The 57,671-nt window shown below is 47.9% G+C and carries 29 protein-coding genes (2 of these 29 cut by a window edge); 26 read left to right on the forward strand and 3 right to left on the reverse strand.

Annotation, left to right across the window (positions count from 1 at the left end):
* From AC3G2T_RS17380 to AC3G2T_RS17435, 12 genes are all read left to right on the forward strand, one after another.
* A protein-coding gene (locus AC3G2T_RS17380; protein ID WP_488436324.1) for a glycoside hydrolase crosses the window boundary here: on the forward strand, positions 1–8,639 show its 3' portion. 931 nt of this gene lie to the left of the window's left edge; 8,639 of the gene's 9,570 nt are visible here — the last part of the coding sequence; its start codon lies beyond the left edge, outside the window; it ends in the stop codon at positions 8,637–8,639.
* Between the two features lie 437 nt (positions 8,640–9,076).
* A complete protein-coding gene (locus AC3G2T_RS17385) occupies positions 9,077–9,964 on the forward strand; it encodes a 3-hydroxyacyl-CoA dehydrogenase family protein (protein WP_474681255.1) in 888 nt (295 codons plus the stop codon).
* 79 nt (positions 9,965–10,043) lie between these two features.
* Positions 10,044–10,286, forward strand: a complete 243-nt coding sequence (locus AC3G2T_RS17390) for an acyl carrier protein (RefSeq protein ID WP_474681254.1) — start codon at positions 10,044–10,046, stop codon at positions 10,284–10,286.
* Positions 10,286–11,419 carry an acyl-CoA dehydrogenase family protein gene (locus AC3G2T_RS17395; protein ID WP_474681253.1) on the forward strand — a complete coding sequence of 378 codons (1,134 nt, stop codon included), beginning with the start codon at positions 10,286–10,288 and terminating at the stop codon, positions 11,417–11,419. The genes AC3G2T_RS17390 and AC3G2T_RS17395 overlap by 1 nt, the downstream gene beginning before the upstream one ends.
* Before the next feature lie 34 nt (positions 11,420–11,453).
* Positions 11,454–12,509, forward strand: a complete 1,056-nt coding sequence (locus AC3G2T_RS17400; RefSeq protein ID WP_474681252.1) for an HAD-IIIC family phosphatase — start codon at positions 11,454–11,456, stop codon at positions 12,507–12,509.
* Positions 12,510–12,530: 21 nt separating this feature from the next.
* Positions 12,531–13,784 carry an ACP S-malonyltransferase gene (locus AC3G2T_RS17405; RefSeq protein WP_474681251.1) on the forward strand — a complete coding sequence of 418 codons (1,254 nt, stop codon included), beginning with the start codon at positions 12,531–12,533 and terminating at the stop codon, positions 13,782–13,784.
* Positions 13,785–13,800: 16 nt separating this feature from the next.
* Positions 13,801–23,046, forward strand: a complete 9,246-nt coding sequence (locus tag AC3G2T_RS17410; RefSeq protein ID WP_474681250.1) for an SDR family NAD(P)-dependent oxidoreductase — start codon at positions 13,801–13,803, stop codon at positions 23,044–23,046.
* A 113-nt stretch (positions 23,047–23,159) separates the two neighbouring features.
* Positions 23,160–24,947 (forward strand): ABC transporter ATP-binding protein, encoded by a 1,788-nt coding sequence (locus tag AC3G2T_RS17415; RefSeq protein WP_488436325.1) that lies wholly within the window; start codon positions 23,160–23,162, stop codon positions 24,945–24,947.
* Between the two features lie 43 nt (positions 24,948–24,990).
* Positions 24,991–26,835: an ABC transporter ATP-binding protein gene (locus AC3G2T_RS17420; RefSeq protein WP_488436326.1), complete on the forward strand. Its 1,845-nt coding sequence runs from the start codon at positions 24,991–24,993 to the stop codon at positions 26,833–26,835.
* Between the two features lie 38 nt (positions 26,836–26,873).
* Positions 26,874–27,779: an ACP S-malonyltransferase gene (locus AC3G2T_RS17425; RefSeq protein ID WP_488436327.1), complete on the forward strand. Its 906-nt coding sequence runs from the start codon at positions 26,874–26,876 to the stop codon at positions 27,777–27,779.
* Between the two features lie 49 nt (positions 27,780–27,828).
* Positions 27,829–29,652 carry a non-ribosomal peptide synthetase gene (locus tag AC3G2T_RS17430; RefSeq protein WP_488436328.1) on the forward strand — a complete coding sequence of 608 codons (1,824 nt, stop codon included), beginning with the start codon at positions 27,829–27,831 and terminating at the stop codon, positions 29,650–29,652.
* 16 nt (positions 29,653–29,668) lie between these two features.
* Complete coding sequence (locus tag AC3G2T_RS17435; RefSeq protein WP_488436329.1) at positions 29,669–30,691, forward strand: hypothetical protein; 1,023 nt, start codon at positions 29,669–29,671, stop codon at positions 30,689–30,691.
* A 100-nt stretch (positions 30,692–30,791) separates the two neighbouring features.
* On the opposite strand, the gene AC3G2T_RS17440 is transcribed toward AC3G2T_RS17435, so the two are convergent.
* Positions 30,792–31,679: a TetR/AcrR family transcriptional regulator gene (locus AC3G2T_RS17440; RefSeq protein WP_488436330.1), complete on the reverse strand. Its 888-nt coding sequence runs from the start codon at positions 31,677–31,679 to the stop codon at positions 30,792–30,794.
* A gap of 263 nt (positions 31,680–31,942) precedes the next feature.
* Here AC3G2T_RS17440 and AC3G2T_RS17445 point away from each other — a divergent pair, with 263 nt between their 5' ends.
* From AC3G2T_RS17445 to AC3G2T_RS17475, 7 genes are all read left to right on the forward strand, one after another.
* A complete protein-coding gene (locus AC3G2T_RS17445) occupies positions 31,943–32,587 on the forward strand; it encodes an HlyD family secretion protein (RefSeq protein ID WP_488436331.1) in 645 nt (214 codons plus the stop codon).
* A 21-nt stretch (positions 32,588–32,608) separates the two neighbouring features.
* On the forward strand, positions 32,609–34,195 hold the full coding sequence (locus AC3G2T_RS17450; protein ID WP_474681242.1) for a DHA2 family efflux MFS transporter permease subunit: 1,587 nt from the start codon (positions 32,609–32,611) through the stop codon (positions 34,193–34,195).
* A gap of 51 nt (positions 34,196–34,246) precedes the next feature.
* Positions 34,247–34,906, forward strand: coding sequence for an HlyD family secretion protein (locus AC3G2T_RS17455; protein ID WP_474681241.1), 660 nt, complete (start codon positions 34,247–34,249; stop codon positions 34,904–34,906).
* Positions 34,907–34,917: 11 nt separating this feature from the next.
* Positions 34,918–36,243 (forward strand): efflux RND transporter periplasmic adaptor subunit, encoded by a 1,326-nt coding sequence (locus AC3G2T_RS17460; RefSeq protein WP_488436332.1) that lies wholly within the window; start codon positions 34,918–34,920, stop codon positions 36,241–36,243.
* 28 nt (positions 36,244–36,271) lie between these two features.
* Entirely contained in the window at positions 36,272–38,020 is a 1,749-nt protein-coding gene (locus tag AC3G2T_RS17465; protein WP_488436333.1) for a hypothetical protein, read from the forward strand.
* A 114-nt stretch (positions 38,021–38,134) separates the two neighbouring features.
* Positions 38,135–38,383: a hypothetical protein gene (locus tag AC3G2T_RS17470; protein ID WP_488436334.1), complete on the forward strand. Its 249-nt coding sequence runs from the start codon at positions 38,135–38,137 to the stop codon at positions 38,381–38,383.
* Positions 38,384–38,503: 120 nt separating this feature from the next.
* A complete protein-coding gene (locus tag AC3G2T_RS17475; protein WP_488436335.1) occupies positions 38,504–41,275 on the forward strand; it encodes an S-layer homology domain-containing protein in 2,772 nt (923 codons plus the stop codon).
* Positions 41,276–41,440: 165 nt separating this feature from the next.
* Here AC3G2T_RS17475 and AC3G2T_RS17480 read toward each other — a convergent pair whose 3' ends face one another.
* Entirely contained in the window at positions 41,441–42,337 is an 897-nt protein-coding gene (locus AC3G2T_RS17480; RefSeq protein ID WP_488436336.1) for an RCC1 domain-containing protein, read from the reverse strand.
* Positions 42,338–43,683: 1,346 nt separating this feature from the next.
* Between AC3G2T_RS17480 and AC3G2T_RS17485 the strand changes: the two genes are divergently transcribed.
* From AC3G2T_RS17485 to AC3G2T_RS17515, 7 genes are all read left to right on the forward strand, one after another.
* Entirely contained in the window at positions 43,684–44,160 is a 477-nt protein-coding gene (locus tag AC3G2T_RS17485) for a hypothetical protein (protein ID WP_488436337.1), read from the forward strand.
* A 712-nt stretch (positions 44,161–44,872) separates the two neighbouring features.
* On the forward strand, positions 44,873–46,711 hold the full coding sequence (locus AC3G2T_RS17490; protein WP_488436338.1) for a hypothetical protein: 1,839 nt from the start codon (positions 44,873–44,875) through the stop codon (positions 46,709–46,711).
* Between the two features lie 109 nt (positions 46,712–46,820).
* The gene (locus AC3G2T_RS17495) at positions 46,821–49,061 is read left to right on the forward strand and encodes a helix-turn-helix domain-containing protein (RefSeq protein ID WP_488436339.1); all 2,241 of its coding nucleotides are present in this window, start codon (positions 46,821–46,823) and stop codon (positions 49,059–49,061) included.
* 263 nt (positions 49,062–49,324) lie between these two features.
* Positions 49,325–50,239: an ABC transporter permease gene (locus AC3G2T_RS17500; protein WP_488436340.1), complete on the forward strand. Its 915-nt coding sequence runs from the start codon at positions 49,325–49,327 to the stop codon at positions 50,237–50,239.
* An 18-nt stretch (positions 50,240–50,257) separates the two neighbouring features.
* Positions 50,258–51,133, forward strand: coding sequence for a carbohydrate ABC transporter permease (locus AC3G2T_RS17505; RefSeq protein ID WP_488436341.1), 876 nt, complete (start codon positions 50,258–50,260; stop codon positions 51,131–51,133).
* 29 nt (positions 51,134–51,162) lie between these two features.
* Entirely contained in the window at positions 51,163–52,830 is a 1,668-nt protein-coding gene (locus AC3G2T_RS17510; RefSeq protein WP_488436342.1) for an extracellular solute-binding protein, read from the forward strand.
* Between the two features lie 18 nt (positions 52,831–52,848).
* The gene (locus AC3G2T_RS17515) at positions 52,849–56,967 is read left to right on the forward strand and encodes a PA14 domain-containing protein (protein ID WP_488436343.1); all 4,119 of its coding nucleotides are present in this window, start codon (positions 52,849–52,851) and stop codon (positions 56,965–56,967) included.
* A gap of 511 nt (positions 56,968–57,478) precedes the next feature.
* Here AC3G2T_RS17515 and AC3G2T_RS17520 read toward each other — a convergent pair.
* A protein-coding gene (locus tag AC3G2T_RS17520; protein WP_488436344.1) for an acyl-CoA dehydrogenase family protein crosses the window boundary here: on the reverse strand, positions 57,479–57,671 show its end. Its footprint extends 983 nt past the window's final position; 193 of the gene's 1,176 nt are visible here — the last part of the coding sequence; its start codon lies off the right edge, out of view; it ends in the stop codon at positions 57,479–57,481.

Here is a 57,671-nt window from a genome sequence, read left to right on the forward strand (position 1 = left end):
ACAAGATCGTCTCCCACTCCTATTGGTCGGATACGGTTTCCGACAAAAACGGGGACCGCCTGGGAGCATTGCGGAAGCTGCTGTGGGAAAATCTGCAAAGTACTTTGCCGGGTTCGTCCTATTGGATGAGCGAGTACTGCGTTCTCGGCGATGTCGGCGAAATGCAGGGGAACGGAAGGGACTTAGGCATCGATCCGGCGCTTTTGATAGCGCGCACGATTCATTATGACCTGTCTGTTGCGAATGCATCCGCTTGGCAATGGTGGACGGCTGTGTCCAAAGGAGATTATAAGGACGGTCTGATTTATACGGATTATAGCGTACCGGGCGATCAGCAATCGATCTATGCGTCCAAAATGTTATGGGCATTGGGCAATTACAGCAAATTTATTCGTCCGGGGGCCAAACGGATCGCCATGACCGGACTTGCGGAGAATGACCCCAAGGGGTTGATGGGTTCGGCTTATTTGCATGAGGGCAATCATAAAATCACTTCCGTCTACGTGAACTACACGAATGAGGATAAGCCGGTTACCGTTCAACTCAATCAATTGCCGGGCGGAAACAAAGTATACCATCTCACGCCTTTTGTGACGAGCGCAAGCGAAAGCCTGGCTCAGCACGACATGGTAACGGCGGGTGCGGACGGCGCATTTCAGTACATAATCCCCGCAAGGTCCATCGTAACGTTGGACGGCAATTATGTGCCCGCGGATCAAGCGCCGGAAAGGCCGGGTATTGATTCCGTCAAGCCCTTGAATAAAGCGGCGGATATCAAGCTGAACGGGGTTGCAGGAGCCGAAAGCTATAAAATCGTCTACGGCAAATCCCCGGATAATATGAATATGACTGCCGGTCCTGTGACAGGTACAAGCTACACGCTTCTTGGGCTGGAGAATCATACTGCGTATTATATGCAGGCAATAGCTGTGAACCGGAACGGTGAAAGCGCCCCTTCCGACACGGCAACCGTGACGCCGGTGCTAAGTCCGCCGCAGCAGGTGTCCGCAAATCCCGTTGATGGAGGGATCGGCATTCAATTCTCCGGCGATCCTCATGTTCCGCACTATTTGGCAAAATGGGGAACCGCCAGCGGCACGTACAACGGCACAGTGGAAATCGCCGGTCAGGACGGTTTGTATAAAGGCGTCATTACAGGTTTAACCAACGGCAGTCCCTATTACTTGGCGATCCAGGCGCAGGACGGAGCGGACTACAGCGCTTTGTCTACCGAAATGACGGTAACCCCGACTGTTCAAGCGCCAAGCAAGCTGATCGCCGTTCCGGGCGACGGCAAAGTTCAACTGGAGTTCCCGGAGGTGCCGAGCATTGCCAAGTATGCTTTGGAAATGAACACCGGGAACGGTGCGCCGACAACGACGCAGCTGCTTACGAATTCCGCAACGATCGATCATCTGACAAACGGTCAAATCTATTCCTTCCGCGTATCTTCTGTAGGCACGGGCGGAACGGGGCAGCCGACAGCAAGCATCCAGGCTATGCCTCAAGCGGAAAACGTTACGTGGGAAGACGATTTTCAGAACGCTTCCTTGATTCCCTATAATCAGGATGTCAGTGTATGGAAGATGGAAAACGGGCTGTTGAAACATCAATCCGGAGGAGACAACCAGGGAGAGCTATCCGTTAAAAATGTCAAGGTGATTGACGGCACTATCTCCGTTACGGCCAAACACGCCGAGCCGGGCGCCGACTGGGGAGTTGTTTTCCGCGGTACGGATTATAATCATGCCTATGCCTTCGGATTCGAGAACGACGCGCTGTTCTTGCGGAAAAATGGCACGAATCTGGCCAAATCGAAGGCTTTCTCGGCCAAGCTGAACCAACTGTACCAGTTGAAGGTCGTTTTGGACGGTTCGCATATTCAGGCCTATCTGGATGATGAACTGATCTTTGATGTGCAGGATTCCACTTACAGCAGCGGTATGGTAGGACTGCATAGCTGGGATGATGCGCAGTTTAGCTACATGAAGGTGATTAGGCCGGGTGACTTGAAGAAAGCCCCGGAGATCAATACGGTTCGCAGCGGCAACCACCGGATCGATTTGAAATATGTGGAAGTCGACGGGGCAACCGCCTATACGGTGCAATACGGTACAACATCCGATAACTTGCAGAATCAGGCGGCTGCGAGCGGAGGAAATGCCGCAATAACCGGGCTCAGCAACAATCAGATTTATTATTTCAAGGTTGTGGCGACGAATGGAGTCCTTAAGACCGAATCAAGCATCGTATCGGGTACGCCGCACGATGTCGATGTATCGCAGCTGCTCTACTATGTAGATGCGGGGGATTCGAGCCCGGATAAATTGGAAGACGGCGAGTCGTTCGGTTCCATGAACGGAGTGGAGGATCAAGCTTACGGGGCGGATCCCGTGACCGGATACAAGTGGGGCTATGAAGCCGACGATTCGCAAACTTGGGCCAATCTAACCGAGGACCGCTGGAGCAGCATTCGCCAGTACGACGGCAGCACCAACGGCAAAGGTCTCGCCTATCGGTTTGAAGTGCCCAACGGGTTGTATAATCTGGATCTGGGATTCGATGATCCTTGGGATAGTGCCGACAGGGTGATGGATATTGAAGTAGAAGGACAAAAAGTTCTTACCAACTACTTGATCGGAGCGGGCCAAGACGTGAAGCGGGTAGTGGGCGTTTCCGTTACGGATGGAGAGCTTGACGTAAAAATCATAAAACAGGGCAGCAACAAGCCCTTGATTAGCTGGCTTACCGTTCAGCAAGATACCGGCGTTCCTGCTCAACCGGCGATCAAACGCGCAGCCGAAGGGGATTCCAAGGTTACTTTGTATTTTGACGAGACTATTCATGCCGATTATGACATTGCGTATGGCACGGATCAAGGGAACCTTGCCCACCACATCTCTGTGCCGGGAAATGTCAACCATTACACGGTTGAAAATTTGACGAACGGCACGCCGTACTATTTTGCGTTGACAACGGTTAGAGGCAGTTCCTCAAGCCCTGCATCCGACGTGAAAACGGCGACACCGGTAGGCCCTGCGGATCCTAATCTATACTATTTTGTGGATGCAGGGGCGACCACTGTGCAAAACGGGGTTACACTCGGCGCGAAACAGTCGGTTCCCGATCAAAGTTTCGGAAAGGATCCCGTCACCGGAGCAGCCTGGGGATATGTTGCGGATGACGGGCGCACCTGGGCCAAGAGCGATGAAACAGACCCGTTTCTCTCGATCCGTCAATATGACGGAAATGATAACGGGAAAGGAATCGCTTATAAATTTGAAGTCCCCCCTGGCACGTACGATGTGCGAATGGGCTTTGACGATCCTTGGGATTCGCCGACCAGATTGATGGACATCTACGTTCAGAACGACCGCAAGCTACAAAATTACGTGGTCGGCGACAAGCGGGAGATCAAGGAATTTACCGCGGATGTGACAACGGACCAGCTTGAGGTCAAACTGGTTAAGGCAGGGGCCGACAAGCCTGCTGTCGGGTGGATTTCCGTCCGATACGTGAAACCGCTTCCGGGATCGGAGAACACAGGTCCGAAGCTTTGGTACAAGTTCAATGAGGGCAGCGGGACAACGGTTAGCGATGCTTCCGGAAACGGCCATGCGGGTACGCTTAGCGGCGGCGTTTCGTGGGGAACGGCGAAAAACGGCGCTGGCGCTGGCGCGTTAAACGGAACAGACGGCTTCGTTCAGATGCCGAACGGGATGCTGTCGGGTATAACGGACCTCACGGTGTCGACGAATGTGTATATCGATCCGGCAATTAAGAATCCTTACTGGATCTTCACGTTCGGTTCGGCGGAAAACCCTGCTTCGGCTCCCGGCACCAAATATTTCGGCATGTTGACGGACGGAAGCGGCAATTCCCGCGTCAGCATGACGAACGACAGGTGGTCCGCGGAACAAAACGCGTCGAAAGGCTCATCCCTTGCCAAAGGGGTGTGGAAACATGTCGCCGTGACCGTGTCCGGCACAATCATGACATTTTATGAAGATGGAAACAAGATTGCTGAGAGAAAAAATGTAACGGTTTCTCCCAAAGATATGGAGGCGACCGTAGCCAACTATATCGGCAAGCCTGCTTATCCTGCGGATCAATACTTTAAAGGGCAAATTTCGGATTTTCGCTTATATGACCGGGCTTTATCCGCCAGTGAAATCAGAAATGTATGGATCGAATCCCTGACTGACAGCGAGGCTGTTCAGGCGGTCAAAGACGGCTTGGATTTGGGTGATACTGCGGCTGTGGTCGGCAACTTGACACTTCCGACTGTCTATGCGGCCGGGGTGAACGTCACATGGAGCTCTGATCGTACGGATATTATTTCCGCTGACGGCAAGGTAACCAGACCGCTCGACGCTGATACAACGGTCCATGTAACGGCAGCTATTCATAAAGGGGCTGCGACGGACAGCAAAACCATTGCGGTTACCGTTTTGAAAGCGGGGGATGCGGTCGGCCTGGACTCCCGCGCCTATGTGCTATTTCTCAACCAGACCCACAGGACGAAAGTTACGGTTACTCATCCGGACGGATCTGTGGACGATGTGACGGGTTCAGCCGCGTATGAATCGTCGGATTCCAATGTTGCCGCGGTGGACGGTTCGGGAGTGGTGACCGGGCTCCGCAAAGGAACGGCAGTCATTAAGGTTGCATACAAAGGCGAGACCTACCAAGTAACTGTAACGGTAAAGAATGATATGCTGCTGTGGTACAAATTGGGCGAAACCGGCGGCACTGCCGCGGCAGACGCATCGGGGAACGGGAACGACGGTATCCTCAAAAACGGCGCAGCCTGGGGACCGGGCATTGGCGGCAGCTCGCTGCAATTAAGCGGCGGTTACAACGGCGCCTATGTACAGATGCCGAACAACCTGCTCCAGGGGGTCGACGATTTGACGATATCGGCCTTCATGAAGCTGGATGCAACCGCAACGGCGCCGCAATGGCTGGCTACATTCAGCAATACGAAAAATGGATACATCTACTTCGCGCCGACTTTGAGCGGCAGGTTCAGATACTCCATTACGCCTACGAACTGGAGCGGAGAGAGCGGGGTAGCGAGCAGTTCGATTCCCGTCAATTCCTGGAGGCAGGTTGCGGTAACTTATTCTGCCTCAACCGGAACCGCCACCTTGTATGTGGACGGAGCAGCCGTACAAAGCGATTACGTTGCTCAAAAGCCGAGCAGTCTGGAACCGACCGATGCGAATTTTATCGGCAAGCCGTGGCCCAATTATGGCGACCCTTATTTTAAAGGCAACGTCAGCGACTTTCGCTTATACAGCAGAGCGTTGGAGAAGTCCGAAATTCAGGCGATCTATGAAAGCAAGCTAGGCGATATGTTTATGGCGGATCAAACGGATCTGACGCTCGGGGATACCAGCGCCGTACAAAGCAGCTTGACACTCCCGGCCAGAGGTTCGTACGGAAGCGCGATCACCTGGACTTCAAGCAATGAAGCGGTGATCAACAGCCGGACGGGCGCGGTGACACGTCCAGCAGCCAGCGACGGCAACGCAACGGTCATGCTGACGGCGACCATCAGCAACGGCCGAGCGACGGCAACCAAAACGTTTGCTGTGACGGTCATCAAGCAGCTTGCGGATGCCGAGAAATTACAACGCGATGCGGAGAATTTGACGATTCACAACATCGGCGATGTCCGCGGCAATCTGACACTGCCTGTACAAGGCGAGTTCGGCTCCGTGATTTCATGGTCCTCCGAGGACTCCGCCGTCGTTGCGCCGACCGGTGAGGTGAAGCGTCCCGCCGCGGGTACCGGTGATGCGGACATCAAACTGACGGCAACGCTCAGGTTGAATAACGAGGTTCTCACCAAGGCGTTTTTGGCTCATGTGAAGATGCTGCCCGTGAAGCCGGATTATGCAGGCTATCTGTTTGCCTATTTTATCGGCGAAGGCACGAAAGATGGCGAACAGCTCTACATGGCGGCGAGCAAGGGAAATGATCCGCTGCACTGGAACAATTTGAACCAAGGCAAACCTGTATTTACATCCCGACTGGGTGAAAAAGGGGTCAGAGACCCTTCCATTGTCAGGTCCCCGGACGGCGATAAATTTTACATGATCGCAACGGATCTTAATATTTACAGCAACGGGGATTGGACCCGGGCGCAAACAACGGGCAGCACGTCCTTGTTGATTTGGGAATCGTCGGATTTGATCCATTGGTCGAATCAAAGACTGGTTAAAGTATCTTCCGATTTGGCGGGAAATACTTGGGCGCCGGAAGCGTTCTATGACAAAACGACCGGGGACTTTGTCGTCTTTTGGGCTTCGAAGATGTACAGCGATGCCGCCAAGTCAGGCAGTCCGAATGAGAGAATTATGTATGCGAAGACGCGGGATTTTTATACGTTTACGGAGGCCAAGGAGTACTTCAATCCCGGATATTCGGTCATTGATACGACCATGATTGAAAACAACGGGAAGATTTACAGATTTACGAAGGATGAACGCGATTTCAACGCTGCGACTTCGCCTAACGGCAAGATGGTATTCGAGGAATCCGGCGACTCCATATTCGGCAGCTTCACCATGATCAAGGAAGGGATCGGCAAAGGAACGATCCCTGCCGGAGAAGGACCGCTGGTGTTCAAGGCGAACGGAGAAAACAAATGGTATCTGTTTATCGATTACTTCTCCGGCGGAGGCTACAAGCCTTTTTACACCACCGATCTGGCATCGGGCGTATGGACTCCGGTTTCAAGCGGATACAGCTTCCCGACACCGGCTCCGAGACATGGAACGGTGCTGCCGATCACAGCGGAGGAGCTAACGAGAATCAACGGAACGCTGCCGGTTGAAGTCGCACCTGCGGCAAGTGAAGTGACGAGCGTGACGCTCGATCAACAGGCTCTCGCTCTAAAACCAGGGCAGACCGCACAGCTGAAGGCGACCGTTCTCCCCGACCTTGCAGGGAACAAGACGGTCCTGTGGTCCAGCAGCAATGAAGCGGTCGCCACCGTCGACGGCGCGGGAACCGTGACCGCAATCGGCAGCGGTACGGCTGCGATTACCGCGACTACGGTCGATGGCGGAAGGATCGCCACGGCTCAGGTCACGGTTCGGGAAGCAGGCGCAGTACCTGTAACCGGCGTGTCGCTCAACATGGCCGCGGCCCTGCTGCAAGTTGGAGGAACGACGCTGCTTGAGGCCGCCGTCACACCTGGCGACGCAACCAACAAAGCGGTGCGCTTCACCTCTTCAGCGCCAAGCGTAGCTTCCGTGACGTATGCGGTTTATAACGCGCAAACAGGAACAACAAGCGTTATTGTTACCGGAGTTTCCAGCGGAACTGCGCTCATCATAGCTACAACTGATGACGGGGGAATGACAGCGGCCAGCACTATAACGGTGGTAGGCGGCGGTAATGGCAGTACAGGCGATAGCGGAGGTACATCGAACTCGACCGGATCGGCCAACACGCCCAAAGAACCGGAAGTGCCTGTCAGCGGCATCCCCGGCAAGGTGAAAATAGGAGCCCCTGTTGTTGAGACAGGATCAGCCAAAGTCACTGTCGATGCTCAAGCCTTGAACAAGGCTTTTGAAGAGGCGGGGGTTGCCCTGATTGAAGTGCCGAAAACAGCGGAAGTAAATCGCTATATCGTCAACCTGCCGGCTTCGGCGCTGACGGCAGCCGGTGGCAAACAAGTCACAGTAGCAACAGAAATCGCTACTGTCGCAGTACCTTTGGGCATGTTAGGAGCTTCTGCCGGAACGGGCACTGCGGACGTTACGTTGTCGATCGGGAAAGCCGATGCGGTTGGCCTGGATGCGGCGGCACAGGTGGCGATCGGCAGCAAGCCGGTCATTGAGCTTACCTTGACGGCGAATGGGTCGGCCATTGCCTGGAACAACCCGGAAGGACCGGTACTCGTGTCGATCCCTTATACGCCTTCCGCCGAAGAGCTTGCTAATTCGGAGCATATTACTGTTTGGAACGTCGATGCACACGGACGAATAACAGCAGTTCCTACGGGAAAATATGATGCAGCTACCGGAACCGTCACCTTCGCGACCACGCAATTCGGCCGATATGCGGTTGCCTACGTCCATAAGTCTTTCCGCGATCTGGCGGAGTACGGCTGGGCCAAACATGCAGTCGAGGTCATGGCGTCTAAAGGAGTCATTCAGGGTACTTCGAACGATATCTTTGATCCCGGCGAAAACATTACGAGAGCCGATTTCGTCCAGCTTTTGGTTCGCACGCTTGGATTGACCGCCAAGGCAGACGGCCAATTTGCAGATGTCAGCTCCAAAGCCTACTACGCCGAAGCGGTAGCGATTGCCCGGAAGCTGGGAATTTCCGCCGGAGTCGGCGGGAACCAATTCAGCCCGAGTTCTGCGATCACCCGTCAAGATATGATGGTATTGATCGAGCGCGCGTTGAAGGCGGCGAAAAAACAGATTGCAGCAGGATCGGAGGACCATCTTTCCGGATTTGCCGACAGCTCGGAAGTCGCACCCTATGCGAAGCAAAGCGTATCTGCGCTTATCCGGAACGGAATTATAAGCGGAGACGGCAGCGGAATCAATCCGCTTGGGAACGCAACGAGGGCAGAAACGGCAATGCTTATGTATCGAATATACAATAAGTAGGTATTTTGGGCCGAGAAGACGAAAATTTTGATTGCAGGACCATTAGCATCATTGGATGCTAGTGGTCTTTCTTTTGCACGAATCTTGCTGCGCGTTGTAGGGCGAAACGCTGGATTTTACCGGATGACGTTGTAAATATTTGCTTTTCTCATTTGTAAATTCATGGTACAATATGGAATATTAATGGTTTAAACTCCCTCAGCTAGCGCGGCTGAAATACTGATTTCCCCATTCTCTGCTTGCTGTATGCATCAAGTTGTTTCTTTCCTTACAGGAATTCCCGCATGATTCCACCCCAAGCTTCTCTCACCAAGTTACGCCATAGTCTGTTCATACTTTATTCCCTTTACTTCCGTTGATTAAGTTAATAGATTGCTGATTGGCAATCCGGATGCACGGTCATATCAATTCATAGCGGCAAATCCACTGATTTTGGCATGTTTTCGGGAAGTTTATTTAACGAAGGAGTGATTTATTTGGAAAAAATAGGAGTAATTGGCGCTGGGGTTATGGGCAGAGGAGTTGCCCAGAACTTCGCACAATTCGGCTATCCGGTTGTTCTCATAGATATTTGTGAGAGCATACTGGAGAAAGCAAGCGAGGAAATCTATAACAACGTGAGGTTTCAGGGATTATTCAAGAAGAGCGAAGTTGTAATGGAGCCTGAAACAGTACTATCAAGAATAAAATTTTCTACCGATTATGGGTTGCTGGCCGAGGTGGATTTTATCGTAGAGAATGTTGCTGAAAAATGGGAAACCAAGAGTGAGGTTTATAAAAAATTAGATGAGATCTGTCAAGATAACTGCGTAATCCTGGTTAATACTTCATGTATATCTATAACAAAGGTTGCATCTTTAACTAAAAGGCCATCCTTTATCCTGGGAGCTCATTTTATGAATCCCGTGCCTGTGAAATCGGCGGTTGAAATCATCCGCGGTTATCATACATCTGATTCAACTATCGAGCGGACCAAGGAACTGCTTTTCACAATTGGCAAAGAAACGATCGTAGTGAACGATTATCCGGGCTTTGTCTCGAATAGGATTTCACATTTATTTATGAATGAAGCGGCTTTTGTAGTCCAGGATCAGGTAGCTTCGCCCCAGGAAGTAGATGATATTTTTAAAAAATGTTATTCGCATAAAATGGGGCCATTGGAAACTGCAGATTTGATAGGCTTGGATACAGTGGTGCAATCTTTGGATGTTTTATATGAAAGTTACCAGGATTCCAAATTTCGCTGCTGTCCCCTATTGCGTAAAATGGTCGCAGCCGGCTTGTACGGCAGAAAGTCGGGACAGGGGTTTTATACATATGAATAAAGTCGCGTAGGAAGGGGGCCAAATTAAAGTTAAAACAATGAATTGACAAAGTATTTTACTTAAAGGAAGGTGATTTTTTATGGAAAATGTACATGTAAAGGTCAGGATTAAGGGATTTCTCGGCAAATTTTTCAAAAAGCACGAACTGCGGGATGACGAGGATATATTCTCATTGGGATTTGTAAACTCTTTATTTGCTATGCAGTTAGTTATGTTCCTCGAAAAAGAATTCAAAATAAGAGTTGACAATAAAGATCTCGATATGGACAATTTCAGGTCTATCAATTCCATTTATGAACTTGTCGAAAGGAAAGCCAGTTAATGATAATTGAACTGACCAAGGAACAACAGGCATGGAAGGCTGAATTCAGAGAATTTGCAGATCAGGTAATCGAACCTAGTGCTGAAGAGAACGACCGGGAGGAACGTATTGCGCCCGAAATTATAGCGAAGCTGAAAGAGAAAGGATACTTGGGTTCCATGCTTCCGAAGGAATACGGCGGAATGGGACTGGATTGGGTTACAGTCGGCATCTTGAATGAAGAAACGGGACGAGGATGTTCCTCCGTTAGAAGCTTGCTGACCGTCCATGGAATGGTGGCATTGGCCATTCTAAGGTGGGGAAGCGATGAACAGCGAAGCCGGTTGCTGCCCCAACTGGCCGCCGGCGAAATCATAGGCGCTTTTGCGCTTACAGAGCCGGATGTAGGCAGCGATGCTAAGAATGTACAGACAACAGCTGTTCTTTCGGACGATTGCTATGTGCTGAATGGACGCAAAAAGTGGATCACCATGGGGCAGATCGCTGATATTTACTTGGTGTTTGCACAGTGTGAAGGCAAACCCACCGCTTTTTTGGTCGAGAGCAGTTCTCCCGGATTTGTCAGAACCCCCATAACGGGGATGCTGGGAGTAAGAGCTTCGATGCTGGCGGAGCTGCATTTTGACGATTGCAAAATCCCGAAAGAACACATTGTGGGACGAGTGGGGACAGGCTTATCGCACGTGGCTTTAAATTGTCTGGATTATGGAAGATACACCGTTGCCTGCGGATGTGTCGGCCTGGGACAAGCCTGCTTGGAACAATCCGTGAGCTATGCGAGGAAAAGGAAGCAATTTGGTTCGCCTTTACGGGAGAATCAACTGATCCAAAAAATGTTAACCGAAATGGCGGTAAATACTAAGGCGGCAAGATTACTATGTTACCATTCGGGATACTTGAAGGATGCCATGGATCCCGATTCGATTATGGAAACGTGGACGGCAAAATATTTTGCCTCCAGGATGATTAATCAGGTAGCAAGTGATGCTGTGCAAATTCATGGGGCAAATGGATGCAGCCGTGATTATCCCGTTGAAAGGTATATGCGCGACGCCAAAATCAATGAAATTATCGAGGGAACTACGCAAATGCACGAGATGCTTATCGCAATGAACACATTGAGGAACACCTAACCACTTTATACAAGCCGCGTTGGAGGGATGCGTGATGAACAAAGAAAGCACCGCAACGAAGGAAAAACAAAAGATCAAATGTATTGTATGGGATTTAGACAATACGATTTGGGACGGGGTACTTCTTGAAGACAACAACGTCACGCTTCGAAGCGGGGCCGTTGATATTATCAAAACGCTGGACAACCGTGGGATCTTGCAGTCCGTTGCGAGTAAAAATGATCATCAGGCAGCCATGAATAAGCTTGAAGAGTTTGGACTGCAGGAATATTTCATCTATCCTCAAATCAACTGGAACTCGAAATCCTCTTCCATCGCGGCTATTGCGGAATCCATCAATATAGGCATAGACACACTGGCATTTGTCGATGATCAACCCTTTGAACGAGAAGAAGTCAAATATGCGCTTCCTGAAGTCCTTTGTATAGACGCTTTGGATTTGCACCTGCTCCTGGACATGCCCGAGATGAACCCGAAATTCGTTACAGAAGATTCAAAAAATCGAAGAAAAATGTATATGAGCGATATCAAACGGAACCTTGTAGAGGAAAGCTTTATAGGTACACACGAAGAGTTTTTAGCGTCGCTCAATATGAAATTTTTTATATCAAGGGTTAAAGAAGGGGACTTGCAGCGAGCGGAGGAACTGACGGTAAGAACCCATCAATTAAATACTACCGGATACACGTATTCGTACGAAGAGATCGACAAGATGAGTACATCGGATACTCATTTGCTGCTCATTTCGGATTTGGAAGATAAATATGGGACCTACGGTAAAATAGGGCTAACGCTTATAGAAATAGGACAAGACGTATGGACCATAAAGCTCCTGCTGATGTCCTGTCGCGTCATGTCGCGCGGAGTAGGGACGGTCATGATCAATCACGTCATGAACCTTGCCAAGAAGGCAAATGCGGTTCTGCGTGCCGAGTTTGTCACGACGGACAGAAATCGGATGATGTATGTTACGTATAAATTTGCCGGGTTCAAAGAGATTCACGAAGACGGAAATTATATCGTATTCGAAAATGATCTTTCCAATATACAGCCGTTGCCCGGGTATATCAGGCTGGCTGTGGAAAAATAGTATGCAGGGAGGCATTTGATCATGGAAAAGTTCGCTTTTATTTTTCCGGGACAAGGAACACAGTTTATACAGATGGGCAAATCGTTTTTTGATCACTACTCGATCTCGAAACAGACATTCGAGGAAGCGAGCGATGTTTCGGGAATCGATGTCGCCAATCTATGTTTTAACGGAAGCGTGAGCAGCATGAATGAATTTTCCAATATGCAGCTTGCTATTTTAACGACCGAGATTGCGATATTTAGAGCGTACATGGAGGATTATGGGGTTTACCCTCAATTTGCAGTAGGCCACAGTATTGGCGAATATGCTGCTCTTGTGAGTGCCGGGGCTGTAACTTTCAGGGATGCGATAGCAATCATGATGAAAAGGGGGGAATTAATAAACGGAGTAGTTCAAAAAGATATAGGTCATATGGCCATCATCGAACAATCCAAACAGGAAATCATAGAAGAGTGTATCAGAGCGGCCAATGCGGAGGGGAGCGTATTTATTTCATGCTTCAACTCAAATAGTCAATACGCGATAAGCGGCTTAAATGAGAAACTTGAAGCGGTCGAACAGCAGCTGCTTGATAAAGAGGCCATGGTATCCCCGCTTTTCAGCAGTCCGCCGATTCATTGTCCGATCATGAACGAAATTTGTATGGAGTATTTGGAGTATATTAGCGGTTTTGAATTTTATCCGTTTAGATTTCCTGTTATATCCAACTATACCGGTAATCCTTTATCGGACCCGAATAAAATTGCTAAAAGTTTGACTTATCACTTAATTTCTCCGGTTCTGTTTACTTCAGCCCTTCATCTCTTCCGGCGATTTGGCGTTACGGCGACGATTGAAATGAGCCCTAAGCTGCTATTATCCGAATTTATTAAGGAAAATCTGCCGAACTTGAAAACCTATTGTTATGGCTTGATCAATGACAAGCACAAGCTGGATGTTTTGTTTACATCCGACCCGAATTTCGCTAAAGATCTGCCCAATTTTGCCGGAAGATGCCTTAGCATTTTAGTTTCTACAGAGAACAAGAACACGGATCACAATGAATACAAGGAAGTTGTTAAAATCTATGAAAAGCTCAAAGAGAAATACAATGCGACATCAAAGCATAGAGACGGTGTGAAAAGCGAGATGCAGGCCGAAATGCTTGATATGTTGATTGCGGCGTTGCGAATCAAAAAGCTTGACCCGAGACAAATCAGAAATTGCGTAAAAACGTTATTGGATGAAACCAATTCTTTCTATCATTTTACCAAAGTATTTCAGACTCTGTAGAAAGCGGGATCATGTCATGAAAAATAACCATATCGATCATTCGCCTTATAAAGAAGATGATATAGCGGTTATTGGCATAGGATTGCAAATAGCCGGCACCAACAATCTGGATGAATTTTGGGAAGTTTTTGAAAATAATATAGACCTCATCAGGGATCTTCCGCAAGGCCGCCAAGATGATTTGCAAGAGCTTGCCCACATCTATACGTTGATGATGCCGAATTCCAACAGTAAAATATCATACAACAAGGCTGGATATTTGGAGCGTATAGACGAATTCGACTATGAGTTTTTCAAACTCCCGCCTATAGAGGCACAAGTCATGGATCCTATACAACGGATATTGCTGCAGACCATTTTCCATGCATTCGACGATGCTGGCTACACATCGGAAATGTTGAACGGTTCCAAAACCGGTATTTTTATCGGTTATACCCCTGGCTCTACGAAAGATAATTATTCCACGAATATTTTCCATAATAATCCTGAATTGATCAAGTATTCAAATGTAGGCAATATGCCTTGCATGGTGCCTTCCCGCGCATCGTACCTATTAAATTTGAAAGGGCCGACGATGGTTATTGACTCCGCGTGTTCTTCATCTCTGGTGGCCATTCATGATGCATGCGTAAGCATCAAAAATGGCACATGTTCCATGGCGATCGCCGGCGGCATCAGACTGCATTCGTTTCCAATTGCCTATGATGATATGAATGTAGGCTTTGAAACGGATGATAGTAAAACCAGAACCTTTGACAATACGGCCAGCGGAGCGGCAATAGGAGAAGGATCTGCGGTTGTTTTATTGAAATCGTTAAAAGCAGCGGAACAAGACAAAGATCATATTTATGCGGTAATCAAGGGCAGCGCGATTAATAATGATGGCGCGTCTGCAAGCATTACGGCTCCAAATCCCGCCGCTCAGGCCAATGTTATTTTGGATGCCCTGCAGTCGTCCGGAATTTCCCCTGAAGAGATCGACTATATTGAGACGCACGGCACGGCAACCGCGCTTGGAGATCCGATTGAATTTCGAGGTCTTACGAGCGCATTTGAGAAGTATACGGATAAAAGGCAATTCTGCGGATTGAGCTCATCGAAAAGCAATATCGGACATTTATATGAAGCTGCCGGAGTTGCTTCTTTTATTAAGGCGCTTGCCGCCATTAAGAATAAAAAGATACCGGGAGCAAGCCACTTCAACATTCCTAACCTAAAGATTGATTTTTGTGATTCTCCCTTCTACATAAACACTACTACGAAAGACTGGAATAAGAATGGCTTAAGGGTTTGCGGGGTCAGCGCCTTTGGCATCAGCGGTACAAATTGTCATGTTATTGTGCAGGAATATGAAAATAACCTTGAGGATCTGCAACTGACCGGACAGCATGTACTCGGAATTTCGGCAAAGTCATCCGAAAGCTTGGTTTCTTTGTGCAAACAATACAAAGAATATTTGGAAAAAAGTGATGTTGATGCGAATCTTTTTGCCGTTAATGCAAATTTGTACAGAACCCATTACGCCAAAAGACTGGCTGTCGTATTTTCCAATCGAAATGACTTGGTTGGCACTTTACATCGGTTGGCCGACTGCGATCCAAGCGAATGGAACCGTCTGCCGGGAGTGTACTACGACCATGAGCACACATCGCAACAAATTGATTATGGTCAAGTTCGATCGGCGGTAAAGCGCTGCAATGCCAACATCGCCACCTGTTTGGCAGGCAATCCAACCGATGTTTTGCACGATGAAATCCGTTCCGATTTTGAATTTATAGCTAGTGTATACAGTTATGGTGCTAAATTAGACTGGAGCTCGCTCTACAAAGGGTTCGAACCCAGACATATCACAATTCCCCCTTACCCTTTTAAGAGAAGCCGTTGCTGGCTGCCCAAGAAGGAGAAAAAGAAAAACTGGAACGAATTGGCGGACCAATTGAATGCCCTTAAATATAATAGCGAAGCCATCCCTTTCTCTCCTGCCTCTATCCCTGCTTCTTCCGATTTGTTTTACAAAAGAATCTTTGTGGAAGCGCAACCGATTGAGAAGAACGTTGAGCTGGGAAGATGCTTGTTCATTCACCTGTCAGATGATTCTGTTGAACAGCTGTACGAAGGTTTGCAGCAGCGTTTTTTTGACGTAGAGCGGATTTCCATAGATACTGCGGAAGCGAAGAGGATCGGTCTTGAAAAATATTTTGGACAGCTGTATAGGAGAATCTCCTTTAAGGATCTTTCGCACATTGTAATTGCCGATTTGTTTGGCACAAAAGAAGATTGGCTCCCGGAAGAATTGCTCCATATGCAAAACGTGATGTTATTAGGCATTGTAGGCCTATACCGCGAATTTTCAAATTACGAGAATCTTTTAAAAGTCGTTCCTGTCCTGAACAATTGTTTCCGGGTTACAGGGGAAGAGGCTTATTTGAACCCGAATGGTTCGCCCGTTTTCGGCCTGTGCAAATCCTTTAATCGTATGTTTAAAAATATTGCTTCATGCTGTATTGACAAGGACCCTGGCACGAGTTGGATTAGGATCGTCGATGAAATTTGTTCTGTCTCCAAAGAGGATATTGTGGCTTACCGCAATAATAAACGTTTCTGCGAGGGCCTGCAGGAAGCGGAAATCGCCGCGGACAGCAAGCAGCTCGTGGTTAAAGATCAAGGAGTGTACTTGATAAGCGGCGGGTTGGGTGGAATAGGCTCTGAAACTGCAATGGAAATAGCCGGTCGGGCCAAATCGGTTTCTATCATTCTTGTTGGCCGCACGCCGCTGCCCGAACAATCGGAATGGGATTCGATACTGCGAAGCCATCCGGGAAGCGATTTGGCGGAGAAGATTGAGCGGCTTCGCTTGCTCAAAGCTAAAGCTGGGCATGTGGATTATTTCGCCCTGGATATTGCGGATGCCGATGCGCTGCAATCTGTTATTCGCACAGTACATGCGAAGTATGGGAAGCTTAACGGAATCGTCCACAGTGCAGGGATCAGCGGAGGCATTACGTTCGAACAGCTGAACGAAGAGCATTTCACAAATATACTAAAGCCCAAGGTGATAGGGACTTATAATCTGGACCATGCTACAAGAGATCAGAACCTGGATTTCTTTCTTATGTTCTCAAGTATTTCCACTATTTTTAGCAGTGCCGATCTGCCGGGTTATATCGCAGGGAATATTTATTTGGATAGCTATAGCGAATACCGCAATAAAGCAACCGGAAGCAAAAGCATTACCGTAAACTGGGCTACGTGGTCGGAAATAGGGATGGCAGTCAAGTCCAACTTTACAATTGATACGTTATTTCAGACTATAAAGATCAAAGAAGCCATCGGCGCGTTGTTTACGGTGCTGCAAAACGATAGCGGTTCTGTTGTAATAGCTCGCTTAAATCTGAAAGACAAAATTTCTATGCTGTTAAAGACGTACCCCATGCAGTTATCTCCCCGAATTTTGGAGGCTTTGCATGCGGAGACTTATGATAACGCTGGTTCCGCAAAATCGAATCCTGCCATCCATAGTGAAACATATGCAAATGTAGAAGAAACTCTTATTAGAGTATGCTGCAAAAATCTGGGCTATGAAGATATTCAGGTTCATCAAAATTTCTTTGAATTGGGTGCCAATTCGATCTTGTTATCGATTATTTATAAAGATCTGAATGAGCTGTTTCCCGGGATTTTGCAGGTAACCGACCTGTTCTCCTATCCGACTGTCAGTTTATTGGCAGAACATATCAGCAATAAAATAGCTCAGGGTGGTGCTGCTGCACAACCGGAAAGCGAAGAGACTGAGTTTAAGGTGACTGAACCCGCTTTTCTAGAACCTGTCTTTATAGAGGCGCATGGTGCTGCGCCCAGCCCAGTCAATTTGAATCCTGTTAAAGCTGCTTCCAGGGAAGCTATGTCTGTGGAGAACGATGACGGCAGTGTCGCCATTATCGGTGTTGGATTAGAGCTTCCGGCCTGCAACAACTTAGATAGTTATTGGGAAGTTCTAGTTAATGGGATTAACGTTGTCCGCGATATCCCGGCCGAACGATCCGTTGATATCACGAATCATCTGCTTTCCCGGGAATTTGACGAAAGTCGCATTCGATTTCGGAAATGCGGGTATTTAGATGAAGTTAACAAATTCGATCACGCTTTTTTCGGGATATCGCCTCGTGATGCCGCGCTGCTTGATCCGGTCTTGCGAATCTTTTTGCAGTGCTGTTCCAATGCAATTGATGATGCCGGCTATGGCGCGGACGGTGTGAAAGGCACGAATACCGGGATATTCCTCGGGTATACGGCCAATCTTGGAAATGCATATAACAGACTCTTGTATGAAGTCGATCCAAAGCTGTTCAATGATGCTTTGCCGATTGGCCAGGTCAGTATGACAGCCAGCAGAGCCGCGTATGTATTTGATTTAAAAGGCCCCAGTATGGTCATCGATACAGCTTGTTCGTCGTCCCTGGTTGCGCTGCATATGGCGTGTGAGCAGATTCGATTCGGCAAATGTGAAATGGCACTGGCAGGAGGGGCATCCCTTATGGCCATTCCTCTTGACGATGGAAGCGGCGTAGGCTTCGAATCCCCGGAAGAAAAAACACGGGCATTTTCCGATCATGCAAGCGGATCGGCTATAGCGGAAGGGGTTGGGGTCGTTTTACTCAAATCACTGAAGAAGGCTCAGCAAGACGGCGACTCCATTTATGCTGTTATTAAAGGAAGTGCGATTAATCAGGATGGGAGCTCCTTCGGGATTGCCGCGCCAAATTACCTGGCACAATCCGAAGCCATTAAACAGGCATGGCACGATGCCGGTGTGACGGCAGCCGATATCAGCTATATGGAAGCCCATGGCACAGGTACTCAGCTTGGCGATCCCATTGAGATTAGAGGAATTCGTCACGCGTTTGAAACCTTTACCGAGCATAAACAAATTTGTGGCGTAGGTTCTGTTAAAACCAATTTGGGGCACGCCAATGAAGCCGCGGGTATGTGCGGACTGTTCAAATGCATATTAACGCTCCAAAACAAACTCATACCGCCAACCCTCCATTTTCAATCGCCAAACCCAAATATCGACTTTATTAATTCTCCATTATACATTGTGGATAAAGTGACCCCGCTTAAGGCAAAAGGGGATAAGGCGATCATCGGGATCAGCGGTTTTGGAATGAGCGGCACAAATGCTCACATTATTCTGGAAGAAGCGCCGAAAGCCGTTAACGCAAATGCCGGCAGCGGCAAACAGTCCCTAATTTTTACAGTGTCGGCCAAAACGGAACAGGCAGTTTTTCAATTAATCGACCGGTACAGATCTTATTTGCTTGAACATAAGAATGAGAACCTTCTGGATTTAACCTGCACGCTGAATATTGGAAGAAAGCATTACTCACATCGGTTAGCCTTTATTTATCATAATCAAAATGAGCTGGTAAGCAAGCTGACAGAACTAACTCATTGCGAATCGTTCCATGAGATAAAACATGATTGGTGTTATGCTGGCCATTATTCGATTGTTCCCGAGAGCAAGAAGGAAAAATATTCCTATGAGATTACTTCTAAGGAACAGCAAAAGCTAACGGAAGAAGCAAACCGTTACTGCGCAAATATAGGAAATCAAAATGACTCCGGTTTGCAGGCAATTTGCAACTGCTATATCAAAGGGGCAAACATCGCATGGGGAGTTTTGTATAACGAACCCTATCGGAAGCTCCATCTGCCCACCTATCCCTATGCTAGACATCATGCCTGGTACCAAATCCCGGCGAAGGACAGGAAGATCGGCGCGGAGAAAAGCACAGAGGAAAGTTTATACGATCATTTCTTCCACCATAAAAGATGGGTCGTTCAAGATAAGAGTGCTATCAAAATGCCCCAAAAAGACGAAGTCTGCGTGATCGTCCACTGCGACAACAAGGGGAATTTCATCCTTTCGCAAAGGTTAAGGGAAAAAGGGGTAAGAGTCGTTGAAGTTTTTGCCGCGCATGATTCCTTTTGCCAAATAGATAAGGATACGTATCAGATTGAAAACAATGTCGACCAGTTCAAGGAATTATTTTCGCAGCTATCCGATATGAAAATCTGTAAAATTGTTCATATGGGCGCTTATCGGGATAAAGAGCCTAAAAACGCCGATGAATTATACGGGGAATTCGAATATGGCTTTTTCAATGCTGTGAACTTGGTAAAAGGTCTTGTAAAGGCCCGTCTTGACCAAGATATTAAGCTTGTGCTCGTCGCCTCAAATGCAAGTCGGATATTCGGGCAAGAACAGCGAACCCTGCCTCACAGCGCGACAGTCCTGAGCCTTGGCAAGATTATTGAGCAAGAGAACCCAAGTATAAGCTGTCGTGCGATCGATACGGATATGGAAACAACCATCGATCACATTGCGGATCAGCTTTTTGCAGACCACAACATGTATTTGGTTGGTTTGCGCCAAGGACAAAGTTATATTGAGGAGTTCGATGCGGTAGATGTTAAACCGGAAACTGCAAATCGGATTGTCAATGGAGGGACCTATATAATTACGGGCGGCACCTCCGGAATTGGCGTGCAAAATGCAAAGCTGTTTAGCCGGCAAGCCAATTGCAATCTGATTCTTCTAAGCAGAAAAGGGTTTCCTGATGAATCGCTATGGGAAAGTTACCAAGAGAAAGAGGGATATAGGGACAATATTAAAGACTTCAAAGAGATAAAAATGAATGGCTCTGCACTAGAATTTATCAAGTGTGATATCAGTAAAGCGGACGATGTGCAGAACATGCTGGAATCCGTACGTGCAAAGTATAAACAAATAAACGGCATCGTTCATTGCGCCGGGGTAGTCGAACCGAGTTTCATTCTACGGAAATCAAAAGAAAGTTACATGTCCGTATTCGCTCCAAAAGTGCTGGGGACCTGGAACTTGGATAAATTTACGCAGCAGGATCAGTTGGATTTCATATTGCTGCATTCATCCAATGTTACTGATGCAGGTGAACCGGGACAAAGCTGTTATATGGCCGCAAACGCATTTTTGGATTCCTATACGGATTACTTGAATGCGCAAGGCAGGAATACTTATACGGTCAACTGGGTTGCTTGGAAAGAAACGGGGATGGCTCATCATACAGGCACTAATGTAGACACGGTCACTAAAGCCATATCCAACCAAGAAGCGACGAATGCCCTTAACCAACTGCTCAGAAGTAAACCGCAGCGTGTTGTGATCGGTCAGTTTAACGAAAAGGTTGACATGGTATCCTTTTTGAGGAATAGCCGTCATGCAGTGGCTCCAAGTTTTACAGCGAAAATCTTTAAATTTACTTACAAAAGACAGGTTGACGAGGTTGCAGCGGCAAAGAATGCCGTTATGGCAGCGCCTCCGACCATTTTGCAAGAGAAGAGCCATGTCAGCAGTTCCGGCAAGGAAATCAAATTGACTGGAAATGTGGAAGACCGTTACACGCCTGTCGAGAAGCAAATCGGAAAAGTTTATTGCGACATTTTGGGGTATGAAGAAGCCGATATTTATGAGGGATTCTTCGAAATGGGCGGCGACTCCATTCTCCTTACGGAAATGCATGATACCATTAACAAGCTGTATCCCAATATTGTCAAGATTGCGGATTTATTCGAATTTGATTCCATTCACAGTCTAGCCGAATATATTTCGAAACGAATCAAAAAAGAAGAAATTCCAGAAAAAGTTGAACCGGCAAATGCAAAGGAGATCAAACTGAAAGGAAATATCGAGGGAGTTTATTCGCCCGTCGAAAAGAAGATCGGTGAAGTGTACTGTACGATTCTAGGGTATGATGAAGTGGATATTTATGAAGGCTTTTTTGAAATGGGCGGCGATTCCATTCTCCTTACAGAAATGCACGATATTATTAATAAGCTGTATCCGAATATAGTCAAAATCGCTGATTTGTTTGAATTTGATTCTATCCAAAGCCTCTCCGCGTACATTGCTTCCCGCAAAGAAAAAATGGAAAACGCCAAAAAGGCCGAAGATTCAGACAGGAATCAAAAAGAACAAACGGCGAGTGCTGCTTATTATGATATGAGCAATCCACAAGAAAGGATTTATTTTGATTATCGGCTAGCGCACAATAAAAATGTCTATAATATCGGGTTCGTATCGGACAAATCAGGAGATGAGTACGAGGATTTAGTTATTAATGCAAACAAATTTATTGGCCAGTTCGACATGTTAAGAACGACTTTTAAAACGGTAAACAAAAAATTGGTGCAGGTCGTCAATCCGATGAAGCCCATCGAAATTCAACGAGTGAAAGTCGATTCAGCGGCGAATATTGACTATACGAAATACCTGAAAACGTTCAAGCTCAGCGAGTACCCGTTGTTTAATCTGACTCTGTTTGAGGCTCCTGATAAAAAACTGTTATTCTTTGATTTCCACCATATTCTGCTGGACGGGTATTCTACAACTATTCTTCAGGAACATATGGAGGCCTTTGGAACGAATGACTTACCCGGCAACCCTCTATGCCCTTATTCGAAGTATGTTGAGTTTGAAAAGATTTTCTATACTTCCAATGAGTACAAAGACATGGGCAATTATTGGAAAGACCAGCTTAGCGGATTTGATTTTACAAATCCATTCGAAAGCAAGCAAGCAGACGAACATGCTTATGGGCATACTTCAATCGAATTAAGTTCGGAGCTTGCCGATGCGATGTTGGAGTTTGCCAAGTCAAGAAAGACCACGATTTTTAATATCTTCTTAGGCGTATATATGCTGTCGCTTGCCCAAATTACAAAAAAGAAAGATATTTCGATTCTTACGCCTGTGTTAAACAGATATGTACCGGAATTTAAACATTCGATAGGCGTCTTTACAAACCTGATTCCAATCAGAGTAGAATTGCAGCCCGAACAGTCGTTAGACGACTATATGAAAAATGTGACGAAAACAACGATAGGAGGACTTAAAAATCAATTTTATCAGTACAACCATCTAATTGGGGATTTAAAAAGCTCAAAACCTGAGTTCTTCTTTTATATGGATTTCGAAGATAACTCATTGAAAAAGTACAGAAGCACGGAGGACATCCCGTACGCTGTCAATATTCCAAAGTTTACGTTGGATCTGGAGATTAAGAACTTTAATCAAATCTATCATGTTTCCGCCTCATATAAAAAGAATTATGTAGACGATGCAGAAGCAGCGGCGATTCTTGATTTGCTGGTAAAAAATTTAGCGGAAAATTTCCGGAATGACAAATTTCATCAAACCTTGGACACCTTCCTCGATCAATGATTGGACTAAATGACTTGACGAGCTCCTTACAAGGGGGAACATACAGGGAAAGTTCCTGCATGTTCCCAAGGGCTCGATTTGATGGGGCCCACGCTTATTAGGAGGCTGACTGAGTGAAGATTAGAATCGTAAAGAATCTGATAAGTTTGTTTAAATTGGTGTTTATAAATAATAAATTTTACTTACTCGTTTCTTTTATACATATTGTCTGTAATGCTGTTGCGCCTTTTATTACAATCATCTACTTTAAATATTTAATTGATGCTATTCAATTTGACCACGGACTGCTTTATATATGTAAAATTACTCTGGCGATGCTCATTGCTAATCTTGTTGTAACGAATGCTCAGATTTATACTAAAAGCGCAACGACGCTGCATTCCAAATGGCTGCTCGTTCCGCTGACTGCAATGTTTTGCAAGAAATCGATTGATATGGACTATAAATACACAGAAGATCAATCCATTATTCAGGAGATGAATCGGGCTTCTTTTGTACTCGCAAATGGCGATAATTTGGAAAGGTATTTAGCGGCGGTAAACGGCATTTTTATTGCTATCGCACAATTGGGTTTTATTACTTATTTAGCGTCGCTGTTAAATCCATTCATGATCATCATCGTATTGGCAGTTTCCCTTATAAATACGTTTATCAGCTTAAAGATACAAAATAAGAATTATCAAATTCACAGAGAAGCTTTACCCATCGACAGGAAATGGCGTTACATTATTAATCTCGCTACCGAGCTAAAGTTTGCGAAGGAAATAAGATTATTCGGATTGAAAGATTTTGTTACCCGAAAAGGAGATGAAAACAGAAATGAATATTTCTCGTTTTTTGATAGAACAATCAAAAATGAAAGGAAGGGACTGCTGGGCAGTACATTTATAAATATAACCCAGGAGATCACAATCCTCGTTATTCTTGTGTTTTCGGTCATTTTCAAAGGACTGACTATAGGGAACTTCATTGTTCTGATGAACGGGATCAGACAATTCAGCGATAGCTTTCGGGCATTGTTCGACCATATCGTGAATCTATACAACATAAACAATTATATTGACGATTTCTTTGTTTTTTTGGGACGTAGAAGCGAACTTAGGGAGAGTTCAAAAAAAATAAAAATAGAACCGGGGAGTCCGCCAGGGAAGTTTGAGCTTATCGATGTTTCTTTTCATTACCCCAATAACCCCAGGTTGATTGTGAAAAATATTAATTTGACCATTGAGCCCGGCGAGTGTCTTGTAATCGTAGGCGAAAACGGAGCGGGTAAAACAACCTTGATCAAGCTTCTGATGCGGCTGTACGACGTAACGTCCGGAGCTATACTCTATAACGGCATTAATATAAAAGATTACGACTATGACAGCTATATGGACGCCTTATCGACCGTCTTTCAGGACTTTAAAATTTTTGCAATCAGTGTATACGAAAATATTACTTTTAAAGATAAGACCGAATATGACCCTCTTGTTCATTCTTTACTTAGTCAAAACAATCTGTCGGAAAAAATTCAGTCTCTTCTTTATCGGGAAAGAACCATTTTATCAAGAAGGTTTGATAGTGACGGTGTAGAGCTTTCAGGAGGACAAGCCCAAAAGCTGGCTTTTTGCCGAGCGATGTACAAGAACAGTCCTGTTTTGATTTTGGATGAGCCAAGCGCCAGTTTGTCTCCGATCGCCGAAAACGAAATGTATATTACATTCTCAAAAATAATAAAGGACAAGACGACCATCTTTATCTCGCATCGTTTGAGCAGTTCGTCCATTAGCGATAAAATTTGTGTGCTTGATGACGGGGAAATTGTGGAATACGGAACGCACAAGGAACTCTTGAATAAAAATGGCCTATATCAAGGTATGTACGAAATACAGTCACGCTACTACAAAGAAATTCTATAGACAATGTCATCATGTCACACTAGTTGGAGCGGAGGGAAGCTGCTTGGGGAAATTACTTGATAGAACGAAAGAGATGATACGGTATTTTTGGAATATCTATCTTCTGTACAGGAAGATAGGGTCATTTGATAAAATTTACATTTTGAATAGTGTGTTCATTGTAGGGGTGAGAGCGATTCATCCCTTTAACAGTGTTTTTTTCTTAAAATGGATTGTAGATGAATTAACCGGACAAGCAAGATGGACACATACACTCTTGTATGTAGGTCTGATGTGTCTCATTGAACTATCGCTGCGTTCCATAGACGGCGTGTTTTGGACATACGAGCAAAAGAAAATCCTGCGATTTAAGACAATCTTTCTAGAAGAAATCAATTTGAAAACAATGAGTTTATCCTATCAGCAAATTGAAGACCCCAAGATTATCGATAACAGGCAAAAAGCGATGGAAATTTTTTATCCCGGGCAAGCTCATTTTATGGATTTGAAAAATACAATCATCGATTCCAAGCAGCTCTTTGCCAATACACTGCAGCTTTTTGGCGTTATTAGCATTCTTCTAACGTTTGGACCTTATGTTTTTATCGTATTGTTATTCACCTATTTTGTTAGTGTGATCCTGAATACGATTGCGGCAGACAAAGAATTCCAAGTATGGAGCCATTCCTTGGTGAATATCGGCCGCAGAATCGGTTATTTTCAGGAGCTTTCCACTGACTTTGCTTATGCCAAAGAAATGAGGATTAATAAATTAGGCCAGTGGATCGTCGACAAGATGCATTATTATTTCAATTATATGAAGAGAGATGTAACGAAAGCCGTTCATGCATTTACTTTAATGAGCATCCTTTCGAATACGTTACAAGTACTCATAAATGGAGCCGTTTATTTTTATATCGGATGGCTTGCTTTCCACAAAGTTATTTCGCTGTCGGAGATTGTGGTTTATATTACCAGCTTAGGTGTTTTCGTGGCCGCTCTATTCGGTATATCAGCTTGCATCATCTCCCTTCAAAAGGCCGGAATGCATCTTTCAACCTATTTTGCCTATTTGAAAACAATCACATCGAATGAATTGGGTCAAACAGATGCCGGATATATTTCCGATTACAGATTGGATTCCGCTCAGCTTGAAATCGAATTTGTTGATGTGTGGTTTAAATACCCGGAGCAAGATCATTACACCATAAAAAATTTAAACCTGACGATCTTTGCCAATGAGAAATTGGCAATTGTAGGCGAAAACGGCGCGGGTAAAACAACACTGATCAAGCTGTTGTTAAGGTTCTATAGGCCGACGAAAGGGCAGATTTTCATGAATGGGATCGACATTCATCGCATCACCCTTGACGATTATATGAAAAATATTACAGCCGTGTTTCAGGACTTCAACATATTAAACTTTTCACTTCTGGATAATATTGTGTTTGATAAAAAATATAATGAGGAAGAAATTACGGAGATCATTGACAATCTGAATTTGAATAAAACCGTTGAGAATTCGCCGAAGCATATGCATACGGAGCTTGGACGTCTTTTTAATCAGGATGGAATCGAGTTATCAGGCGGGCAGCAGCAGAAGCTGGCCATTGCTCGAGCGCTGTTTAAAAATTGTTCGCTCATTATTTTGGATGAACCCACCGCGATGCTTTCACCAAAGGCGGAATATGAGATCTATTCCAATTTTGCCGGACTTACCAAAGATAAAACAACCGTCTATATTTCCCACCGCATGTCCAGCTGCCGATTCTGCAATCGTATCGCAGTTATGAAATTGGGCGAGATGGTCGAGTTGGGGAATCATGGGCAGCTGATGAATGAGCAGGGCGAATATTACAAGCTGTACACAACGCAAGCGGAATTTTATAAAAACTTAGAGGTTTCTTAACAGTCAGTAAGTCTTAATTCATAAGAGGTGAGTCAGTCATGGTTAATAGAGGGAAGGCCGCATGTCTCTTTGGGGGGCAAGGTTCACAACATATTGGTATGGGAAAAGATTTTTATGATCTGGATGACGACTGCCGTCAATTATTTAAAACTTCCAGCAGCGTAATGGGCTACGATATGGCTGAGTTGTGTTTCTACGGACAAGAAGAAACATTCGCTCAGGAAATCTACTCTCTGCCCAGCATGTTGGTGATTGATTTATGTGCCTTCACAGTGGCTATCAAGCGGGGATATGCTTTTCAGGCATTAGCAGGCTTCTCGCTTGGTGAATACGCTGCATTAGCAGCTGCGCAAGTCGTCTCGACACGCGACGCGTTTGAGCTTGTAAAGCAGCTGATCATAGCTTCGGAATCGGATTTGAAAGACGACTCCTATGGCATGGCTGCTGTGAACATGTCGGCGGAAATGTGCGAGCTTATTTGCGCTTCGGTTCAAAATGGCTACGTCAGACTGGCAAATTACAATTCGAAAAATCAAGTTACTATAGCCGGCAACATGAAGGGACTGGACGCTTTTCGCAGGATTGCACAGGAAATGGATGTGAAGGTGATCCCAATAAAAGTAAATCGACCCTATCATTGCAGCCTTATGGAGCCTGCTGCGAACATTTATAGCAATGAAATAAAAAACATCAAGTTCACCGAACCTGCCATTCCCATATATTTAAATGTAAACGGCGAAGCAGAGACAAATGCAGCCGAAATAAAATCAAAAGTAGTGAAACAATTATATTCACCTGTTTTATGGACGAAAACATTGGAGAATTTGCGTTTGGCCGGCTTCGAGTACTACGTTGAATGCGGGCTAAATAGTGTATTGTCCCGGATGGCTAGAGATACGTTGGGAGTCGAAAGGGAAAAGACTGTATTTGTAAGAACAAGCTAATTTAAAATCCATGTCAACGCTTTGTATAAGAAGAAATGAGGTGGACTTATTGTTTATAGAAAAAAAATCAAATCAAATCTTGGATGGTAATTTCCTGGGAAATACGACCGTATACGGATTGTTTGAAAAAATGGCCAATAAGGTTCCTGATCATACGGCTATTATGTTTAAGGAGAAAACGATTTCATACAGCGAACTGCTGAATAAAGTAAAGCGCATTGCCTATAGATTGAAAATCGAAAAAGTGAACAAAAAAGATACAGTTGCAATCATGATGAGAAGATCGGTAGACGTTGTTGCAGGCATCCTGGCAGTTTTAAAAGCGGGCGCGGCTTTTCTTCCGATTGATCCGGAATACCCGGAACAAAGAAGGGAATACATGCTGGCAGACAGTAATGCATCCTTATTGATAACAGATTCAATGACGGCGGAAAAAGCCGGTCAAATAAAGGTCTTATGTGTGGATGAACCGGGCGGCTATGAATTTGAACAAGATGGAAGTATAAGTGAAGAACCGCTGTCTGATGATTTGGCTTATATCATATATACATCGGGTTCAACGGGAAAGCCTAAAGGGGTAATGATTGAGCACAAGTCAGTCGTAAATTTTATTAACGGGATTACGGAGTTAATTGATTTTGCGGAAGGAAAGAAAATTCTCGCGCTGACGACAATATCATTCGACATTTTTGTGTTGGAAGTGCTGCTGCCCCTAACCAAAGGATTGACGGTAGTTTTGGCGGATGAAGATACGCAAAAAAATCCTAAACTGCTTGCCGATACCATAGTTCATAGCTGTATTGATATGCTGCAAATAACGCCATCCATGATGCAATTGTTGATCAATCATAATGAAAAGCAGCTCGGGTGTCTTCGAAACCTGAAGGAGATCATGATTGGGGGTGAAGCATTGCCACAGTTATTATTGGACAAGATCAGAGGAAACACAAATGCAAGAATTTATAATATGTATGGACCGACAGAAACAACAGTATGGTCCACGGTAAGCGATTTAACCGAGAAAAACAATATTGATATCGGCAAACCCATCCTCCATACAAAAATCTATATTTTGGACGAAAATGATCATATTGTTGAGGAAGGTCAAGAAGGGGAGCTGTGCATAGGAGGGCTCGGTCTTGCAAGGGGTTATTTAAACAGGCCGGAGCTTACATTGGAGCGATTTGTTGCAGACCCCCATGTTTCAGGCGAAAGAATGTACAAGACTGGGGACCGGGTCAAATTGCTTGCAGACGGAAATATACAATATCTCGGAAGAATAGATAATCAAGTGAAAATAAGAGGGCATAGGATTGAGCTGGAAGAAATCGAGTCTGCCCTGTTACAAAATGGATCTATTCGCCAGGCTGCAGTTTCCTCATGGCAGGACAAGGAAAGCCATAGTTATTTATGCGCCTATTATTTATCTGATCATGATCTCTTGTCTGCAGATTTGAGAGAATTTTTGGGGCATATTTTACCTGACTATATGATTCCTTCCTATTTTTTCAAACTTGATAACATGCCCTATACCCTAAACGGGAAAATAGACAGAAAAGCTTTGCCGGCAACCGAATATATGGCTTTCATGGCGCAAGAACATGCAGCGGCTCAAATGATTGAGGATACAAACCTATTATCAAAGATCAAAGAGATTATAAATTCAAATTTGGAAGTTGCTGTTCCATTGGAAAGGATAGATTTACAAAGCCAATTGACAGACTTTGGGCTGCACTCCATTCTTTTCATTAAAATGCTTGTTTCAATAGAGACTGAATTTGACTTTGAGTTTGAAACTGAATATATTCATATGAATAAATTTCCGACGGTTCAAAGTTTAGTTTCGTATGTGGAAAGCAGAGTGTTAATTTAAAGGCTGGAGGGGCTATATGGAAAAAAAATTAGAAATGACTTATCCAACTATCACCTCGTACCCCAGAAATGCAAATATGATTTCGATACTTTCTCGCCACAGTTCCTTTAAAAACTGGTTGTATTCCAATCATATCCAGCTTCACATTAGCAAAGAAAAAGAAATGAATTACTATTGGTTAATGTTTTACCAGCCGCTTGCACGAATCCATTATCCTTTAATTAATCGGCAATACCTCAAACGTGAACTGCTCCAGGATCATAACATTGATATACTGGAATTAATCACAAAATCGATTGATAAGTCCGGATATATTTATTTATGTGTAGATACATTTTATATTCCTGCTTACCCGCTATTTCAAAAGAACCACTATTTCCATGACCTCTTTATTTTCGGATATAATCTAACCAACCAAATATTTTACGTCGCCGATTTTTTTAAGGATGGCCGGTATTCGTATGAAACTATAACCTTTACAGATTTTTTAAATGCGTTCAAAAGCGATTTCAAAGATTCTAATTCAGAAAATTTCGATGTGCAAATATTGCATGTTGATTACCAGAAAACATATACACTGGATATCCCGTTCATAATTGAAGAACTAATCGGTTATTTGAATTCCGTTAATTCTTCCAATAAATACAAAATGATCACGGAGCCGCTTCATGATACCGAGTTTATATTTGGTTTAAACATTTACCCTATATTAATAAAAAGCGCTGACGATAGGCAAAGTTATCATTGGCTTATGAAGGCGATTCATGTTCTATACGACCATAAAAAGCTTATGGCTGAGCGAGTTAGTTATTTTATGGAGAACAACATTATCCATGATAAATTTTTAAAGGAATCTTTTGAAAATATAAAAGTACTTGCAGAAGTCACTCGAAATATGTGTATAAAATACTCTTTGGTTCAAGATGAAAAAATGAAAGATCACGTTATCGCGAATCTACATGATATTTATGCTAAAGAGAAAAAAAATATAGAAAGTTTAATATTTGAATTGAAACTCTCCATGGAAACAAACTCCTGAGTGAATGCCAATAGATGCTCGCCCATTTTGGGGCGGGCGTTTTTATTTAACGGGTTATCGCGGCTGCTGACGCAACTGCCAGCCGCCGCGATAACATGCATTACAACAGCTTGGTCACAATCCTTCGATAATTTTCGAATTCGCTTGTACTGCTAATTTGCTGGCACATTTCCAGCGACAATAGCGCGCTTTCAATTAAAAAAACTCTAGGTTCCTTGCTGACAAAGAGTTCTTCTTGAATAAAATGCACAAACTTCAAACACGTGGAAGCCTGCAATTGGTCATTTGCCAAATTTTTGTCAATAATCTTTCTGAAATTGAGTGTCGCCAGTGAAAATTGACTGTTGAAATAATCGTCTTCATCCGAATCGGGAGAGAGTTTATGAATATCTTCAGGGGAGAAGATTTGATCTCCTCTAGCACTCACATCGTCCAAAATCGATTGGACAGACTGAACCGCATATTCGATTAATTTCGTAAATCCGACGTGGGCCTTGATTGTTTTGTTAAAGCGAAGCAGGGTATGCATGATGCCGGTAAAAAGTATGGCGCAATCCAGTAAATAAGGTTTTTTGTCCTCGGCAAATATGTCTTGAAACCGGTCATGTACCCAATTTATAAATTTGAAATTGATTTTTCTAATAAAGTCGGTAAGTTCGGGCTCATTGGAAACAAGAGCATCCTCAAGGATAAGCGTGCTTTTGCTTTCGTTGTTTAATTCTAGCGATATAATCACTTGTTTGGCAAATATATGAATATCAGCAGGATCCTCCCCAATGAGCTGAGCTTCTCTTTCTTCTTCAAGTTTTTTGAAAACAGATGTAAATACCGCCTTCAAAAGCTCCCCCTTGGAAGCAAAGTAATTATAAAAAGATCCCTTCGAGATCTCGCTATGATGAATAATCTCTTGAATGGATGTCGCATGATATCCGTTTGCCTGGAACAATTCATAAGCCTTTTGAATGACACGTTCTTTACGCTTATTCATGTTTGATGATCAGCTCCTCAATCACGTACTCTTCTTCAAGTAGATTATCACACTTGGACTATAATCTCAATTTTGAACACCGAGTAAAATTTTTCTTGAATATGATTCGAAAAGAGGCTATATTTCTAAGTATAACGATTGCCCAAAATTATACCTCAAGTCCATTTTATAGGGAGGGAACTCAACGACATGCCGGCCTTTATGAATATGGGGTCAAGAAAAACCGTTAAGCATTTCACTAAGACGATAAAGGTAGAGAGAACATGAAGAAAAAATTGATCCTGTACGTTATTTTGAGCGTTTCTTTATTGGTTGGATTAGGGGGAGGCTCTTATTACTGGTATCAAGTGAATTATTTTATTAAAACCGAGGATGCCAGAGTAGCCGGAGATATGTATCGGATTATCCCGCGTTTAACGGGAAAGCTTCATTCCCTTCAGGTTGCGGAAGGCGAAAACGTGATGCAGAACCAAATCGTCGGCCAGCAGGACTTTGTTAATTTGTCGGCAAGTTTGCTTGATCAGGCGGTATTGCGCACGTCATCGAACGGAACGGTGGTCAAAATCAATGCGAAACCCGGTGAAGTGGTTTCCGCCGGACAAACGGTAGCTACGGTAGTAAACAAGCAAAATTTGTACATTACCGCCAACATCAAAGAGGATAGCATTCGCCGGGTATTTATAGGGCAGGATGCCGAGTTTACAATAGACGCTTTTCCGGGAGTCACATTCACGGGAAAGGTGAAAGAGATCGGGGAGGCTACCGCAGCGGCCTTCTCATCCACGGCTTCCTCTTCCGGAAACTTTACGAAGGTTACGCAAATTTTTGCCGTCAAAATTTCTATCGATGACCAGCAAGAACTGAATATCATACCAGGCATGAGCTCGGTGGTAAAAGTTCATCTATAGAAGAGGGTGGGGAGAAAAACGATGTCTGTAGATCAATTAGAAGAGATCCCGGCAGTTGTGGATGGAGAAAAAAAAGAAGCGAACTTCTGGCTTCCGCTTGTCGCTATTATTTTGGCCACTTTCTTATCGGTGTTAAGCAGCAGCTTGGTCAGTGTGGCATTGACCAAATTGTCTCTCGTATTCGGCGTTCCGACCAGCACGGTGCAGTGGGTGGCAACCGGTTTTATGCTTGCTTCCGCTGTGGTGATTCCTGCAAGCAGTTATCTCAGCACCAGGTTCGGCAGCAAACAAGTGCTGGTTGTGTCGGTGGCAGGCTTCACAATTGGTTCTTTGTTATGCGGATTTGCGTGGAATGATTCCAGTTTGATTGCCTTTCGTATTTTTCAAGGGTTTACGGGCGGATTCATCATGCCGATCGGCATGTCTGTCATATACAGCATCGTACCGCGCCAACAGATCGGCTTAGCCATGGGCGTATGGGGCATTGCGGCGATGGTAGCTCCTGCCTTGGGGCCTACCTTGGGCGGATACATTATTCAATATTTTAGCTGGAGATTATTGTTTTTGATTAATGTTCCCATAGGCTTGATAGCTTTGGCGGCTTGCTACTTTCTGATCAAGGACGTTTCGGCGAAGGAAAAAGGCAAAAAGTTCGATTTCACCGGGGCCATCTTCTCCGTCTCATTTTTTGGTACGGTGTTGTTCGCCATAAGTAAAGCTCCGACCGAGGGCTGGACATCTTTTTATATACTGAGCTTATTTTTTGTCGCTGCTGTCAGTTTGGCTTTACTCTTATGGGCGGAGCTTACAAAAGAGCGGCCGCTGATGAACTTGTCCGTGTTAACCAATATTAAATTCTCCTCCAGCGTGCTAATATCCGGGCTTGTCCAGATGTCCATGATGGGCAGCACCTTCCTGATGCCGATTTATTTGCAAAATATATTATCCTTGAACGCCATGGAGGCCGGGATCCTGCTCCTGCCTCAAGCGATAGTTATGGCTCTTATGATGCCGATCAGCGGCAAGTTTTTGGACAAATTGGGAATTCTGCCTTTAGGCATGACCGGTTTAGCGATCCTGGGCATAACTACATTAAAGCTTTATTCATTAACAGCCGATACGCCTTTATCCTGGGTGAACACGATTTTGATCATAAGGTCTGTCGGTATCGGACTTTGCTTGATGCCGATCAGTACGGTCGGTATGATGGATGTTCCGAAAGAGCAAATCTCGGATGCCTCGTCGTTATCGAACGTATTGCGGCAGGTCATGTCTTCGATGGGGATCGCGCTGTTAACGGGTATTATGAGCAGCCGCCAATATTTCCATTTCTTTAGAATGTCCGAAAATGTCCCGTCGACATCCGATAGCGCGAATCAATTCATTTCGGCAATAAGCGGTATGCTGGGTCAAAGAGGGCTGGACCTGTCCGCCGCCCGCACAGTAGCCATGACTCAATTTTCGGGCATTTTGCAGAAAGAGGCGATGGTCCGTTCGATCGCAGATACTTTCTTTCTTTCTGCTTTGCCGGCTTTTATTTGCATCCCGTTACTGTTATTGCTGATTCTTAAGAAAAAGCCGGATGAGCCGCTCGTACAAAAAGCTTAATACGGGGAAACGCATGAACAAACACAAAGACCGCATGTTGGAGGGGAAGCAATGAAGCGCAAGCTGATTTTGTATGTTATTTTAGCTGTCATAGTTCTTAGCGGCGGTGGCATTAGTTATTATTACTGGTACCAAAACGCAAACTTTGTGAGCACGGAGGATGCGCGGATTTCGGGAGATCTGTACCGGGTGATGCCCCGGATTTCCGGTAAAATCAATTCATTAGGCGTGAAGATAGGCGATGCGGTAATTGCAGATCAAATCGTCGGCCAGCAGGATATAACGAATCTATCCAACAATTTGCTGGATCAAGCGGCACTGCGCGCTCCCATTAGCGGAACGGTTATCCAGACATCGGCCAAGGTGGGGGAAGTCGTATCCCCCGGGCAATCCGTTGCGGTGATCGTCAATAAGAGCTCGCTTTACGTATCGGCGGAAATTGAGGAGACCAACATCAATAAAATACATATCGGCCAACCGGTTTCGTTCAAGCTGGATACTTACGAAGGGGCTGAATTTCAAGGCAAAGTGAAAGAGATCGGTCAAGCGACGGCTTCAACCTTCTCCCTGCTTCCTGTGACCAGTACGAGCGGTAACTTCACCAAGGTTACACAGCGTGTCAATATAAAAATTTCCATAGACGATCAAAAAGGGTTCGATCTGTCGCCCGGCATGAATGCGATCGTCAAAGTTAATATCAAAGGGGAGTAAGGTGAATAGAGATGAGAAAACATTTGAACGTGCTATTATCATTAAGTATACTGGCGGGATCTATGGCGGTCGTTAGCGGTTGCAGCTCTTCTTCGGCAGGCGCATCCGTGCAGCCGCAGCTTCCTTCGGTGAAGGTTACCACACTGGGAGGCGTGAGTGCTGCAGGAGCAAGCGGCAAAATTGCAGCCGACCAAACCGTGCAAGTGGTTTCCAAAATCAGCGGTAAAGCAGTGAGTGTCAACGCGGAGGAAGGCGCGAAAGTGAAGAAAGGCGATGTGCTCGTTCAACTGGAGACCGACGATCTGTCCGAGCAATTCGATCAGGCGCAGGCGGGATTTGCCGCATCGCAAGCGAAGTTGGCAGATACGGAAGCCGGCGCACGTTCGCAGGATGTTCGCGCTGCTGGGGCGGCAGTGGAGCAGGCCAAGGCTGCAATCACACAGGCGGCGGCAGGGGTCGATCAGGCGAAGGCGGCGCTTGATTTGGTGACGAAGGGCTACAATCAGGCGCGGAATTATTTTGAACAAGGTGAAGTCACCGAAGAAGGACGAGATAAAGCGGCGCTCGATTATGAGAAAGCAAAATCGGCTCATTCCACCGCCCTGGCGCAGCAGCAATCCGCGAATGCGCAGCTTTCTTCCGCTCAAGCAAAGCTGGATTTGTTGAAGGAAGGGGCGACGGCAAACACCCTTGACGCTTTGCGGGCGGACGTAATGCGCACGGAGGCGGCAATGAACATTGCCCGGCATGCCCTAGATAATGCGGCAATCGCAGCCCCGATCGACGGGGTGATTGTCCGGAAAAACGTCCATGCCGGCGAGATGGCACAGGCCGGAGGCGCTTTATATACCATAGTAAATATGGATCAAGTGAAGGTGGAAGTGAGCGTGCCTGAGAATATGGTTGCTTCCATCCAGCAGGGATCTAAGGCAGCAGTCACATTGCCGAGCATTCCTGGCAAAACTTTTGAAGGGACAGTATCTTTCGTCAGTCCGGTCTCGGATACGAATAACAATACATTCCCGGTTAAATTGTCGGTAACGAATACGGACGGAGCGCTGCATGCCGGAGCGGTTGCCGTAGTTGCCTTCGGCAGTACTCCAGGTGAGGCTGGGACTCGTCTGGAGATTCCGAAGACAGCGGTCATTACGAAAGACGGCAAATCGATCGTTTACAAGCTCGACGGAGATATTGTTCATCCTGTCGAGCTGACAACGGAAGTGAAAAATGAGGATTGGCTTTATTTGACCGGAGCCGCAGGACTCAAGAACAGCGATAAGATCGTTCTAAATCCTTCCGATAAGCTGACTGACGGCACCAAAGTACATGCGGAATAATCCCCTTAATAAGAAAGGAACTTGTCACATGAAGATCCAACTAAAACAAGCAGCTATGACTTTTGTTTTGTCCGCTTCGCTGTTGATGTCCGGCTTACCGGCTTGGGCGGATGGCTATGATGCGGCATCCGACGCCACGAGCGCTGCAGTTTATCACATAAATGAGAGCCTGCATGTAAAGGCAGAGGGTATTTATAATGAAAAAACTTCAGCAGGCGTACGTCTGGGGGCCGTTATAAGAATTGCTAATACGAGCGGTCAGACGCTTCGCGTTCCCGATCATGAACTGCGGGCTACGACGAGCGAGGGGACCGTGTATACGCTTCGTCCAAGCAGCAGTAATGCACGCGGCATCCAGCCGAACTCCGAGGTTGAGCTGACTTACTACAAATTGATAAACCGGCAAACGGAAATTAGTTTGAAGGATTTGTCCCTGATCGATGTGAATTACAACGTGTTTCCGAAGCTGGAAACAACTTTGCTTACTATACCTGTAAGCGGCTCTGTTTGGAGCGGCAGCCGTTCTGAATTTGAAAACGCAGCTGCATCGAAGGCATGGGGAGAGCCTTTTGCGATCCCGATGCTGCAATCTCCGCTTACTTACACGACCGTAGAATGGAATAAAAGCAATACGGCTTCAGGCGTGGATTATGTTGTGAAGTTGTTGGTTGAAAATCCGTCGGATCAGACGGAAACCATTCCGGCGCTTCTGTTGGACGGGAAAAGCAAGGGCGACTTTTATACCGGAAAACGGTTAGAAGGGGAAGACATTTCTTTAGAGCCCGGCGAAAAAACGTACATTCATTTTGTCATTCACGCCAAGATGGATACAGTGCTTGAAAGCTTCAATGTGCTGACGCCGGAAAGCTTTACCCAAACCGATGCTGCAGGCCAAGCTAAAACGGTGAACTTCAGTATCGGCCGGTTGAATGTTAAACTGCAAAACCGCGGAACAACGGCGGACAATTATACTTACGGCACACCGATCGCGTTTGAACCATGGAACAATGTCATTCATCAGGATCTGAACGTAGCCCTTACCGAGCTGCATGTAACGGATAATAAAGATCAAGGCAGCAAGGTAGCTTTCGCCAAGTTCAGCATCAGCAATAAAGGGCAAAATCCTGTGCCTATGCCGGCATTTCAGACGGAGCTTTCCAGCTTGGGCGGCCATGATTATACGGGCGTAAGGCAAACCGCCGCTCAAACGAGCGTAGCGCCCGGAACTTCGATCGTTGTCAGCTATGCATTCGTGCTTCCGGTTTCCGAAGAGAACGAGGCTTTTACGATGAACATACAGGAAGTTGTCGCAAGCGATTCGGCGAATGGGGGTAATAACGGCTACAAATCAACCATAGCTTCTTATAAGGCGGCAGTGCAAGGGGACGATGACCGCCACAGCATCAAGCTGTATCCGTATACCCTGAATATTAAGGATTATTTCCTGTCGCAAATGACAGTGGGGGGAAGCCCGTACGTGTCGCCTTATTACACTTACAAGCTTCGCTTGAATCTGGACATTGCCCGCGATAGGCAAGTCATTACAGACGGAGGCTTCTCGAAGCTGAAATTCGAACTGGCGGATGGAAACGGCGGCATTCTGGGCTCCAAGTCATTCCCTTTCATGGGGGCTGACCGTTTGGTAAACGGAGATCAGACGTTGACTTTTACAAACTTGTCGTTCAATCAAATTCAAAGCGGCGTTTCCGTGAAAGTGTATGAGACAATGAGCACGCCTGCAGGAGAAATAGATCGCTTTATTGCAGAGCTGAAGTAAGGAGTAACTTATAGAAACCGGCAGGGGATTGAGCGCAATGAACGAATGAGCTCGATCCTCTTGTTAAAGGAGGTCCATTTTGCTAACTTCAAACTGAATGAAACGAGGGTAAGAATGGATAATGATAAACAGTCACTTGTCATAGAGCTTATTCGTACGATTCAATTGACCAGAAACATGAATTGGAAGCTTGAAGATGATGCCAAAGATGAGAATACGGCAGCACAAATAAAAGGTTTAGTCGATTTTCTTGGAAAAGAACAAAGCTACCAGTTGACGTACCTGCTGGATCAAGTGTTTGTGTATTTTAATGAGTTGAGTGAAGAAGAGAATACATTGCAGCAGACAAGGTTAGAATCATGAGGTTTACAAAATGTTTAAAGAGCCCCAATAAATTTATAGATTTATCTATAAATTTTTAAGGGCTCTTTTTTTCGGCATGATTATAATAGGCATAAACATAGCATAAGGAGTGGACATGATTTGACAACGAAATTCAAAAGAAAGCAAGTATCCGTTGCCTTGGTATTGCCCCTGCTGCTAAGCTCTCTGAATGGAAGCTTTGCAAGTGCGGCGGCATTACCAACTACAGTAACCCCGCAGTCAGCACCGCCTTGGGGGTATTTTGTAGATAATTATCAAAATAATACTTCGGCTAATAGTACGGTAAGCTCCAATTCTGCCGTTGGGACGCTTTCCAAGTTTCTGGATCTTTGGACACCTGGTGACAAAGTAACTGATTCGGTGTATTACTGGAAAAATGGCACCAAGCTGAACCCCAGTGTGCTGGATGCTAACATGCAGTATGTGGGAAATATTGCAGCTGCTCGCACTGCTGATCAAGAAACGGCGGCATACTTGGATGATCGAAGAAATCAAACATACTCTGTCACGGAAGGTTTAGGATCACTCACTGATGTGTATCGGACCAAATCGGGAACATATACAACGATTACGGGTGTTGCAGCAGATGCCACAGTGAAAAAATATGACGACGGTAACGGCTCCAATGCTGCAGGAGATGTGAACTCCGAGCTTGGCAAGATGGTAACTCTGATCGGAACGTTGCGAGGCAACTATGCATCAGGCAATCCATCCAAAAATTTCTTTCAGTATCCTCGACCATGGCGTCAGCTTGGCGAAAATGTTCTTATACCTACCCTGATTCCCGCAAAAAGCAGTACTCCGGCCTCGGACGGCGGCTTCCCTAGCGGTCATACGAATGCTGCGTATCTCGCCGCTTTCTCATTAGCCTACGCAGTACCCGAACGGTTCCAGGAGCTCTTGACCCGGGCTTCGGAACTTGGAACCAATCGGATTGTAACCGGTATGCACTCCCCGCTAGATGTCATGGGAGGACGTGTCTTGGCAACGGCCCTGGCGGCCGCTACTTTGAATGATCCGGCCAATGCCGCGATTAAACAAGCTGCTTATGACAATGCTCATGCGAATTTGTTGACGCAAACCGGTACAGCGGTGGATCGCTTCAATGATTATGCAAAGAACAAAGCAGACTATACGCAGCGTTTGACATATGGATTTAACCAGATCAATGCAACCACGAACCCGGTGGTAGTTCCAAAGGGCGCTGAAGTCTTGTTGGAAACCCGTTTGCCCTACCTGGACAGCACGCAGCGCCGCTGGGTATTGGCCACGACCGGTCTTCCATCCGGCTATCCTCTGCTTGATGATCCCGAGGGATGGGGACGGCTTAACCTCTTTGCCGCTGCGGATGGTTACGGCGCTTTCGCGAATGACGTTACAGTGACAATGGATGCAAGCAAAGGCGGTTTCAACGTATTGGATCGCTGGCGGAACGACATCTCCGGTACAGGTAAGCTGACAAAAGAGGGAACGGGTACTTTAAAGCTGCAGGGCGACAATACTTATTCCGGAGGTACACAGATCGACGGAGGTACGCTTGAGGGCAATTCGAAGACAGCATTCGGAAGCGGCGACGTCGCGAACAACGGGGGAACTCTCGTTGAAAATGTTCCCGGAACAATGACCATCGGCGGAAATTACGCACAATCTGCGGGCGGTACGCTTGAACTCAACCTTAGCGGCAAAGATGATCTGCTCAACATTAAAGGCGCGGTAAATCCTAACGGGAAATTACGTCTGAATTTTGTGGATAATTATGTACCAGGCAGCGGCGTTTACACGATCATAACCCATGGTAAGGATCAACGGAATGGACAGTTTTCTTCAGTTGAAACTGCGGGCTTACCTAGTCAATATAAAGTGAAGGTAATCTATAATTCCGATAATATCCAGTTAGCGGTAAACTATACAGGAATATCTTTGGATTCGTCCAGCTATACGTTAAATGTTGGCGGTACCCATAGTACCGTAGTTTCAGCGACTTATTTTGATAATACTGCGGTAGATGTCAGCAAGTATACAGCCTATACGTCTTCTCAGCCGCAAATTGCTGCTGTAAACAGCAGTGGTCTTGTGACTGCAATTAGCCCGGGAAGCACCGTAATTACGGCTACTTACGGAAACTTTAATGCAACGTCTACAGTTCAAGTAAATAGCAGTGGTAGCGGCAGTGGAGGCAGCTCCGGTGGAAGTTCGGGCAATAACACTGGTTCGTCAAGCGGTTCTACAGGAACACCTTCCGATACTAAACCTGCCGCACCGCAAACGCCGTCAAAACCTGATGCTCCTAAAGGATCGACCGGATCGCCAACCACACCAGCCTCATCGAAATTTAGCGATGTGAATGCAGCTTACTCCTGGGCAGCCAAAGCAATTGACGCGTTGGCAGCTAAAGGTGTCATACAAGGCACGGCGGACAAAACGTTTTCTCCGGACAAAAAAATTTCCCGTGCGGATATCGTAGTACTTCTTGTGCGCGCGCTGAATCTTAAGGCGGAATTCGCATCCAACTTTAGCGATGTGAATAAGAGCGACTACTACTATGAAGCTCTTGGCATTGCCAAGCAGCTAGGTCTTGCTAACGGTATGGAAGACGGCGCCTTCAATCCTAAAAAGGATATTACCCGCGAAGACCTGATGGTGCTCTGCGCAAGGGCATTAAAGCTTTCCGGCAATTCGGTTGCAGGGAACACTGCCGATCTTTCCAAATTCGCCGATAGCACCCAAATCGCACCTTATGCACAAGAAGCAGTAGCATCCTTAGTCAAGCAGGGCATCGTAGAAGGAAGCGAAAATGGAATCAACCCTCTCGGCACAGCAACAAGGGCTGAAACTGCAGTTATCATTTATCGAATGATAAATAAGCAATAATCGCGAAGAAGAACTCGCCTTTCATTTTTCCACATCGGTTGGATGAAGGGCGAGTTTTTTTGTATGTTTCGATGAATCGCGAAAAGCACCTCACAAAGCACCTCACAAAGCACCTCACAAAGCACCTTATAATGTTACATAGAATACGCCATGTTTAAAAGAAAACTAATTGCCGGGCAGTTGGATGCCACGCCAACCGCTTACATCGCATTGGCCATATTCATTATCACCCACAGCAACCACAGTGCCGTCCGATTTAAGGCCGAGAGTGTGGGCGCAACCCGCTGCAACCGCCACAATATCGCGCCAGCCGCTTACATTGCATTGGCCATGCTCATTCCAACCCACAGCCGCCACAGTACCGTCCGATCTAAGGCCGATGGCATGATTACTACCCGCCGCAATCGTCACAATACCGCGCCAGCCGCTTACATCGCATTGGTCATGTTTATTCAAACCCACAGCCGTCACCGTACCGTCCGATTTAAGACCGATTGTATGAAGATAACCTGCTGCGACCGCGACAATATCGCACCAACCGCTTACATTGCATTGGCCATACCGATTATTACCCACAGCCGTCACCGTGCCGTCCAATTTAAGACCGACGGTATGCCAGTCACCCGCCGCGACCGCCACCATATCACGCCAGCCACTTACATTGCATTGACCTTCATTATTTCGACCTACAGCCACCACCGTGCCATCCGATTTAAGCCCGACGGTACGACGCCAACCCGCCGCAACCGCTACAATATCGCGCCAGCCGCTTACATTGCATTGGTCATGCTTATTCCAACCCACAGCCGCCACAGTACCGTCAGATTTAAGACCGATTGTATGAGCATTACCCGTGTTCGTCGCCATATGAACATTACCAGCCGCAACCGCGACAATATTGCGCCAGCCGCTTACATCACATTGGCCATATTTATTATCACCCACTGCCGTCACCGTGCCGTCCGATTTAAGACCAACGGTATGACGACGACCCGCCGCTATGGTATCTTTAGGCCACCGTTTCACCTTTAACGCCGCTTCTTTCGATGAAATGTAATCCATGTTTTACCTCCTTGAAAACAAGACCTATTTTATTATGAAACGGCTCCACTCCGAGCGGATGCTGCGAAATCCGGGCTTCTGGGCGATCCACGCCTCACCGCGGGCAACAGCCAGCGCGGGTCGGTGAAGTCGTGGGGCACGGCCCGAGCCCGCCCTCAGGGTGCCACGTAGAATCGCGGTCGTGCACCTTGGCTAGGTCCAAGTTCCACCATTCGTTGCCATAAGTGCCCCAGTCTCGAGGGATCGGTCTTGGAATAGAGGCAAGAACGGCAAAGCTTTCCCGGCTTTAGAATGCACCTTGTGGCCGTCAAGATAGGACACAAAGCTCTCCCACGCCAAGTCTTCGTCGAGCCCCTGTGCCGTCAGCGCCTCCGCGATTGCGCGGTCCAAATCATGAGGCATTGCATCTTTCCCTTTCCCTGATCATAGCGATTCGGACACGGGATTTCAACACGGTATATCCAAAAGAAAAAGCTTTCCCCCGCGCTTCGCTTGGGCTACGTCCACCATCTGTGAACACCAATGTCATGAAAATGTATTACATTATTTCCACTGTAGTTTTTTCAACAACCGATCCCTTAGGGATAACAAAAAAGAGCGATATGCAATATTTCATACCTTAAATATTTTAAAAAACTATCTTGACATCTTGTGGCGCTTTACCTCACAAAGCACCTAATAAAGCTCGCCACCTCACCTTACAAAACACCTAACACAACATATGGATGAAACTGCCTAAATTGGATAAGTACTCTTTGATTATAGGCATAGCCAGATTTTCCGGTGTTGAGCACGTCAAAATCGGGAATGATTTTGGTGATTGAAATAATTGGCGGGGTACTAGAGAAAATTGTAAGCGGTAATCATCAAATTTGATTCTTTACCAAATCTATCATGTATCTTTTTCCACTAACTTCCCGCTCCGATATGAACTCCCCCCATTCCCTGGACGAGAAGCAATTTCAAACCCTTGCCCCCAATCGAAATGACCAGTAGCCAAATTAGATATGTATAGAATGGACATGTTTAGGTCAGCAGCAGCCTTGTGAACTATCAAATGCAAGAACATAGAATTAATTCCAAAGGGAGTGAAACCGGAAGGGGCTGAACTTCCGGTTTTTGCGGCCCACAGGCAGTGCATTTGAACCCTCTGCCAGCTCATCCGGGCTAAAAAGGAAAAGCCGGTCGCCAGAGCAGGCGCATCATTGGCAGCGCGCGGAGAAAACCTGCAAAAGTGCATCTTTTTGCTCCTGAATGCGCTTGATTCGTAAAATTACTGCAAATCTGCAGTTTTTTCCGCAGCCACTGCGGGCTGGGCCCTCTCAGAGTGGAAAATTCCTGCACATTTGCAGGATTTTCCCAAAAACGAGCCGATTCCGCCGAAAAAGCCTGCACAATTGCAGGCTTTTCCGTCCACCGGCAGTGCATTCGGGCCTTCCGCCAATGCAGGCTTTGCGGCTCCCTCCGCAGCGCATCCGAGCGCTCGGTCGCTCAAGCTGGCGCATTATTGGCAGCGCGCCGGAAAAAACCTGCAAAAGTGCATCTTTTTACTCCTTAATGCGCCTGATTTGCAAAATTCCTGCAAATCTGCAGTTTTTTCCTCTGCCATTGCGGGCTGGGCCCTCTCAGAGTGGAAAATTCCTGCACATTTGCAGGCTTTTCCCCAAAACGCGCCGATTCCGTCGAAAAAGCCTGCACATTTGCAGGCTTTGCCGTCCACTGCCAGCGCATCCGAGCGCTCGGCGGCCCAAAGCTGGCGCATCATTGGCAGCGCACGGATAAAACCTGCAAAAGTGCATCTTTTTGCTCCTGAATACGCCTGATTTGCAAAATTCCTGCAAATCTGCAGTTTTTCCGCTGCTATTGCGGGCTGGGCCCTCTCAGAGTGGAAAATTCCTGCGCAATTGCAGGCTTTTCCCAAAAACGAGCCGATTCCGTCGAAAAAGCCTGCACAATTGCAGGCTTTTCGGTGGCTCTCCGCCAATGCAGGCTTCGCGCCCCACCGGCGGTACATTCGAGCCCACCGCCAATGCAGGCTTCGCGCCTCACCGGCGGTGCATTCGGGCCCGCCGCCAATGCAGGCTTCGCGCCTCACCGGCGGTGCATTCGGGCCACCGGCAATGCAGGCTTCACGGCCCACTGGCGGTGCATTCAGGCCACCGGCAATGCAGGCTTCGCGTCCCGCCGGCGGTGCATTCGGGCCACCGCCAATGCAGGCTTCGCGCCCCGCCGGCGGTGCATTCGGGCCGCCGCCAATGCAGGCTTCGCGCCTCACCGGCGGTGCATTCGGGCCCGCCAGCGCATCCGAGCCCCTCGCGAATGCCCGCACCGTGCGCAGCTCCCAGCGCGCGGCGGTGCTGCGCCGCATGACGGCGGCCCGGTCGCCCCGCGGGGCCCTCAACCAGGGTGCAGGTTCGGATGCACGGGTGGAGGGCTTTTGCGAAAAAATCGTCTATCGGGCAAAACTTGTTTATTGCCTGCTCCCGGCCGGAAAGCTATAGTACTTGGAGAAATCTACGCAAAGCGGAGGTAGTTATGGATACGAATATCCATATGAAAGAAGCGTTTCGGCGGCGCGCCCGGCTGATGTTGGAGCAATCCCCGCTCAATCCTGTCCCCGATTCCGACAAGGCGCGGAGGTATTTGTACGATGCCATTGCGCGGTTAGGCATGCAAAGAGAGACGGAGCTGGCCTTGCATCATATCCGATTGGCCAACGACGATCCCGGCGAGCATGGGATGTTTTTTCGCTATGCCAATATGGATGCTTTTTTGCGGTTCGGCCATCTATACAGCGCCAAGTTAAAGGAAAAAGTAAGGGCGCGAATGCTGCTGCACGATCAGTTCGAGCTGGAGAGCGGCACCGAAAACCATAAAATCATGAATGCGGCAGCCGGATATTTGACCGCGCAAACGTGGCCGGACTGGAAGCATGCAAGCAGGCTTATGGTGCGGTGCGCCGCCTATTTGGACCGTTATTTTCACCAGGTCTCCCATTTTGGGCAGGGGGAGTTCGACTCGACCACTTATAGCGCGATGTATTTGAACGCATTGGCAACTTTATACGATTTTGCCGGCGACCTTTTGCTGAAAAAGAAAGCCGAAATGATGCTCGATTGGTATTTGGCCAATACGGCGGGGGACTGGCTGAACGGCGTATTTACCGGCGCGCATTCGCGGGATTATTACCCGACCGAGACGTTCGGCAGCTCGCCGGCGGGAACGGCGGCGGCCTGGCTGTACTTCGGCGGGCGAACGCCCGATTTGCGCAATGGCGAGCCGCATTACAGCGTCATTAATGCGCTGTCCGCTTACGCGCCGCCCGATATGCTCGTACGCATCGCGCGGGACAGAAGCTTTCCGTTCGAGCATGTGGAAACGCACGACGTGACTTCCGTTTCCGCGAAAGCTCACGATTTTCATGAAACCAGGGAGCTTGCGGGAGCAAGCCGGGGCTTGAAGGGGCTGGGTTATATTAGCCGAACCGGCGTTCGCAAATACACCTATGTCACGCCCGGCTTTGCGCTCGGCAGTATGACGGACGGCAAGCAGGGAGATGTGATATGGTCCGGACAGCTAAGAAGATGGTCGCTCGATTGGGATTCGGATGAGCCTTCCGGGGTCCTTTTTTTCAATCATCCGTTTCCCGATTTCGGCTCTCCGGAGGAACGGTATGCGGACAATTGGCTGGGATCGTCGCCATACGAGCAGGTCATTCAGCATCGAAGCGCGTTAATCGCGCTGTACCATATTCCGGCGGGGACGGCTTACCAATACGGCCCGCGGCAGCCGTTCCCGTCGGATCGCGATCCCTATATCGACGGGTTCTTTTCCGGCAAGGCCATTTACCTCCTTGCCGAAAAGCCCGGCGGCCGCATATTCGCCCACGGCGGAACGGTCTTGATCGCAGTGAGGCTGTTGAAGCCGTACCGGTGGATAGCTGACGAAAGCGGAAACCGAAGGCTGCGGAGCGACGGTCTCATTCATGCCGTTATCGTGGAAGCGGCAAGTCCAAGCGATTACTCCCGGGAGTCGGACAGCGGGTTGAGCGAAGAGCGGCAAATTGCGGCTGAACTCGGCCGCTACCAAGATGCCATAATGAGCCGAACGCATGTGGATGCATCACGGCTGGACAGCCCGACTCCCTCCATCACGTATACGGCTTTAAGCGGGGACGTCTTACATATCGCGTACGACGGGCAGCGGCTGCTGAACGGAAAAGAGATCCGGTATGACGAATGGCCGTTAATTCGCAATCCGTTTATGGAGTCGGAATTGAACAGCGGTATTCTGAAGTTGGAATACGAGGGGAAGGTATGCACGTTGAATTACAAAACTTGGGTAAAGGAATGGACAAGTAGCGGTTCTAAATAAATGAAATCCGCGCATACTTATCAGAGAAAAACCCGAAATGAACGGGTTTTTCTTGTGTTAGGAAGCATTTCGCAATCTGCATGCGGATTGAATCAGAGGGGCGCTTTGTATGAGCAAACGATGGTTTTACCGGCTTCTGTTTTCCTATTTGCCCGTTTTTTTCATGATCGCCGCCATGCTTATTGTGCTAATTTTTGTTGCGATCAGCCAATTATCGCGAAAAGAAGCCGAGAAGGCGAACGAAACGTATGCGCTGCACGTCATGCAGTCGGTAGATTACGCTTTGAAAACGATAGATGAATATGTGATTAAGGAGCTGCAGACGGATAGGCGGATCGACCAGTTTTTCGACAACAAATTTGCAGGAAATCCCTACTATTCCGCTTATGAAATCACCGAGCTGATTCGCGGGATGACGAACTACAACAAGTTTATCGATTCGCTGTATATTTATCGGGCTTCCGATCAAGTGGTCATCAGTCCCAACACGATGATGAAGGTCGACCGTTTCGGCGATGAAACGTTCATTGAAGAGATGATGAAGAGCCCTGCGCTGTATCATCTGACGAACCGGCGGATCTACAAAGAATTTGCCGAGACGGATCAACGCAAAGCGGTCGTTTCTTTAGTTCGCAAAATTCCTCTGTTATCCGGACGGCAGGGGATTGTCGTCGTCAATATCGGCATGGACTCGATTGAAAGCATGGTGGGCGACATGTCCCGTTCAAAGGTCAGCTTTATCGACGTGTACGATGCCGAAGGCAACAGTCTGACGGCATCCGCCAATGCCGCCGGAGCAGCGGGATTCAACAAGAGAGGGTCGGAGCTGACCCGAATCCGCTCGGACTATACGAATTGGGAATACCGGAGCGGCCTCAACGATGAGCATTTATTTACGTTCACCTCCGTATTTTCCTATGTATGGATCGGGCTGGGCCTGCTGATGGTCGTCCTCGGAGGAGTCTGGATGACTTATGTGACGCACCGCAATTACCGGCCGATCGAGTCGATTATGGCCCGCATCCGTGCGTATTCCGAGCTGAAAGCTATCGGGCTCGATGCCGATAAACAGGACGAGTTCCAGTACATCGACCGGGCATTGGGCAATTTAATGGAGCTGTCCAGCCGTTATGAGAAGCAGCACGAGGAAGATATCGTCTTCCGCCGCCGCCACTTTTTCAAAGAATGGCTTGAGGGCAGCCGGGCGATCGGCTACGAAGAATGGAAAGCCGAGATGAAGCGGCTGCACGTGCCTTCCGGCTTCAGGCAGCTTGCCGCTGCGGTCATAGAGCTCGACAAGTACATGGAAGTATGCCGAATGTTCTCGCAGAAAGATCGGGAGCTGCTGAAATTTGTGCTGAGCCGCGTCGTTTACGAAGCCGCCGAGCAGCTCCGTTTGACGGTATGGGCGGAATGGACGGCCGCTCACAGGCTGGGCGCAGTCCTGTTTGCCGAAGCGGATGAAAAAAACAGCGAGAAGCTTGCGGCTCATTTTTGCGAACATGTGCGCTCCTGGGTCGAGCAGCATTTGCCTTTTCGCGTTACGATCGGCGTCGGACCTGCGGTCGCCCAAGTGCAGGAGCTTGTGCAGTCCTACGATGCCGGAGCCAACGTGCTTCGCTTCAAATCTTCGTTGGGAACCAACCGTGTCATCTACCATTGGGAGTCCGAAGCTTCAGCCGAGAAAGAAATGTATAAGCATTTGCCCCTCGTTAAGTCGCTGGCGCAGTTTTTTCGCCTGGGAGACGAGGCGTGGAGGCCGGCGTTGGAGCAAATTTTTACCGAATTAAAAGCCGGGCTGTTTTCGTACGATGAAATCCGCAATCTTATGAATTATATGGTGTATCATTTGCACCGGGAAATGCTCGAACTACCGGCCGAATTTCAGGAGCTGTGGAAGCGGGAGGCGCTGCCGGGGCTGAACGATGCCATAGAGCGGTTCGATACGATCGAGGAAGCGTATTCGCACTGGTTTCGTATTTTGGAAGAAGTGTCGGAACAGATGGCCGCTTTGCGCGAAGTCAGAAGCACGCATGCTTTAATGAAGCGGATTCGCGCCTATATGGAAACCCATTACGCCGATCCGGAATTGTCGCTCAACTCGCTGAGCGAGCGGTTTCGGCTGCATGCTTCGCATGTAAGCCGGTCGTTCAAAGAGGAATTCGGCGAAAAATTCGTCGATTATCTCGTCAAAATCCGGATGGAACAAGCGAAAAAGCTGCTCCAGAGCAGCAATGATTCCGTTCAGGACATCGGGGTCAAAGTCGGCTATGTGCATGCGATATCGTTTATCCGCGCTTTCAAGAAGTACAGCGGTTTCACGCCGGGCGAGTACCGGAAGGAAGAGTAGAACCTGTATTTCCCGGGAAAACGCCTACCTCTAAACGCGGCCCTCACATCTTTGAAAGACCTCGATAAAGGTTTATCTCATGTTTATCGATCGGCGCGTCAAGTTCGCAAAAGCCTAGTGCAGCCGCAGTTTGCTAAAAGAGTTTATTCGTAAATTCATGTATATTGAGCCTTATGGCACCTCCGAGGTACATTGATTCCATCAGCGGCTGGGGTTTCAAGTTTCCAAAGTTTCCAGTTTCCGCCGAAGGAGGTGAATCAGACATGCAGCATACGCCGCCGCAAGCGCGCCATCGTTTTCAACAAAATATCCCTCTCTTGATGATGTTCGTTCCGGTCATCGCTTATTTTGTCATTTTCAAATATTTGCCTATTTTAGGGAACGTTATAGCGTTCAAAAATTACAATTTGATGGATGGAATATGGGGAAGCCCATGGGTAGGTTTGAAGCACTTCAAGTCGTTGTTTACCCAGCCGCAGACGGTGACCATCATCCGCAATACCGTTACGTTAAGCTTGTTAAGCATTTGCGCCGGCTTTCCGTTTCCGATCCTGATCGCGATCCTGCTGAATGAAATTCGCGCGCTGCGGTTCAAACGCGTCGTGCAGACGCTGATCTATTTGCCGCATTTTTTTTCATGGGTGATTGTCGGGGGCCTCGTCGTCACGATATTTTCCCAGCAGTCCGGAATCGTGAACAAGCTGTTGGAGCTATGGACGGGTCAAACCGTCGCTTTCTTGTATCAGGAGCACAGCTGGATCGCGATCTTTCTCGGCTCCGGCATTTGGAAGGAAGCGGGCTGGGGAGCCATTATTTATTTGGCCGCGCTGACGTCCATCGATACGCATCTGTATGAAGCCGCCGGCATCGACGGTGCGTCGAAATGGAGGCAAATCTGGCATGTGACGCTGCCCGGCATCCGCAGCACGATTATTTTGATGCTGATTCTGAGCATGGGGAACGTTATGGAAGTGGGATTCGACCACGTGTATACGCTGCAAAATGCGGCGGTAACCGATGTTTCGAGCGTCATCAGCACCTATATCTTTATTGTCGGCGTCCAGGGAGGGCAGTTCAGCTTAACGACTGCGGTCGGTTTATTCGAATCGTTGGTCGGCTTCTTCTTCGTCGTCCTTTCGAACCGGGTTGCCAGAAAATTCGATCAAGCACTGTGGTAAGAAAGGAGCGTTCCCGTCATGAAATTAACTTTGGACGAAAAAATATTCAACGTGCTGAGCTATGCCTTTCTCGGTCTGGCCGCGATAAGCTGCGCCCTGCCATTGCTCCATATCGTATCTTTATCGCTGAGCAGCTATCAGGCGATCGTATCGGGGCACGTCACATTGTGGCCGCAGGGCTGGACTTTTGAAGCGTACAAAGCATTGTATGCCGGCACGAATCTGATCAAAGCTTTTCGCAATAGTGTCGTCATTACCGTTGTCGGCGTAGCACTCAGCATGTGGTTTACGGTGATGGCGGCGTACCCGCTGGCCAAATCCTATTTTTATGCACGCCGTTTTTTTACGCTGGCGATCGTATTTACGATGCTGTTCGGAACGCCGCTGATTCCTTTGTTTCTCATTGTGAAAAGCTTGGGCCTGCTCGATACTTACGGCGCCATCTGGCTGCCGGGATTAATCAGCGCGTTCAATATGCTGGTGCTTCGGACCTTCTTCATGAATATTCCGGAAGAGCTTGAGGAAGCGGCGCGGTTGGACGGCTGCGGAGAGTGGCGGCTGCTCGCCGGCATTATGATCCCGTTATCCATGCCGGTCTTGGCTACGCTGACGTTATTTTACGGAGTGGGCTATTGGAATTCGTTTTTGCATGTGCTCATGTTTCTGAATGACAGCGCCCGGATGAATTTGGCGGTCATGATTCAGCAGATGGTGGCCAGCCAATCCGTCCTGCAAGAGCTCAATTCAGTCCGCCAGGACGATTTGCAGCAAATGACGCCGGAATCGATCAAAGCGGCCGGGGTGATCGTATTGATAGTTCCCATGCTGATGATATACCCGTTTTTGCAAAAATATTTTGTAAAAGGGGTTATGATCGGCGCGATTAAAGGCTAATTAAACTGCTTGAGGGGAGGGGGATGACCGTGTTTACCGCAAATAAGAGTCACCGCAATGCGTTAGTGCTCACGTTGGCCTGTACCGCCGCGTTGGCGGGCTGCTCGGCCGAGAAGTCAGGCGCCGGCACGTCAAGTTCGAATGCTTCCAAGGCGTCGGAGGCCGGCAAAAGGGGAGCGATCAGCGTTTCGGTATATGACCGGGGCAACATTCCTCCGGAGGAAGGGAATTGGGAGAACAACCGCTGGGTGGAATGGATCAACAAGAACGGTCCTGCCGATGTCAAATACACGCCCGTGCCCCGCTGGGAATCGTTTCCGAAGTTTAACGCATTGCTCGCTTCCGGGACCGCGCCGGACTTGATTCTGGAGTACGACGCCAACTACAGGAACAGTTGGTATTCGCAAAAGCTGCTGATGCCGATCGATGACATGGTCGACAATTACAGCACGACTTATAAGCAAATTTTGGAGAAGTACCCGCTGCTGCGCAAAATAGGAACGAAGGAAGACGGCAAATTGTATGAAATCGGGCGCTTGAATGTCGTCGCTCCGCATCATCGCCTGTTAATCCGCGAGGACTGGCTGCAGAAGCTGAACCTGCAGGTGCCGACAACGACCGAAGAGCTGTACAAAGTCGCAAAAGCGTTCGTGAACGACGACCCGGACGGCAACGGCAAAAAGGATACGTTCGGCATCAACTTGAGCGGAGTCGGCTTTTCGGTCATCAGCCACATGTTCGGCCGTTCGATCGATTGGGCTGTGCAAAACGATAAAATGGCGCATGATTGGGAGCGGCTTCAAGCGTCGGTGGAATTCCAGAAGCGTCTGTTTGACGACGGTCTGGTAGATAAAGATTTTTTGACGGATAAAAACGGGCAAAAAGGCATTCAAGATTTTATGAACGGCAAGCTTGGGATTTTTGCCATCGACAGCGCATGGTTTACGATATCGAATTATGAAACTTTGAAGAAAAACAATCCGAATGCCAAAGTCATTCCGATTGCGCTGCCGAAGAGCCAGTTCGGCCAGTTCAGCCCGATTATCAGCACCCCGGTGCAAATGGTCGGCGTTGTCAATGCGAAAGCGAAGGACCCGAAAGCGATTATGCAGTATATCGACTGGATGGTCGATCCGAAAAACGCGAGCTTGCTGAAAAACGGCATCGAAGGCACGCATACGCAAAAAGGATCAAACGGATGTCCGCAGCCGATCGATACGGAAAAAAACAAAAAAGAGCTGTACACGGACGATCTGAATATGATGAGGTCCGACCTGCTGCTCGGCAAATGCGCGGAAGTGTATTTGGTGAACCTGCGCCCTGAAGTGCCGACTCAGAAAGAACTGCTCGATATCAACCTGAAATCCAAAGAAATTTATATCAACAAAGAACGGCCGATTCCATCGCTCGGCTACGATTTCCTGCCGGTTCTGCCCGATGATCTGCAGGCTATCGTCAAAAGCACGAGCAAATCGAACAACATCGATAAAGGCGATATTTGGCTGAAAGCTCTGGTAGGCGGCGCCGGCTACAGCGCGGAGCAGGCCGTTAAAGATGCCAAAGCGGTTTGGGAAAAAGCAGACGGCAAACAGGTCGACGATTACTACGCCAAATGGTATGAGACCAACAAATCCAATTCGTTCAGCATTGATGACCTTTACAAGTTCGCCGAACAGTCTCAAAAAGAACTGAAATAGAACGAAGGAGGAGATCGTATGAGATCTCTGCAAAAGTGTAAACTCCTTATTTCCGTTCTCCTGTTCTCGATTATCGCCCCCCTGCTTCCGCTGTTTCCGGAGTCGGAGCATCATGCGCATGCGGCGGCAAGCGGCATTACCCAAGATTACTGGAACAACGTCCCCGGCGGCAAAGTGGAACAGATCCCTTTAAACACGCCGCCGACGAGTTCGCGGATATTGCCGAACTTCGAGGCGCCAAGCAATACCGGCGATTATTACGGCTCCAAAATTTACGGGTTCCTGACCCCGCCGGTCAGCGGAGGCTATACGTTCTGGATTGCGGCGGACGACAGTTCCGAGCTGTGGCTTAGCCCTGACGGCGAGCCTGCCCATAAAGAGAAAATAGCCTACAATACGGTTTACACCAATCCTCGGGAATGGGAAAAGGCTCCCACCCAGAAATCGGTGCTCATCACACTGATGGGTGGAAAAAGGTATTACATGGAGGCGCTTCACAAGGAAAACGCTTCGAATGACAATCTGGCCGTCGCCTGGCAGGGGCCGGGAATTGCCCGGCAGGTCATACCGGGCGCTTATTTGGCTCCTTATGTACTGCCTGCCGCACCGACGAATCCCGTAGAGAACGATGCCGCGAATACGTTCGGGTGGACTCCGGTTCCCGGCTATGAAGATACGGCCGCGTACGAATACAGCACGGACCGCGGGTATCACTGGCAAACCGCTGCGGCAAATCCCATCCAGCTGGACAATGCAAACTATACGGCCGGGCAAATTCAAGTCCGGTTGAAAGAAATTTTGACGCAGCCTGCCGGAAACATTTTGCGTTCGACTGCTTTGTTCACAATGGTTAGAACGGAACAGCCTCCGCAGACCTATACGCCGCTTTGGAGAATCGGCCTCGACGACGGGAAGTCGGCGGAATTTACCGATTATAAGCAGACGCCGGTGGAATCTGTAACCGTTCCGGCCGACTGGGCCGCCCGCACGGACTGGAGTTCGGTGTCCAAAGGGCTCCATCTCGGCAAAAACGGTACGATGGTGATTTCGTACAATTTGGCCGCGGTTCCGGACTACGGCGTGCAGTTCAGCTTCCGCAGCCTGGATGCTTACGTATCCGTGCCGCAATTGGCTGTATTTTCCAACGGAACGATGGCCGGTTTGATCCAGATTGTCGGCTTGAACGGCGGAAATACGTCCAAAAAATTTAAAGAGACTTACGAGCTTTATATTCCGAAGGAAATGCTGAAGGCCGGGCCTAACGAGCTGAAGCTGTCTTTGGACAGAGGCTTGTATGCGGGTGCAGGCGGAGACGATTTCCACTGGTTCGAATGGGACTATGCCAAGCTTGAGGCGTTGGGAGCCCCGGCCAGCGAGCCGATTCACGGGCGGTACACCCGTATGGGAACGGCGCTTGTGTCCCATGTGCTGAAAGACCGCGACCTGCAGACGGCGGAAGTGGTGAAATGGCTGGGACTCGCTTACAGCGGCAATGTGATCCGTGCGGGCCAATTTTCGCGGGAATGGCTGACTGTGCTGCGCGATTTGAATATGGCGCCGGTGCTTTTGCCGTTCGGAAGTTATATCAAGGATGCCGAGCTTGCGTCGGGGGTCGTCCCGGAAAAGCTGAAAGATTACTATAAAAAGCTAATCGAGGAAAACGGGGACCTGTTCGAATATATCGAGCTGGACAACGAACCCGGCGTTTTTGACAACGCTTTCGCCGCCGATTTGGCGCTCGCCAAGTATGTGAAAGAACAGAAGGCTTTGCTTAACCCTTGGTTGAAAGCGGTTGCACCGGGCTGGGCGTACTGGCCGTCCAAAGGAACCCCCGACGGATGGGAGCGCGATCCCGCTTACCGCAGGCAGATCGAAGACTATACCGATATGACGAATGGCCACAGCTATACCATGACCGGTATTGCCGGCGGCGACGGAGGCGCTTTGGTCGAGACGCTCAAGACGTACCCCGAATATCAGGGCGACGGCGTGGCGAAGCCGATGATGATGACCGAGACGGGAGCCAACGATTTTCATACCGACAATAACCGCTACGATACGTTCGATCACCGCTTTGCCGCCATTTTTGACCGCGAAATGCGCAGTACGATCGGCTACCTTGACTACGTCATGCAGCATGCGGCTTACTTCAGGGAGTACAGCTTGCTGAAAGAGGATATCGAGATGAAATCCGCCGACGATGCGGAGGCGTGGATCCATCCGAGCGACCCGGATGAAACGCGTCTGAACGTATTCCGCCGGCTGGCGCTCGCCTACGGCACCCACGGCAAACCGCTGCCTTACGTGTATGCGAATCAGAGCGAGCTGGCCGGGAAAAAAGCATACTTTCGCGCGGTAGACACCTCTGCTATCGAAACCAGCAATACCGGCGCAAAGTCCGATAAGATTTTGCTCAATTTTGTTAATTTTGAAACGGTGCCGGTGACGATGAACGTCTATATCACGATGCCGGACAGCGTCGAGTATGCGGGGGAGCGTTTTGGCGCAGGGAACAAATATGCGGATGCGCGCAGTTTTGTTGTCGTGAACGGCGCCTCAGGCGCGCAATTATCGGAAACGCTCCGGCCGGGAGAAGCGGTGCAGTATATGTTGACCCCGTCGGAGCACGTGGCGCCGAGCAAACCCGGCCTGGAAGCGCGGGCCGTTTCCTACAAGCAGATCAAGCTGACCTGGCAGCCTTCTATCGACAATAAAGCAGTTGCCGGATATAAGCTGTACGATAACGGAGCGCTCCTGGCTAAACTGCCGAAAGCCGTAACCCGTTATTCGCATAATGACGTAAGACCGGAAAGCGCACACTATTACACGCTGATCGCTTATGACGATTCGGGCAACGAGTCTGAGCCGAGCGACCCGGCGGCTATTTCTTCGCTGACCTTGCCTGCATCCCCTTATACGACAACTTCGGCGGGGGCCTTGCATGTTGAAGCGGAGCAAACGGAGCTGGAGGGAGTGACCAACCATGGCACATTCGTTGGCATGTACTTTACGCAAGGACGGTTGAACGTGTTGAAGGCGCCGGTCAAAGCCAACACCAATTATATCCTGAAAATGAAATATAGTGCGGCGGCGAACAAAAAGGTGAACCTCGTTATCGACAACCAGTTGAATCGGGTCCTGGATTTGCCGGGAACGGAGCCGAACGTTTATACCACAGTCGAATATAACGTCACCATGCCGGCGGATACGAGCAACCTGGTGCTGTCCATTGCCAAGAGCAGCGATAACGTTTTTGCATTTTTCGATTGGTTCGAGCTGAAAGAAGGCACTGTGGATGAAACCCCGAAAGCGCTTTGGACGAATATCGCCCATAAAAGCGCGAATATGTACTATTCTTCACCGACCTTCGGAACCGGCGCCAACGGAGCGGATCTTCACGAGACGTCGACGTCCGGCGATTACGCAGCGATGGGCTTTAAAGGTACGGGAATCCGCTGGTATTCCGACATCGAGTCCGCTTTAGGCGAAGCTGACGTGTACATCGACGACGTCCTGCAAGGGACGGTGAATTTGAAAACGGCGAACACGCAAGGCGCGCAAAAAGTTGTTTTCGAAAAAACGGGGCTCCCGATGGAAAACCATATCGTTAAAGTCGTCGCTAAAAACGGCAAAATCATCCACCGGTCGTTCGAATTTTTGAGCTTGGAGCGTCAGCCCTATACGCCGGGCCCGGATCTTATCGTAACGGACCTCGGCACGGACCCGGCCCAGCCCTATGCCGGACAAAAGGGTGTCCGCTTTTACGTGACGGTGAAAAACGTCGGCATTCTCCCGACGCCAGACGGCAAAATAACCGGAGCCGTATTCGGCCTGAACGGCGGCTCGTTCGGATATACGGACACGTACAGCCAATCGATCGGCGTAGGGGAAAGCGTGACGCTGTATACGAACGCGGGCGGCGAAAACGGGTATTGGGAAGTGCCAAACGGGGAGGCGACCTACCAGTTAAGCGTCCATATTAACGATATCGGGCGATTCGCGGAAATGGACCGCACGAACAATACCAAAACGGTAACTTTCCTGGTAAGCAAGCAGAATCCCACGCCTCCCGCGACAACGTCGGCAGCGGACGGGATAACCGGGGCAGACGCGGATAACAACAAGGGTGTTCATTGATCACGACGCCCCCTGAACGGCCGGCAGTCCGGCCGGGAAGCTCCCTTGCGGCATGCGAAATCCCCCCAGCTCGACTGGGGGGGTTCAGGGGAGCCGGTCTGGCGGCTGCTACCACTTGCGAATTGTGGAAATCTGCTCGAAATTTCATACAGAAATTTGACTGATTTCGTAAAATCGAAAAATAAGTATGAAAAATCGAACAGAATCGTGCTTACCAGCGGTAAAGATGACATTTGTATGCGAAAAACTAAATAGAATGCGCAAAAAGGACTGCAATAGGCCGTCTCATGGCAACCAGTTCCAGCATCCGCCCGGCGCAGCCCGCATGCACCTGGGGCGCGCCGGCCCGCATGCACCTCGGGCACGCCGGCCCGCATGCACCTCGGGCACGCCGGCCCGCATGCACCTCGGGCACGCCGGCCCGCATGCACCTCGGGCACGCCGGCCCGTATGTGCCGAGCATCGCCATTCCTGTCTGTCGCCGAGCGGACGAACCTAAATGATGGGCCGGTCAGCTTCCTAAAAGCTGGCCTGCGTGCGCGTCATGGTGCTGCGTGCCGTAGACGTTCATGCCGTAATCGCCGATCAGCGATTGCAGCACTTGGGAAGTGCCTTCGATGATTTCCATTATTTTCGCCTCCCGCATGAGCCGTTCTGCCGGGAAATCGTTCCGGCATCCGTTGGCTCCGAGCGCCTGCACCGCT

The organism is Paenibacillus sp. sgz302191 (assembly GCF_057749925.1).

Bases quoted from the DNA above. Each gene is read 5' to 3' on its own strand.
- AC3G2T_RS17385 (WP_474681255.1), top strand. From the start codon at position 9,077: ATGTTTTCGGGAAGTTTATTTAACGAAGGAGTGATTTATTTGGAAAAA.
- AC3G2T_RS17390 (WP_474681254.1), top strand. From the start codon at position 10,044: ATGGAAAATGTACATGTAAAGGTCAGGATTAAGGGATTTCTCGGCAAA.
- AC3G2T_RS17395 (WP_474681253.1), top strand. From the start codon at position 10,286: ATGATAATTGAACTGACCAAGGAACAACAGGCATGGAAGGCTGAATTC.
- AC3G2T_RS17400 (WP_474681252.1), top strand. From the start codon at position 11,454: ATGAACAAAGAAAGCACCGCAACGAAGGAAAAACAAAAGATCAAATGT.
- AC3G2T_RS17405 (WP_474681251.1), top strand. From the start codon at position 12,531: ATGGAAAAGTTCGCTTTTATTTTTCCGGGACAAGGAACACAGTTTATA.
- AC3G2T_RS17410 (WP_474681250.1), top strand. From the start codon at position 13,801: ATGAAAAATAACCATATCGATCATTCGCCTTATAAAGAAGATGATATA.
- AC3G2T_RS17425 (WP_488436327.1), top strand. From the start codon at position 26,874: ATGGTTAATAGAGGGAAGGCCGCATGTCTCTTTGGGGGGCAAGGTTCA.
- AC3G2T_RS17435 (WP_488436329.1), top strand. From the start codon at position 29,669: ATGGAAAAAAAATTAGAAATGACTTATCCAACTATCACCTCGTACCCC.
- AC3G2T_RS17440 (WP_488436330.1), bottom strand. From the start codon at position 31,679: ATGAATAAGCGTAAAGAACGTGTCATTCAAAAGGCTTATGAATTGTTC.
- AC3G2T_RS17445 (WP_488436331.1), top strand. From the start codon at position 31,943: ATGAAGAAAAAATTGATCCTGTACGTTATTTTGAGCGTTTCTTTATTG.
- AC3G2T_RS17450 (WP_474681242.1), top strand. From the start codon at position 32,609: ATGTCTGTAGATCAATTAGAAGAGATCCCGGCAGTTGTGGATGGAGAA.
- AC3G2T_RS17455 (WP_474681241.1), top strand. From the start codon at position 34,247: ATGAAGCGCAAGCTGATTTTGTATGTTATTTTAGCTGTCATAGTTCTT.
- AC3G2T_RS17460 (WP_488436332.1), top strand. From the start codon at position 34,918: ATGAGAAAACATTTGAACGTGCTATTATCATTAAGTATACTGGCGGGA.
- AC3G2T_RS17465 (WP_488436333.1), top strand. From the start codon at position 36,272: ATGAAGATCCAACTAAAACAAGCAGCTATGACTTTTGTTTTGTCCGCT.
- AC3G2T_RS17470 (WP_488436334.1), top strand. From the start codon at position 38,135: ATGGATAATGATAAACAGTCACTTGTCATAGAGCTTATTCGTACGATT.
- AC3G2T_RS17480 (WP_488436336.1), bottom strand. From the start codon at position 42,337: ATGGATTACATTTCATCGAAAGAAGCGGCGTTAAAGGTGAAACGGTGG.
- AC3G2T_RS17490 (WP_488436338.1), top strand. From the start codon at position 44,873: ATGGATACGAATATCCATATGAAAGAAGCGTTTCGGCGGCGCGCCCGG.
- AC3G2T_RS17495 (WP_488436339.1), top strand. From the start codon at position 46,821: ATGAGCAAACGATGGTTTTACCGGCTTCTGTTTTCCTATTTGCCCGTT.
- AC3G2T_RS17500 (WP_488436340.1), top strand. From the start codon at position 49,325: ATGCAGCATACGCCGCCGCAAGCGCGCCATCGTTTTCAACAAAATATC.
- AC3G2T_RS17505 (WP_488436341.1), top strand. From the start codon at position 50,258: ATGAAATTAACTTTGGACGAAAAAATATTCAACGTGCTGAGCTATGCC.
- AC3G2T_RS17515 (WP_488436343.1), top strand. From the start codon at position 52,849: ATGAGATCTCTGCAAAAGTGTAAACTCCTTATTTCCGTTCTCCTGTTC.